The sequence below is a fragment of the Ruegeria sp. AB6 genome, assembly GCF_056542685.1.
Genome location: NZ_JBQGAD010000001.1, coordinates 503885 through 561555, shown reverse-complemented (window position 1 = coordinate 561555; position 57671 = coordinate 503885). Strand labels below are relative to the sequence as shown.

At 53.5% G+C, this 57671-nt stretch carries 46 protein-coding genes, 1 tRNA gene and 1 pseudogene (1 of these 48 cut by a window edge); 24 read left to right on the top strand and 24 right to left on the bottom strand.

All coding sequences use genetic code 11. The features are described 5' to 3' along the window. Positions 1–166 precede the first annotated feature (166 nt). Positions 167–3211, bottom strand: coding sequence for an efflux RND transporter permease subunit (locus ACR0DB_RS02790; protein ID WP_480548741.1), 3045 nt, complete (start codon positions 3209–3211; stop codon positions 167–169). 3 nt (positions 3212–3214) lie between these two features. Continuing rightward, positions 3215–4474: an efflux RND transporter periplasmic adaptor subunit gene (locus tag ACR0DB_RS02785; RefSeq protein ID WP_480548739.1), complete on the bottom strand. Its 1260-nt coding sequence runs from the start codon at positions 4472–4474 to the stop codon at positions 3215–3217. Positions 4475–4871: 397 nt separating this feature from the next. Between ACR0DB_RS02785 and ACR0DB_RS02780 the strand changes: the two genes are divergently transcribed. The 3 genes from ACR0DB_RS02780 to ppk2 all read left to right on the top strand — a co-directional run bounded on the left by ACR0DB_RS02780 (position 4872) and on the right by ppk2 (position 8924). Then, positions 4872–6137 carry an MFS transporter gene (locus tag ACR0DB_RS02780; RefSeq protein ID WP_480548737.1) on the top strand — a complete coding sequence of 422 codons (1266 nt, stop codon included), beginning with the start codon at positions 4872–4874 and terminating at the stop codon, positions 6135–6137. Between the two features lie 176 nt (positions 6138–6313). Next, positions 6314–7447, top strand: coding sequence for a patatin-like phospholipase family protein (locus tag ACR0DB_RS02775; RefSeq protein WP_480548735.1), 1134 nt, complete (start codon positions 6314–6316; stop codon positions 7445–7447). A 688-nt stretch (positions 7448–8135) separates the two neighbouring features. After that, positions 8136–8924 carry a polyphosphate kinase 2 gene (gene ppk2, locus ACR0DB_RS02770; RefSeq protein WP_480548733.1) on the top strand — a complete coding sequence of 263 codons (789 nt, stop codon included), beginning with the start codon at positions 8136–8138 and terminating at the stop codon, positions 8922–8924. Positions 8925–9058: 134 nt separating this feature from the next. Here ppk2 and ACR0DB_RS02765 read toward each other — a convergent pair whose 3' ends face one another. After that, the gene (locus tag ACR0DB_RS02765) at positions 9059–9508 is read right to left on the bottom strand and encodes a hypothetical protein (protein ID WP_480548731.1); all 450 of its coding nucleotides are present in this window, start codon (positions 9506–9508) and stop codon (positions 9059–9061) included. A gap of 77 nt (positions 9509–9585) precedes the next feature. Here ACR0DB_RS02765 and gltS point away from each other — a divergent pair, with 77 nt between their 5' ends. After that, the gene (gene gltS / locus ACR0DB_RS02760) at positions 9586–10821 is read left to right on the top strand and encodes a sodium/glutamate symporter (protein ID WP_480548729.1); all 1236 of its coding nucleotides are present in this window, start codon (positions 9586–9588) and stop codon (positions 10819–10821) included. A gap of 437 nt (positions 10822–11258) precedes the next feature. Here gltS and ACR0DB_RS02755 read toward each other — a convergent pair whose 3' ends face one another. Then, positions 11259–11696, bottom strand: coding sequence for an ion channel (locus tag ACR0DB_RS02755; protein WP_170355052.1), 438 nt, complete (start codon positions 11694–11696; stop codon positions 11259–11261). Positions 11697–12033: 337 nt separating this feature from the next. Between ACR0DB_RS02755 and ACR0DB_RS02750 the strand changes: the two genes are divergently transcribed. Further along, entirely contained in the window at positions 12034–13293 is a 1260-nt protein-coding gene (locus ACR0DB_RS02750; RefSeq protein ID WP_480548727.1) for a BamA/TamA family outer membrane protein, read from the top strand. Positions 13294–13686: 393 nt separating this feature from the next. On the opposite strand, the gene arcC is transcribed toward ACR0DB_RS02750, so the two are convergent. Genes arcC through ACR0DB_RS02725 form a run of 5 tightly spaced genes read right to left on the bottom strand, consistent with a single transcriptional unit; the run spans position 13687 to position 19779 of the window. Further along, on the bottom strand, positions 13687–14625 hold the full coding sequence (arcC, locus tag ACR0DB_RS02745) for a carbamate kinase (protein ID WP_170756466.1): 939 nt from the start codon (positions 14623–14625) through the stop codon (positions 13687–13689). 3 nt (positions 14626–14628) lie between these two features. Next, on the bottom strand, positions 14629–15627 hold the full coding sequence (gene argF / locus ACR0DB_RS02740) for an ornithine carbamoyltransferase (RefSeq protein ID WP_480548725.1): 999 nt from the start codon (positions 15625–15627) through the stop codon (positions 14629–14631). A 55-nt stretch (positions 15628–15682) separates the two neighbouring features. Further along, a complete protein-coding gene (locus ACR0DB_RS02735) occupies positions 15683–16906 on the bottom strand; it encodes an arginine deiminase (RefSeq protein ID WP_170782787.1) in 1224 nt (407 codons plus the stop codon). Next, positions 16903–18282, bottom strand: a complete 1380-nt coding sequence (locus ACR0DB_RS02730) for an amino acid permease (protein WP_170782786.1) — start codon at positions 18280–18282, stop codon at positions 16903–16905. Before ACR0DB_RS02730 ends, ACR0DB_RS02735 begins: the two co-directional genes overlap by 4 nt. Positions 18283–18291: 9 nt before the next feature. Then, the gene (locus ACR0DB_RS02725; RefSeq protein ID WP_170782785.1) at positions 18292–19779 is read right to left on the bottom strand and encodes a YfcC family protein; all 1488 of its coding nucleotides are present in this window, start codon (positions 19777–19779) and stop codon (positions 18292–18294) included. A gap of 187 nt (positions 19780–19966) precedes the next feature. On the opposite strand from ACR0DB_RS02725, the gene ACR0DB_RS02720 reads away from it, so the two are divergent. The 4 genes from ACR0DB_RS02720 to ACR0DB_RS02705 all read left to right on the top strand — a co-directional run bounded on the left by ACR0DB_RS02720 (position 19967) and on the right by ACR0DB_RS02705 (position 26480). After that, positions 19967–22705 carry a cation-translocating P-type ATPase gene (locus ACR0DB_RS02720; protein ID WP_480548722.1) on the top strand — a complete coding sequence of 913 codons (2739 nt, stop codon included), beginning with the start codon at positions 19967–19969 and terminating at the stop codon, positions 22703–22705. Positions 22706–23138: 433 nt separating this feature from the next. Then, positions 23139–23612 (top strand): phosphate-starvation-inducible PsiE family protein, encoded by a 474-nt coding sequence (locus ACR0DB_RS02715; RefSeq protein WP_480548720.1) that lies wholly within the window; start codon positions 23139–23141, stop codon positions 23610–23612. Positions 23613–23715: 103 nt separating this feature from the next. Next, positions 23716–25848: an adenylate/guanylate cyclase domain-containing protein gene (locus ACR0DB_RS02710; RefSeq protein WP_480548719.1), complete on the top strand. Its 2133-nt coding sequence runs from the start codon at positions 23716–23718 to the stop codon at positions 25846–25848. Between the two features lie 272 nt (positions 25849–26120). Further along, a complete protein-coding gene (locus ACR0DB_RS02705) occupies positions 26121–26480 on the top strand; it encodes a group I truncated hemoglobin (protein ID WP_480548717.1) in 360 nt (119 codons plus the stop codon). Positions 26481–26594: 114 nt separating this feature from the next. Here ACR0DB_RS02705 and ACR0DB_RS02700 read toward each other — a convergent pair whose 3' ends face one another. The 4 genes from ACR0DB_RS02700 to ACR0DB_RS02685 all read right to left on the bottom strand — a co-directional run bounded on the left by ACR0DB_RS02700 (position 26595) and on the right by ACR0DB_RS02685 (position 31148). Further along, positions 26595–27521: a DMT family transporter gene (locus ACR0DB_RS02700; protein WP_480548715.1), complete on the bottom strand. Its 927-nt coding sequence runs from the start codon at positions 27519–27521 to the stop codon at positions 26595–26597. Positions 27522–28438: 917 nt separating this feature from the next. Next, a complete protein-coding gene (locus tag ACR0DB_RS02695) occupies positions 28439–28849 on the bottom strand; it encodes a hypothetical protein (RefSeq protein WP_480548713.1) in 411 nt (136 codons plus the stop codon). Positions 28850–29293: 444 nt separating this feature from the next. Continuing rightward, positions 29294–29560 (bottom strand): helix-turn-helix domain-containing protein, encoded by a 267-nt coding sequence (locus tag ACR0DB_RS02690; RefSeq protein ID WP_480548711.1) that lies wholly within the window; start codon positions 29558–29560, stop codon positions 29294–29296. After that, positions 29553–31148, bottom strand: coding sequence for a GMC family oxidoreductase (locus ACR0DB_RS02685; RefSeq protein WP_480548709.1), 1596 nt, complete (start codon positions 31146–31148; stop codon positions 29553–29555). Before ACR0DB_RS02685 ends, ACR0DB_RS02690 begins: the two co-directional genes overlap by 8 nt. Before the next feature lie 107 nt (positions 31149–31255). On the opposite strand from ACR0DB_RS02685, the gene ACR0DB_RS02680 reads away from it, so the two are divergent. The 4 genes from ACR0DB_RS02680 (at position 31256) to ACR0DB_RS02665 (ending at position 35376) form a co-directional block, all read left to right on the top strand. Next, on the top strand, positions 31256–32494 hold the full coding sequence (locus ACR0DB_RS02680) for a TRAP transporter substrate-binding protein (protein WP_170770083.1): 1239 nt from the start codon (positions 31256–31258) through the stop codon (positions 32492–32494). Between the two features lie 67 nt (positions 32495–32561). Next, positions 32562–33227 carry a TRAP transporter small permease gene (locus ACR0DB_RS02675; protein WP_480548707.1) on the top strand — a complete coding sequence of 222 codons (666 nt, stop codon included), beginning with the start codon at positions 32562–32564 and terminating at the stop codon, positions 33225–33227. Next, a complete protein-coding gene (locus ACR0DB_RS02670; protein ID WP_170770085.1) occupies positions 33227–34585 on the top strand; it encodes a TRAP transporter large permease in 1359 nt (452 codons plus the stop codon). Before ACR0DB_RS02675 ends, ACR0DB_RS02670 begins: the two co-directional genes overlap by 1 nt. 11 nt (positions 34586–34596) lie before the next feature. Continuing rightward, entirely contained in the window at positions 34597–35376 is a 780-nt protein-coding gene (locus ACR0DB_RS02665; protein ID WP_480548705.1) for an IclR family transcriptional regulator, read from the top strand. Between the two features lie 235 nt (positions 35377–35611). On the opposite strand, the gene ACR0DB_RS02660 is transcribed toward ACR0DB_RS02665, so the two are convergent. After that, entirely contained in the window at positions 35612–36175 is a 564-nt protein-coding gene (locus tag ACR0DB_RS02660) for a Crp/Fnr family transcriptional regulator (protein WP_480548703.1), read from the bottom strand. A 77-nt stretch (positions 36176–36252) separates the two neighbouring features. On the opposite strand from ACR0DB_RS02660, the gene ACR0DB_RS02655 reads away from it, so the two are divergent. Continuing rightward, a complete protein-coding gene (locus ACR0DB_RS02655) occupies positions 36253–36843 on the top strand; it encodes a hypothetical protein (protein WP_480548701.1) in 591 nt (196 codons plus the stop codon). A 147-nt stretch (positions 36844–36990) separates the two neighbouring features. Here the strand turns inward: ACR0DB_RS02655 and ACR0DB_RS02650 are convergent, their stop codons facing one another. From ACR0DB_RS02650 to ACR0DB_RS02640, 3 genes and pseudogenes are all read right to left on the bottom strand, one after another. Further along, positions 36991–37497 carry a zinc-binding dehydrogenase gene (locus tag ACR0DB_RS02650; RefSeq protein WP_331252087.1) on the bottom strand — a complete coding sequence of 169 codons (507 nt, stop codon included), beginning with the start codon at positions 37495–37497 and terminating at the stop codon, positions 36991–36993. 138 nt (positions 37498–37635) lie between these two features. Continuing rightward, a pseudogene (locus ACR0DB_RS02645) lies at positions 37636–37944 on the bottom strand (alcohol dehydrogenase catalytic domain-containing protein); the annotation flags it as partial. A 135-nt stretch (positions 37945–38079) separates the two neighbouring features. Beyond that, positions 38080–38928 (bottom strand): TauD/TfdA dioxygenase family protein, encoded by an 849-nt coding sequence (locus ACR0DB_RS02640; protein ID WP_170770091.1) that lies wholly within the window; start codon positions 38926–38928, stop codon positions 38080–38082. Positions 38929–39073: 145 nt separating this feature from the next. Here ACR0DB_RS02640 and ACR0DB_RS02635 point away from each other — a divergent pair, with 145 nt between their 5' ends. Further along, complete coding sequence (locus ACR0DB_RS02635) at positions 39074–39961, top strand: LysR family transcriptional regulator (RefSeq protein WP_480549094.1); 888 nt, start codon at positions 39074–39076, stop codon at positions 39959–39961. 79 nt (positions 39962–40040) lie between these two features. On the opposite strand, the gene ACR0DB_RS02630 is transcribed toward ACR0DB_RS02635, so the two are convergent. Next, positions 40041–40280 carry a hypothetical protein gene (locus ACR0DB_RS02630; RefSeq protein ID WP_480548699.1) on the bottom strand — a complete coding sequence of 80 codons (240 nt, stop codon included), beginning with the start codon at positions 40278–40280 and terminating at the stop codon, positions 40041–40043. A gap of 438 nt (positions 40281–40718) precedes the next feature. On the opposite strand from ACR0DB_RS02630, the gene ACR0DB_RS02625 reads away from it, so the two are divergent. Further along, positions 40719–40804: transfer RNA gene (locus tag ACR0DB_RS02625), tRNA-Leu, on the top strand. A 398-nt stretch (positions 40805–41202) separates the two neighbouring features. On the opposite strand, the gene ACR0DB_RS02620 is transcribed toward ACR0DB_RS02625, so the two are convergent. Both ACR0DB_RS02620 and ACR0DB_RS02615 read right to left on the bottom strand, forming a co-directional pair. Continuing rightward, positions 41203–41712: a hypothetical protein gene (locus ACR0DB_RS02620; protein ID WP_170782774.1), complete on the bottom strand. Its 510-nt coding sequence runs from the start codon at positions 41710–41712 to the stop codon at positions 41203–41205. Beyond that, positions 41693–42442, bottom strand: a complete 750-nt coding sequence (locus tag ACR0DB_RS02615) for a helix-turn-helix transcriptional regulator (RefSeq protein ID WP_480548697.1) — start codon at positions 42440–42442, stop codon at positions 41693–41695. The genes ACR0DB_RS02620 and ACR0DB_RS02615 overlap by 20 nt, the downstream gene beginning before the upstream one ends. Before the next feature lie 596 nt (positions 42443–43038). Here ACR0DB_RS02615 and ACR0DB_RS02610 point away from each other — a divergent pair. From ACR0DB_RS02610 to ACR0DB_RS02585, 6 genes are all read left to right on the top strand, one after another. Continuing rightward, the gene (locus ACR0DB_RS02610) at positions 43039–45438 is read left to right on the top strand and encodes a hypothetical protein (RefSeq protein WP_480548695.1); all 2400 of its coding nucleotides are present in this window, start codon (positions 43039–43041) and stop codon (positions 45436–45438) included. 135 nt (positions 45439–45573) lie between these two features. Continuing rightward, complete coding sequence (locus ACR0DB_RS02605; RefSeq protein ID WP_480548693.1) at positions 45574–47511, top strand: type I secretion protein; 1938 nt, start codon at positions 45574–45576, stop codon at positions 47509–47511. A gap of 37 nt (positions 47512–47548) precedes the next feature. Beyond that, positions 47549–49783: a type I secretion system permease/ATPase gene (locus tag ACR0DB_RS02600; protein WP_480548691.1), complete on the top strand. Its 2235-nt coding sequence runs from the start codon at positions 47549–47551 to the stop codon at positions 49781–49783. Continuing rightward, positions 49780–51132: an HlyD family type I secretion periplasmic adaptor subunit gene (locus tag ACR0DB_RS02595; protein WP_480548689.1), complete on the top strand. Its 1353-nt coding sequence runs from the start codon at positions 49780–49782 to the stop codon at positions 51130–51132. Before ACR0DB_RS02600 ends, ACR0DB_RS02595 begins: the two co-directional genes overlap by 4 nt. Before the next feature lie 80 nt (positions 51133–51212). Then, positions 51213–51590 (top strand): rhodanese-like domain-containing protein, encoded by a 378-nt coding sequence (locus tag ACR0DB_RS02590; protein ID WP_480502702.1) that lies wholly within the window; start codon positions 51213–51215, stop codon positions 51588–51590. 88 nt (positions 51591–51678) lie between these two features. Then, positions 51679–51867: a hypothetical protein gene (locus tag ACR0DB_RS02585; protein ID WP_480548687.1), complete on the top strand. Its 189-nt coding sequence runs from the start codon at positions 51679–51681 to the stop codon at positions 51865–51867. Here the strand turns inward: ACR0DB_RS02585 and ACR0DB_RS02580 are convergent, their stop codons facing one another. Further along, positions 51868–52668 (bottom strand): alpha/beta fold hydrolase, encoded by an 801-nt coding sequence (locus tag ACR0DB_RS02580; RefSeq protein ID WP_480548685.1) that lies wholly within the window; start codon positions 52666–52668, stop codon positions 51868–51870. Positions 52669–52718: 50 nt separating this feature from the next. Between ACR0DB_RS02580 and ACR0DB_RS02575 the strand changes: the two genes are divergently transcribed. Further along, a complete protein-coding gene (locus tag ACR0DB_RS02575; protein WP_170782769.1) occupies positions 52719–53093 on the top strand; it encodes a hypothetical protein in 375 nt (124 codons plus the stop codon). A gap of 48 nt (positions 53094–53141) precedes the next feature. Here the strand turns inward: ACR0DB_RS02575 and glyA are convergent, their stop codons facing one another. Beyond that, positions 53142–54437, bottom strand: a complete 1296-nt coding sequence (gene glyA, locus ACR0DB_RS02570) for a serine hydroxymethyltransferase (RefSeq protein ID WP_480548683.1) — start codon at positions 54435–54437, stop codon at positions 53142–53144. Between the two features lie 167 nt (positions 54438–54604). Here glyA and ACR0DB_RS02565 point away from each other — a divergent pair, with 167 nt between their 5' ends. Then, complete coding sequence (locus ACR0DB_RS02565; protein ID WP_237215598.1) at positions 54605–55366, top strand: NAD kinase; 762 nt, start codon at positions 54605–54607, stop codon at positions 55364–55366. A gap of 259 nt (positions 55367–55625) precedes the next feature. Here ACR0DB_RS02565 and ACR0DB_RS02560 read toward each other — a convergent pair whose 3' ends face one another. Next, on the bottom strand, positions 55626–57065 hold the full coding sequence (locus tag ACR0DB_RS02560; protein WP_480548681.1) for an amidase family protein: 1440 nt from the start codon (positions 57063–57065) through the stop codon (positions 55626–55628). A 178-nt stretch (positions 57066–57243) separates the two neighbouring features. After that, positions 57244–57671, bottom strand: partial view of a propionate-CoA ligase PrpE gene (gene prpE, locus ACR0DB_RS02555; RefSeq protein ID WP_480548679.1) — the final stretch only. It continues 1462 nt past the right edge of the window; 428 of the gene's 1890 nt are visible here — the last part of the coding sequence; its start codon lies beyond the right edge, outside the window; it ends in the stop codon at positions 57244–57246.

The window sequence follows — 57671 nt, the reverse complement described above, 5'->3', positions numbered from 1 at the left end:
ATTAGGTTCCGCACTTTTAGTCGGGGTTTTCTGCAGGTTTGGAAAGGTCGTGCGAATTGAAGGTGGGATCCAAATCAGTTCGTACATGCAAAAGGACGCACTTAAAGCCCGGAACATGCCGAAAGCGCAAGGTGTTTGGCAGAGGTGGGGATTTTTAGGTTAGTGATTAAGCCGCTGTTTCGTCCTCATTTATTCTAAAAAAAATTGAGTACAGAGTCGGCACCACTATCAGCGTAAGAACGGTTGCAAAACTCAAACCGCAGATGATCACCACTGCGAGTGACTCGAAAAACGGATCCCACAGCAAAGGCATTACTCCAAGTACAGTAGTAAGTACTCCCAGTGACACTGGGCGGACGCGTAGAACGGCTGAGTCAACAACAGCCAGCAATCGAGGTTTTCCACCGGCAATCTGAGTATCGGTTTCGTCAATAAGGACGATAGCGTTTTTGATTAGCATCCCTGTTAGAGACAAAATACCCAGTATTGCCATAAATTCGAGTGGCGTTCTGGTTGCCGCGAGCCCCCAGACGACTCCAATGAGAGCCAGAGGTACTGTCAACCATATGATCAGTGGTTGTCGGATTGCGTTAAATAAGAAGAAAACTACGACAATCATCGCTCCGAACCCAAGCGGCATAGTCGAAGCTAAACCGTCGTTCGCACTTTGCGAGTCCCCGTACTCACCTCTCCATTCAAGAGAATACCCACTTGGCAATTTTATTGCCTCTACAAGTGGTCGGACTTGAGCGAAAAGGTCGCCTGAGAGTACTTCTGGTGCGTTATCGGCTTGTGCGGTGATTGCAAGCTTTCGGTCGATGCGCCTAAGGTTCCCAGCTTCGAAAACAAGGTCAAATCGGTCTACAACTTGGGATATTGGAATATACCCTCCGGCTACATCGCTATAAACTTGGATGTTTTTTAGGTCACTGATATTGCTTCGGGCTGCTTCGAACGGGCGCATAACTATGTCCAATAAGTTGTCGCCTTCGCGATAAATCCCTATCGGCGCCCCTACTTGATGCCAGTAAACTGCCCTGGAAATTTCCGCTTGGGTGAGACCGAGCCTGCGGGCGTTTTCCGTGTCAATAACTGGTCGAATTACCGGCTTTTGTTCGCGCCAGTCGTCTTTTATCGCGATGGCTCCATTTTCAGCGAATATCAGTTTTGCCTGTTCGGCGAGTTCCCGAAGCACAACGGGATCGGGTCCAGAAAATTCAGCTTCGACTTTCGATCCACCACCGGGGCCCAGTACAAACTTCCAAACTTTTGCATATGAGTCAGCGTAGTTTTGGTCAATCCATGACTGAATTTCAGGCTGTAACGCATCGATCTGCCGGTAATCCTCTACGTCCACCAAAATTTGACCATAGGCGGGGTTCTGGTCTTCACTGTCGTATACCAACATGAAGCGTAAATGCCCGCTGCCCACGGACAGATTAGTAGAGTTGACACCTGGCAGAGTTAAGAGATGCGCTTCAATCTCTCGCATGTCCTGACTGGTTTGTTCAATGTCGGTTCCCTCTGGCAAAAAGTAATCCACAACAAATTGCGCCCTAGTGCTGTTGGGAAAGAAGCCCGGCGGTACCAGCGCAAACCCTGCGATCGCAGAGAGAAAGAGCGCAACAACAAGCCCCACAGTCAGGTACCGGAACCGGATCGCATACGCGAGGAGAGCACGATAGGCACGGAGAATTGCATTCTCTGCAGGCGGTTTTTCCGAGGTTGGTTTCAGCAGCAGAGTGCAAAAATAGGGCGTGAGCCAAATCGCTACCAACCACGAAAAAAGCAACGAGATAGAAATGGTCCAGAAGAGGCTCCCGGCGTATTCTCCAGTGTTGTCCGGTGAAAAGCCAATTGGGGAAAACGCCAAAAGTCCTACAACTGTTCCTCCGAGCAGCGGCCATTTGGTTTGATTTACGACAGAGATAGCAGCGTCGCTGGTGGCTTCGCCGCGTTGAACTCGGACCAACGTACCTTCGACAACGACAATAGCGTTATCAACCAGCATGCCGAGCGCAATGATCAGTGCGCCCAGTGAAATCCTTTGCATGTCGAGCCCTAAGAGCTGCATGCCGGCAAGCGTGCCTGCGACTGTGACCAACAGAATACCTCCCATGAGTATTCCGGATCTTAACCCCATAAAAATAAGCAATATGCCTACAACGATGATGAGCGCCAGAACCACGTTCATGACAAAGTCGTTGATCGACTCTTTTACCGAAGCAGACTGATCAGAGATTGGCAAAATCTGGATTCCGATTGGCCTTAGGTTCTCCAGTTCGTTTATCCGTTGCTTCACGGCTTCGCCCATGTTCACAACGTTTCCACCCAGGCTATTCGATATTCCAATTCCAATTGCAGGCTGACCGTCCCGAAAAAGTAGGGGGCTTGCTGGTTCAACGTAACCGCGCGACACGGTTGCGATATCTGAAAGTCGGAATGATGCACCACTACTCGGCACAGAAACGACTAGGTCTTTGATAGCGTCAATTGAGGCTACTGCCGCCGACGGACGTATCTCTATTCGTCGCGAGTTGGACTTTATGGAACCCGCGGGCGCTACGAGGTTTTGTCCCTCCAGAACTTGCCCAATTTGCTGCGGTGATATTCCAAGTTCTATTAACCTTGCTGGTGCATACTCTACAAAGATTGCTTCATTCTGTTCACCACTTAAGACCACCTTGGAAACACCGCTGACGGCAACCAACTCCCTCTGGAGCTCCTTCGCGTACTCGTGGAGCTCGGCTATTGAATAGCCATCGCCAACAATCGCAAAATATAAGGCATACACGTCGCCGAAATCATCGTAGACCTGAGATTGGAGCGCGTTCGGCGGCAGACTTGTTTGAGCGTCAAGTATCTTTGCGCGCAATTGGGCAAATCTTGCATGGAGTGACGGAAAATCAGGTGTCGTGGGGATTGTAAACTCGACCGTCACAGTGCTGAGTCCGGGTGATGAAACTGACTTCACCTCTTTTACCCCAGAGAGCTCTTGTAGAGCATTCTCAATAACCTCAGTGACTTCTTCGGCGACTTCTTCTGCAGTGGCACCCGGATAAGGTGTTATGACCTGAGCTTGCCTTATTATGAACTCAGGATCTTCGAAACGAGGAAGAGTTAAGTATGCAAAATAGCCAGCCACCAAAATGAGAATAGTCACCAACGCGGAAATTAGACGCTTCTCAATTGCAAACCTTGCGAGATTCATTTGCTACTCACCAACTTTTGAAATCGGGCGAACTACCATGTCTTCCTGCAGTTCGCTCAAGCCTGCAGTTACAATCATTTGCCCTTCTTCAAGGCCAGTTTTTACGAACACGAAGTCTTCAGATATTTCTCCCAATTCAACGGGTCGACGCTTGACAGTGCTGTTGGATCCATCCAATAGCCAGACATAAGGGGAACCGTCGGGGCTTGCCGCTAAAGCTGAAAGTGGAACCACAACATGTGTGTCGCTTTGCCCGTCCGCCCTAATAATCACGCGCGCTACCATCCCAGGCAGTACAATCAAGTCTTCAGGCGGGGTTACTGATAGACGACCTCGATAGGTTTGTGTTGCTGCGTCTGCTTGAGTAGTAAACTCGACAAGGTCTGCGTTCATTTCTACGCCCGGCAACGAGTCGAACGTAACCATGCTAACAACATTGTCGAAGCCAATTGACGACATTGCGATTATGTCAGCGCCGGGCAAGTCATAGCTTACATCTACAGTCGATAGATCTTGGATTAAGGCGATGGTTTCACCGGCTTGAACATTACGAAAATTGTCCACGTTGCGCTTGGCAATCGTTCCGTCGAACGGCGCTCGAAGCGTAGCATCGGAAAGATCGTTTTTTGCCGATTGAATTTGTGTTTTAAGGCCACGGATCGCCGCTTCTGCAGCAATTATTTCTTCTGGCCGTCCACCGATACGACCAATTGTAAGCTGCTCTTCTCGTGACACCAGTTCAGCTTCTGCCAGACGAAAGGCAGCTTCACGTTGTTGGTACTGCGCAGTAGGAATTACCCCCCTCTCCAAAAGCTGAGCTGAGCGGATGTAGTCTTCCCGAGCTTGGTCTCTTTGGGCTTGAGCTGCCTCAACCGAGGCTTCTAGAGCTGTAATTTCTTCAGGGCGTGCACCTGACCTCAGCACAATTAAATTCGCCTCGGCCTCTTCGAGTTGGCTGTTAAGCCTTTCTACCTCTACTTCAAAGTCTCGGGTGTCTAGTTGGGCAACAACGTCTTCCTGCATGACACTGCTAGAGGCCCTAATTGGCAGCTCTGTAATTCGTCCACTGACTCTAAAAGAGAGTTCAACTTCCTTCGACGGATAGACAATTGCAGGATAAATCCTTTCAAAATCAGATGAGGCTTTAAGAACAGTGAAGACTTTTGCTGGTCTTATCGTTGTGGGAGCGTCTTGTGCTGCTGCCACGATGGGAAAAGCACCAAGTAAAACAACCGCCAATGCCCCTCGGAAAATCAAATGCATAGTTTTTCACCTGCTTTTAAGATGCTCGCTCGTTGAGCGCACCCAAGGGGCCCACCAAGCTTCGCGAGAAAAGAGATCGCTTGAACCAACTCTGCCCGCACCTGCAGATTTTCACAAATTGGGCCGAGCCAAAATGGCTCGGCGAGAGCTTCAGGGAAGTGGACAGATTTTATTGTTGTATTATAAAGCGTAAGCGAAATATCCGACCAAAAAACTAAATTCGCGAAAGCCTGAAGGTCCACCGTAGTGCCCAGCGATTTTCGATTTCAGTAGAACTCGGTGTTAAGATCTTTAACGAGTAGCGTTGTTTGCTGGAAGATACCGCGCGTCTAACTGAGTAGAAGCGAGAAGTAGGAAAAACTTACCGAGCCTCGGTGCAACTTGGAGCTAGGGTGCATTGGCAATCAGAAACCAAGTTCTCAATCTTCAATCACTCTTCGTTGCAATGGCTGCTGTTCAGCTGGCCACTGCTGGATCTGGTACTTTGGTTCCACTCGCGTTTTCTGAAATTGGGGCGTCTCAAGAAGCCGCTTCGTTTGCGGCGTCCGCATACTCTGCAGGGTTTTTAGTCGGGTGTTTTGTTGTCGCCAGATCGATTGCTGATATTGGCCACATCCGTGCATTTGCTTCTGGCGCAGCTATCACGATAGCGGTGGCCATACTTTTTTCTGTTTCCACCAACACACCATTTCTTGTCTTTTTGCGGTTCCTCTCCGGTTTGGCCACCGCAGGGCTTTTTTCGATCGGTGACACGTGGATCAATGAAACTGCGGAGGAAAAGACCCGGGGAAGAGTTCTCGCAGTCTATGCTATAATAGTCGGCGTAGTCGCCGTATTCAGTCAGTTTTTAGTTTTTGTAGTGCCCGGGGATATTCGAGAGGTATTCGTCTACGTCGCTTTGTTTTACTGCATTTCGATTGTGGTCATCTCGACTACTCGCTCATCTCCTCCCAATAATGAAACCACGGTACCCATTCGAATACGCGGTTTATTTAAGGACGCCCCAGCCGCAGTCTTGGGCGTATTCGCCATGAGTATGGTGTCTACAACTTTGTTGAGCGTTGTCCCCTATAATGCTGCTCAGCTAGGGGTCGAAATAATCGATGTGGCCCTTATGGTAGCCCTCATTTATCTCGGGCGTGTCCTTTTTCAGTTTCCGCTTGGATGGCTATCCGACAAGATGGACCGTCGGAAAGTAATCTTGATAGCTACGGTCACCGCAACAGTAGTTCTTCTTCTTATGGCGGTTCTGGTCGACGTGGACTACGACCACAGCGTCAATTCATTCGACTACAACTCAATCGGCTTCGTAATCCTTTGCATTATTCTGATGCTACTGGGTGGTAGTTTGCTCACTCTATATTCTTTGCTTGTGGCGCACGCGTTGGACAGAACGGTTCCTGTCTACGTCTCTTCGGCGGCGGTAACTATGCTATTGGTTTGGACTCTCGGATCGATAAGCGGCCCCTTGATCGCCAACTTGGCTACCACCTTCTTCGGTGACATCGCGCTTTATTGGGTGAATTTCACGGTCATGCTTTGTTTTGCATTGTATTTGGGGCAAAGGATTTGGTCAGTTGAGCCTGTGTCACGTGCTGAGCAGACTTCTCACACTGAAGTCTTACCAACCAGTACAGAAATGGCCCCTACCGATAAACGTTAGAGTGCTGATCACCACGTTTCTAAAAATGAAGTCAATCTAGAGTGTGTGAGGAAAAATGGGCCGTTAAAAGCGTGCTCTACTCCCCAAAAGACTAAAGAAAGGCTTGGCCTAAACGAGATTTGGTGGCTTATTCCTTAGCTTAACCCAGCGGAGCTATTTTTGTGGAGAAGGGATGCATGAATTGGAGGAAGCTTTGTGTTTTCCTGCTGCTACTTTTCCAATTGGGTTGCTCAAGCATTTCTAGGAACCCAGTGAGCGAGTTGGATCTAGAGAGCCCACAAGTTCCGGGCATCGAAGGTGCTCGTTATTGGGCCGATGTTGCTCCAGCCAATATCAGTGAACTGCTGGAAATAGCTCAACGTCAAAGGCGAACATCTGGGTTATCTTCAGATTATACACTAACACTATCGGGCGGAGGCGAAGATGGAGCCTTTGCTGCCGGCATTTTGAATGCATGGAGCGAATCCGGCACGCGCCCAGAATTTATGGTCGTTACCGGAGTTTCAACGGGTGCTTTGGCAGCGCCGTTCGCCTTCCTGGGTTCTGACTATGACGATGAGCTCAAAGAGTTGTACGGTGGGTTACCACCGTCCCGGATATTCAGAGGACGACTTGTAACTGGTATCCTAAGTGGTTCTTCTGTCAAAAGCTCTGACCCATTAAAACAACTTATACAGTCTTACATAACGGACGATTTTCTAGCGCAAGTTGCCAAAGAACATCGCCGCGGACGGCGTCTGTTGGTTCAGACAGTAAGCCTGGATGCACAGAGGCCAGTACTTTGGGATATGGGTGCAATCGCGAACAGCAATTCAGCGAATGCAAAAAAGGTATTCGCTGATGTAATACTCGCCTCTGCGGCAATTCCGGGCGTTTTCCCTCCGGTTTTAATTGATGTTGAGACTGATGAAGGTGTCCGGGATGAACTTCACGTTGATGGTGGTGTATATTCTCAAACCGCCTACGTGCCTGGATGGGATATCCCAAGGAAATATGCTCGCGGTGGCAAGCTGTATGCAATCCGAAACGGCAAAGTTGAGCCAGAACTTAGAGTTATTGAACCGGGGGTCTTCCAAGTGTCTGCACGCTCGCTTTCTACGCTAATCAAGGCGCAAGGCGTAGATGATCTTACGATTGCGTACAAACTAAGTCTGCAGCGAGACGCCGAATACCAAGCCACTTGGATTGGAACTGATTTCGAATATCCTCTAGCTGAGCCGTTTGATCCAGAGTACATGCAAGCGCTATTTGACTATGGTTATCAGCGTTTTAACTCTGCGACCCTTTGGAGCGATCGTCCGCCTCGGTAAGCACGATTACTTTATTGGCGCCAAAGGGATCGTTGCTTCAGTTGGCTTGTCAGGTAAATCATAATCATTAATGTATGTACTTATGTCGATGAGTGAAACTGAGCGCAACCGGTTACGACTTTGGCGCCGCTGGCAAGTCACGTTTGATCATTTTAAGTATCCGCCCCCTATGCAGAGGGTGCATCAAGCACTTGTTATTCATCCTCAACCGTGGACAACTCGCGGTTTGGCTAAATATACTAATTTGCCTCAGACAAGCGTGAGACGGCAGCTGACTTTCCTGGCGAACCCGAACGTGCAACGTGTAGACGATGGGTTTCAAATCACAGAGTTGGGATTGGCTTTGAACTGGACTGTGCATCGCGAACTGACAAAGTTCGTTCGAGGCGGGCACCGATTTAGCCAAGAGCTAATTTCCGCACACAAGCAGTCAACTGGTGCGAATGGTGTGGGCGGGGCCGACTACGAATGGCTTGCTACGCATATCTGGTGGCCAGTAATTGAGGCGCCGGAAATTCTGGACGCGTAGGTTGTTTAATAGTTTGGATTGGCAGCGCCTTAAAGCTTGAACGAGTGGATGTCGGTTGTTCGTAGACTTAAGCGCTTATGTGGTTGCAAAGACTGCAGGAAACGAACTCACAATAACTCTAACTCAATTACCTACAATTGTTTAATGGGGGCAAAGGACGTGGCGGCAAAGAAAAAAATCTCTAAGAAGTCCTATGAGACAGAATTGAAGAGATTGCAGGTGGAGCTTTGCCACCTCCAAGGATGGGTGCAACGCACTAAAGCAAGAGTTGTTGTAGTATTCGAAGGGCGCGACGCTGCAGGAAAAGGCGGCGTCATCAAACGTATTACCGAGCGTGTGAGCCCACGAGTTTTTCGGGTCGTTGCGCTTCCTGCACCAAGCGACCGACAAAAGTCCCAAGTCTATGTCCAGAGGTATTTTGAACATCTTCCTGCAGGAGGCGAAATCGTCCTTTTCGACCGAAGTTGGTACAATCGCGCGGGAGTGGAACGGGTCATGGGTTTCTGTACCAACAAAGAATATGAGAACTTTTTGACCGATGCGCCTGGTTTTGAGCGATACCTTGTCAGGGAAGGTATCATACTTTTGAAATATTTTTTTGATGTTACTAGAGAGGTTCAGCAGGAGCGCTTCAAGGACCGCATGATCGATCCTAGAAAACACTGGAAACTAAGCCCGATGGACTTGGAGTCCTGGGCACGTTGGTGGGACTACACAGAAGCATATGAGAGAATGATTTCGGCGACAGACAGTGTACATGCGCCTTGGTTCCGCGTTCCCGCAGACAACAAACGCCTAGCAAGGCTGAACTGCATTTCACACTTACTTCAGTCGATCCCGTATAATGAAGAGCCCTTTGTGCTTCCGGAATTGCCAAATCGCCGCGAACACATGAAAGGTGCTCCGAAGTCCATTTCGTTCAAACATACTGTTCCGCAAAAGTACTAAACGGGCTTTGAGTCGGAACACGTCCTTTCACACTCTATTGGATTGCCCGATTTTATACCGCTTCACGTCCAAAGGTTCGCCCACCTAATAAGACAGAAAGTTTTGTCACAAGACTTTAGTTGATCGTCGTTTGTTCACTTAAAGCAGTGTTCGAAAAATTCGTCTATCTCACCTGATTGTAAAATTTCGGCTTCTTCTTCACTGTATGAATCCGGTACTTTTCCAGTGGTTCGATAGCGGACGTATTTATGTGCATAAACTAGGATAATTCCCTGCGCTAATTCATAGAATACTCTACGTTCGTTTTCATCTACTTCGACACCTTGTTTCATTATTTCATAAACACAATTTTCGGTGCCTGTTAGGATCGTCTCTTCGCCTAAGAATAAGTAAGAATGTGTCTTTTCATCTGCTGTAACTGGAACACCAGCTACACTGCAAAGGGCGATGCTGATAGCGCTTTTGATCAATTTTTTCACGTTGATAGCTCTTCTATTCTTCATAAATTGGCTTTTTTGTAAGTATCGGCCAAGTCTAGCAGCAGGATCGTTTTGTTGCACCCTTGTTCGATCATGCTCTACCATCGGACCATAATTTCCGGTTGCACCTGTGCAGCTTGTTCAAGACCGCATGGTGGTGCGGCGAAGTTAGGAGTCTGTTCATGGCAGAACCGATCGTGGTGGACAGTTTTATTGCTGTGACTCTTGGCATCGTTGTGTACTTTCTAGGATCAAGGCTCACAGAGCAGTTTGAGTTTTTGCGCAAGTACTCAATCCCCGAGCCGGTTTCAGGTGGCTTACTGGCGGCACTAGTGACACTAGGCGTGGTAACAGTGACTGGGCGAGAAGTAGTTTATGATCTGGCGTCGCGCGACTCTTTGCTGATCTACTTCTTCACCACAATTGGTCTTAATGCGAAGTTCTCAGACCTAGTTAAAGGCGGCCCACTTCTCGGCCTCATGCTTGTTTTGACCATTGGGTATATGTTTATCCAGAATGCAATAGGCATTCTCGGAGCTTCACTATTTGGCTTGCCATCTCAGGCCGGTGTGATGATGGGGACAACGTCTCTCATCGGTGGTCATGGTACAGCCATAGCGTGGGGCCCAGTTGTTGAAGAGCAATACGCTGTAGCGGGGGCGGCGGAGCTTGGCATCGCCGCTGCAACGATCGGATTAATAATGGCAAGTCTAATTGGCGGACCAATCGCCAGCTACTTGATTGCGCGTGACCGGCTCGAACCAAGCGCGAAAGAGAAAACGTCGATTTCCAGTTCCAATCAAGACGCTATTGAGGTGATAGCTTCTACTGATCCAACCGGTGGCCCGACGAATCCTGGAATGATGAGAGCTATTCTTTGGACGCATCTAGCAATTGTGATTGGCTTCATTGCAGATGAGTCGCTGGAATTAACCGGAGCAAACCTGCCGCTCTTCGTGCCATGCCTTCTTTCCGGTATTTTACTTGCAAACCTGACGCCGAGAGTTTTTCCGAAGATCAAGACACCAACGGGTACCGCCTCGTTGAAACTATTACAGGACTTCTCGTTAGCAGTGTTTCTTTCAATGTCTCTAATGAGTATGCAGCTTTGGACTTTGGCGGGTTCCGCTGGTGTTTTAGCCGTCACTATGACGCTTCAAGCTGCGGCTGCGGCAGCTTTCATCATATTCGTTGTCTATCGAACGATGGGGCGAAACTATTTTGCTGGCGTGATGTCTGCAGGTTTCGCTGGTTTCGCTCTTGGAGCTACACCAACGGCCATAGCCAACATGACGGCTGTGACGCATAAATATGGCCCGTCTCCGCTTGCCTTCATTGTACTTCCGCTGGTTTCAGCTTTTTTTGTCGATATTGCCAATGCATTTATTATCCAATTGTTCGTCTCGAACTTACCTTAGATTCAGGCTCAATTGAGTTTCATAGCCAGAAGTCGACCCCTGCAGCCAAAGCGATAGCGGAGAAGAACGTCGTTGGTTACCAATCGTATCGGCTATCGACACGCCATCAAAAAATCATCTCGATAAGGCTTCGGCGTTACAACGACGCTTGTCGGATTGAGCGGATATTTTGCTTTGCTTTTTTCCTGGGATACAGACGTGTATCCATTTTCTTCTCAATCTGCCGTGTAGGTCGTGCCCGAATTTAGTTCAACTGGAAAGCTACTATCATCATTTGGGCACTTCATGCTGACGCGGACCTATTATTTAGCGGCGTTAGTCGGGCAAGCTACGTTCCAAGAGGGGGTTAACGAGCCCAATCGAAGGTCGCTCAAACACATTTAGCAGCAGAGTTTATCGAGTTGGGAAAACTCCCGCTGGCCCCCAACAGCAATTTACTAGTCTTTCAAGCCGCGCTGCATCCTTCCCACGTGGCGAAAAATGTCGGTGAGCATTGCCGTCATCAAACCAAACATGAAAAAACCGTTTGCACCAGTCATCCCGCCAAGCAACCTCTGGTGCTGTGGGACGACTACATCGCCAATACCCAAGGTCGTATATGCTACCAATGAGTAGTACACCGCCTCTTCCAGCGTGCTGAATACTGACATCTGCAAAAAAACTAGGGCCCACAACCAAACGCCAAATGTGGTCACGCTCATTATGCAAACCACGACCATGATCAATACTACCACGAATGACATAAATCGGTTGTCCGAATGGCGAAGCCACGGCTCCATTTTTTCAAGTACTTCATTGAGAACGCCCCACATTATCGCGCCTGTCATAATTGAGAACAGCGTGATAACTGAGCCCAGCAACAATTGACCAATCACGAGACTTTCTCCTTTGCCGTTTCTTGTACCGGTGCCGCCAAGGCAAAAGTTGCTTCGCACAGAGGTCCGCGCGCGGCACATGATTTTAAAGGTCGAAGGCGGTAACCCAAAGATTTCGAGTGCGGCTTATTTTTCCAGAACCAACTTTCTGCGTATCGCGAAGTGGCATTCGTCAGTTTTTGAATTGTCACACCGAAACATTTTTTTACCGGTAGCGCTTAAAATCATTATCAAAATCTTTTGACCTTTTATATTCTAAAATACGAATGAAAAGGGGACTTTAGACTTGATTTCTGAGGTGCCAAAGCCACGCGATTGCAGACCGAACGCGGTCGCCATGCAACTTTTGGCCTTGTTTCTCATGTTTAGCGCTTTAACGCCTTCGGTGTTGGCTGAGGAAGTTGAGGACTATTCCGGTCTCAGACTCAGCCTTCCATTTGCCTTTTATAATGAAACATTTGGTCTGAGCGCAGGCTGGGTAGAAGGACGGGTAGGTTACCTGCAACCTCAGGCTAGGATACTTGGCACAATTATTGCTGGTGACACTGGCTCAGCAACAGGTTTTCTTGCTGCGGAAGACTTACAGGTCCCTCGATGGAAGCGCCTCTTTATCGATCCCATATTTTCTCTCGGTTATTACAACGACGCAGACACATATGTAGACGGCAATCCGGATTTCGCAGGGGAGCGAGCTGGAACGAATGACTCGAACAAAGACAACTTTGTCACAGGAAGCGGTTCGGACGTGTTTTCGCGAGTCCGGTTCAAGTATCTTTTGCCGATAGGTCACGGGCGCAATCAAGTTGTTCCTGACTACAGTATTCGCGATGGCTTCCTGGTTTCCGGCGCGACAGGTGGATTGTCTCTGAACCCATTTGAAAGTGGGCGAAGCTTTTTTGAGATAAGGCCGTTTCACAGAGCGTTGGTGAGCGACGGAGATGATTTCGACGGCGAGTTACGAACGAATGGTCTTGATTTCGTCTACTTCTGGGATAACCGTGACTTTCCGGTGAACCCCACGAAAGGCGTTGGCCTCAAGCTGCAATACTCAAGGGATTTCGGCTGGTTTGACAGCACAGATTCCTGGACTGTGATGCAGGCTGAATTTGATGCCTATCACGATTTGGGTGAGTCTGCGTGGTTTCGTAGTCGTGTGCTTGCATTCGATTTCTGGACTGCAGACACACCGTCATGGAGTGAAAATGGTGGAGTTATCTCCAATCGTCCTCCTCCTTACACTGGAGCCACGCTTGGAGGTTTGTTTCGTATGCGCGGCTTTCCGGAAGAGAGATTCAATGATCGTTCTGCCATCTACTATTCTGCGGAACTTCGCATGACCCCGTATTGGAATCCATTCGACCAATGGCCCGCCGCCCAAGAATTGCTGGGTGTTGAGTGGGTGCAGGTTGTTCCATTTGGTGAGATGGGCCGCGTCGCAGGCAGATACGATCTTGGCGAACTGCATTCTGACATGAAATGGAGCGCTGGTATTGGGTTGCGCGCATGGGTTCAAGGCTTTGTAGTCAGAGCAGATACCGCATTTTCTGACGAAGGTGTCAGGCTGCAGATGATGATTGGACAACCATTTCAGTTTTGAAATGAACGCAGTTTCCTTCAGCCCAAAATAACTTTTTCCAAGCTCTGGAAATCTTGGAAACCAATTTTCGAAGTGCTAATTGTGAAGGTAGTGGTATGTGTCACATCAATAGCTTGAGTGCGAGTGTTAAATACAATTGCTAGCCATGCACTCCCGCCTGCCAATGCATCCTCTTGTAAGGAACGCCTGTAAAGTCGCTTTAATCCAGCGCCATTCAAGCCAGCTACAAGCTTTAGTCGACCCTGCTCATCTGTTGAGTTTTTGGCACTTCAATAGTCGGCGTCTGGAAGACGGAACTGTATTTCTTAGGAACCACTTTTGTGGATCAGCTCTGAGGGACATGTTTACAACAAAGAAGGCTTCGAGCAGAACTTTCTTGTCCGGCCCATTGTATCAGTGAAACTTGGTCTCTCCCGCGCTCTCAGAAACCGTTGTTCCTTTTTCTCCACGCACTGCCGCAGGGACATCTGCGAGGGCGCAAATGATCGCGCGACCGCCCGAGGATCGCACAAAGTCTTGTGCAGCCTGAACCTTGGGGCCCATTGACCCGGCGGGGAAATCGTACTCATCCAATGAATCCGGAGTGATCGATCTAATACCTGTTTGTTCAGGCGTTCCCCAGTTCAGGAACACGGCTTCTGCATCTGTAGCGATGACAAAGAAATCTGCTCCAAGGTTCTGCGCCAGAAGGCACGAGGCAAAGTCCTTGTCGATGACAGCTTCGACCCCGACCAGTTTCCGTTCAGCACCTGCCTCGTACATCGTCGGGATGCCGCCTCCGCCAGCAGCGATCACGGTCGCGCCCTTTTCCAGGATCCAACGGATCGGTTCGACCTGAAAGATACGTTTCGGGCGGGGCGACGGCACCACGCGTCGCCAGTACTCGCCATCCGGTTTCACCGTCCAGCCCTTGTCAGCCGCCTCTTTCTTGGCGTCCGCTTCGGAATAAACCTGCCCGATGAACTTGGTCGGGTTGTCAAAGGCCGGATCGCTCGGGTCGACCTCGATCATGGTCAACAGGGTGGCGATGTGATGCTCAAAGGGCAGGATGTTCCCAAGCTCCTGCTCGATCATATAGCCGATCATGCCCATCGTTTCGCCGACCAACACGTCCAGCGGGTACTCCTCGACATCCGTATACATGATCTCTTGCAAGGCCAGCATCCCGACCTGCGGACCATTGCCATGAGTGATGACGGTTTCGTGCGCTTCGCAGAGCGGGGCGAGGGCTTCTGCGGCAATCTTCGCGTTCTTGCGCTGATTGTCCGCTGTCATCGCCTCCCCCCGTTTGAGAAGCGCGTTGCCGCCGAGTGCTACAACAACGCGTCCCATGGTTCAGGCTCCCAATGTGGCGACGAGGATCGCCTTGATGGTGTGCATCCGGTTTTCGGCTTGCTCGAACGCTATGTTCATGTCGCTTTCGAACACTTCCTCGGTCACTTCCATCTCGGTGATGCCGAACTGTTCGTGAATGTCCTGACCGACCTTGGTCTCCAGATTGTGGAAAGCGGGCAGGCAGTGCATGAACTTGACGGCTGGATTACCGGTTTTCTTCATCAGATCCATGTTGACCTGGTAAGGGCTCAGCAGCTTGATCCGCTCAGCCCAGACTTCTTTAGGCTCACCCATCGACACCCAGACATCGGTATGAATGAAGTCCGCGCCCTCTACGGCCGAGGTATCGTCGGTGATGGTCACACGTGCGCCGGTCTTTTCAGCCCGCTCCATCGCCAAGTCGCGCACATCGTCATGGGGCTGGGTTTCTTTCGGAGAAATCATCCGGACGTCGCAGCCCATGATCGCGCCCAACATCAGTAGCGAGTTGCCCATGTTCGACCGACAGTCGCCCGAATAGGCATAGACAATGTCCTTGCGGGGCTTGTCGGCATGCTCGATCATGGTTTGCATATCCGCGAGCATCTGTGTTGGATGCCAATCGTCCGTAAGGCCATTGTAGACCGGGACGCCAGCATAGTCTGACAACGTCTCAACCATATCCTGACCCGCTCCGCGAAATTCAATTCCGTCGAACATGCGGCCCAAAACGCGGGCTGTGTCTTTCATCGACTCCTTGTGCCCGATTTGCGATCCCGATGGATCGAGATACGTAATGTTCGCACCCTGATCGTAGGCGGCCACTTCAAAGGCGCAGCGGGTACGGGTCGAAGTCTTTTCAAAGATCAGGCAGATGTTCTTGCCGGTCAGCGAGGGCTGTTCGGCGCGGGCGTATTTGGCGCGTTTCAGATCGCGGGCCAGATCCAGCAGATACAGCATTTCACGCTGGCTGAAATCGGCGATTTTCAGATAGCTACGGCCTTTGAGATTGAATGCCATTTTGTCTCTCCCTAACAAAAATCAGTCGGCGCAGGGGGCTGCACCCGTAGTAAATTCAATAGGCGGGGTCGCGGTCGATCGGGCAGGTCATGCAGTGGCCACCGCCGCGACCACGCCCTAGTTCCTGACCCGAGATTTCGATCACCTCGACGCCGGCTGCGCGCATCTTGCCGTTCGTAAACGTGTTGCGCGCATAGCCAACGACAACACCGGGCGAGAGGGCCACGACGTTATTCCCGTCATCCCATTGCTCGCGTTCGGCTTGGAACTCATTGCCACCGGTCGAGATGACATCAAGTGAGTTCAGCCCAAGGGCTTCTTTATAGACGTCGAACAGGTGCCCTTCTTCGACCCTTGCATCGAACAGTTTCTTGTCGTCTGGGCGAAGTGAAATGCACGTGATCTGATCCGCGACTTCCGTGAATGCAGTCACTTTGTCGTGGTCAAGACAAGTGAAGACAGTATCCAGATGCATGGCCGCGCGGCTTTTAGGCATCGCGCATGCGACAACTCTCTCTGCCCCACCTTTTTGGAATAGTGCCTGCGCAAGAAGGGTAACAGCTTGACTCGTCGTTCGTTCACCCATCCCGATAAAAACGGTTCCTTTACCTACAGGCTGTACGTCGCCGCCTTCGACTGAGGCATTAGCAAAATCTTCATCGCTATCGCCCCACCAGATATCAAACTCGGATTCCTTAAACATCGGATGGAATTTATACACCGCACGCATCATTAAGGTCTCAGGTTTGCGAGCGGGCCAAAACATCGGGTTCGTTGTCACACCGTTGAATATCCAACACGAAGGATCTCGTTGGAAAAGAGCGTTCGGCACAGCGGGTAATACGAACTCACTTTGGGTGATCAAATCGTCGAATTTTGGGTCAATGGTCCCCTTGGGTAATTCCGCGAATATGATTCCCCCAAGCATGTGGCGCGCGAGATCTGCAGCTTTCATCTCGTCCAGCCAAGCTCTCATCTCAACAGACACACCAAGGCCAACAATTTTTGGAATGATCAATCGGTCAAGCATGAAAGACCTAGCGCTACTATCACTAAGCACTTCAGCCAATAGATCCTGGATGTCATAGACCTCGACCCCGCGTTCACGCATGAGCGAACAGAACTCGGCATGGTCCTTTCGAGCTTGCTCGACCCATATGACGTCGTCGAACAGCAACTCTTCGCAATTTCTCGGTGTCAGTCGATCATGTGCAAGCGATGGGCGCGAGACGATAACCTTGTTGAGCTTTCCGATCTCGGAATGAACGCCGAGCTTCATGGCAAATCTCCTTTCGAGGCAACAGTTGTCTGAATATCTTCGTCGTCGTTGGCCTGGCTCCAGCGGACCCAAACATGGATGGGAACACCTGCAAGCAGTAATACAGAGCCAATTAGTACGGTTTCCGCTCCGGACCCGATAAAGGCCCATACTGAGTAGATGAAGCCCAGGCCGCCGAGGACAACGACCTTGGTCAATTCCGGACCGTGCAGAACCTGACCACCCTTCAGGCGGATCATGATCTCGGCGACAGAGCAGACCGCGTATGGCAAAAGGCTCGCGACTACTGCAAGTAAAATGACAAAGTTGAACGCGGCAACCAACCCTTGCGCGAAGTTCAGGATGATCAGAACCGAGGCCAATACATTCGATAAAATCAAGGCGTTTGCGGGTGTCCCGAATTTCGATTTTTTACCTAATGCTGCCGGAAATACTTTGTCCAAGGCGGCGCCGTAAGGAACCTGCCCACTGAGCAGGGTAAAGCCATTAAGCGTACCAAAGGTCGAGATCACCGCGCCGCAGGCCACGAGTATTCCGCCGAATGCGCCGAACATGACCTCACCGACAGCGGCGAGCGGTGCTGATGATACTGCCAGAATGTTAGAGGGGATGACGCCCATCGAAACGGCCGTTACCGCAATGTAGACACTGGCCGCGATAATAACGCCGATGATGGTGGCGCGCGGGATGGTCTTTTCCGGTTCTACCACATCGCCAGAGGGCACGGTGGCAGATTCAAGTCCAAGATAGGCCCAAAGCGTCAGTGCCGCCGCCGCGGAAATGGCTGAAACCGCAGTCGTTCCACTTTGATTGACAGGAAGGTAATTTTCATGCTCGATCCAGAAGATGCCCAAGGTGCCGATAAGTATGAGCGGGGCAAGCTTCAGTACGGTGGTCACGATTTGAACCACGCCTGCACCTTGCACCCCGCGGATATTAACCAGTGTCAGCGACCAAATCGCGACCAGAGCAGTCGATAGCCCGTACATGGGGACTTCGACGATGATCGGGAAAAGAAAGCCCAGATAGCCGACTAAGGCTACGGCTACGGCCGCGTTTCCCGTCCAGAGTGCAATCCAATATCCCCAGGCAATAATGAAGCCTGCAAAGTCTCCGAATGCTTCCTGCGAATAGGCGTAGGGGCCACCAGGTTTTGAAACGACACGCGACAAGCGTCCGAAAATGATCGCAAGAACCAACGCCCCAGCCGACGTTAAAACCCACCCGCCAATTGCAATTGGCCCAAAAGGTGCAAGTGACGCTGGTAGAAGGAACACTCCCGACCCGATCATGTTTCCAACAACCAAAGCTATACAAGCCGTCAGCCCAAGGGCACCGGATGTCGATGTTGTCTCTGTGGCGGAGCGATCGGTCATTGCGACGGCTCAGTTCGATGTCGTGTCTGAAGTCTCGGTTGTGGGCCCGTCGATCCCCGGATCAGTGATGGCCCCAACGGTGAGTGCCGCGCAGATGATCACGGCAAGTATAACAAGCAGCGGGAAAACAAAGCGTAGCCACCGGTCATAGGAGACACGGCCAATGGCTAGCCCTCCCATGACGACGGCAAATGTCGGGTTGAACAGGTTCACCCATCCGTTTGCCGACTGGTACGCTGTAACCACAAGGTCACGACCGACGCCCGCAAAGTCTGCCAGTGGCGCCATGATCGGCATCGAAAGCGTGGCCAGCCCTGACGAGGACGGCACCAGGAATGACATCAAGATCTGAATACCAAACATCGCGTTGACAAAGGCGAACTCGCTCAGCCCCGAGACAAACCCCTCGGCTGCAGCAAGGATCGTGTCGGTAATTTTGCCCGCGTCCATAATGACGACAACACCGCGCGCGACGCCAATGATCAGGGCAACGCCCAGCAAATCGCGCGCTCCATCGACGAAGGTTTCCACAAAAGTCCCCTCGTCCATTCTGGACCCTTCATCGGTTTTCCCGACCCACCAAACGATGATGGACATCACCAGGAAGAGACCGGACATTTCGGCCATCCACCACCCCAGCGCGACAACACCATAGATCATAATGGCGAAGGTAATCCCGAACAGGAGCAAGATGGTGGAACGGGTTCGAGTCAACTCTGGCAAAGCGTCATCGCCGGCCGACCCTTTGAGAAAATGTCTTCTGTTTTCCTCGGCTTGATCCGCAACCACAGATGCAGAAGGATCGGCCTTTACTCGCTTTGCGTATCTCATGACAAAAGCGATACCAGCTGCCAGGCAGAGAATGAGGATAATGAACCTCAAAACGATGCCAGTCGTAAATGGAATACCAGCGCCTTGCGAAGCTACGACTGTTGCAAACGCGTTGAAGGTCGAGCCAAGAGTGCCGATTCCAGCACCTAGCATGATCACGGCAACACCGGTCAGTGAATCATATCCCGCGCGTATGAATACCGGAATTATAAGAGCATAAAACGCCAGTGTTTCCTCAGCCATGCCGTAGCTTGTGCCGCCAAAGGCAAAGGCGATCATCAGAATCGGGATCATTAAAATCTCGCGGCCTTCAAGCCTATGCAGCAACCAACCAATGCCAGCATCGATAGCCCCTGTTTTGGTAACGACCATCAGGAAGCCACCGATAACCAAAACGAAGAGCGCAACGTCTATTGCTGCACTTGAAGAGCTTCCGAGAAGCCCAGGGTCATACATCCCAGCAATTGGTGCGAGAATTACCGAAGTTAGTCCCTGAGGGTTAGACTCGACTTCGTGATAGGTGCCCGGAACAGGAGCTTCGCTGCCCAGAGCTTCGTTCATCTGACGGTCATACTCACCGGCTGGAATAACCCAAGTTAGCACCGCGACAATAGCGATCAGAGCAAACAAGATTGTGAATGCAGTAGGAAACTTGAATTTGGACATAACTAACTCTCGCGTTGAAGGTACAGCGACGCAAGAAAACGAGCATGTATCTAGATTCGTTTCAATTTTTGGCGAGCCAAAATGGCTCAATGGAAAGTGAAAAATCGAGGGCAGGAAGTAGACTAGCAGTGATTCGCGCTGTGTTTGCGCGAAAATTTGCACCCACGTTGTAACCAAAGGGGCTTCTATGCAGCATGCTTTCCATGCCACGGATGACCGAAAAACACTTCCGACAGCTCCTTGGGGGATCGAGAAAACTGCGTTAACCGAAACACTAGCTGTAGATCCTAAACACGGTTTGAGCTCGGAAACCGCAAAGGAACGCCTCTCCCGATACGGTCTGAACCGTCTATCCGAAACCGAGGCTGAACCGGCGTGGAAAATGCTGCTCGTTCAATTTAAGAGCCCACTCCTAATAATCCTTATGGTGGGTGCGGTTATTTCAGCTTTCACCGGACATTGGATCGACGCCGTGGCGATCTTCGTGATCGCGATCTTCAATGCCTTCATCTCGTTTTGGCAAGAGTTCAAGGCAGAACAATCACTCGCCGCACTTCGCGAGATGTCAGCACCTCAGGCTTTGGTAAGAAGGGATGGTGACCAGGTACAAATAGCCGCTTCTGATCTGGTCCCCGGCGACATATTGATAGTTAAAACAGGCGATATCCTTGCCGCTGACATTCGCTTTCTCCAAGCCAACAGAATGCAGGTTGATGAAGCTGCACTAACCGGAGAGTCCGAACCTGTGGACAAACATGATCGCAAGATCAACGACCAGGAGGTCGTTCTTGCCGACCGTCTCAACATGGGTTTCATGAGTACCCTTGTCACTGGTGGAACCGGCGAAGGCGTCGTGGTTGGAACTGGCATGAGAACCGAGGTTGGCCATATCGCGGATCTGATGTCAGAAGCTAAGGAACCAAAGACGCCGCTGCAGCTCAAAATCGAAGCACTTTCGAAGGTACTTATTATCGCGGCCCTTATCGTCGTGGCTATCGTCATTGGTATCGGCGTTATAAACGGCATGGACCTCGCTGAAATGCTAAATACCGCGATTTCTCTGTCAGTAGCAGCCATTCCAGAAGGCCTACCAACTGTCGTCACAATACTTTTGACGCTCGGATCTCAGAACATGGCTTCGAATAACGCTCTAGCCCGAAAACTGTCTTCGGTGGAAACGTTGGGCGCCACTTCTGTTATCTGCTCGGACAAAACTGGAACTCTTACACAAAACCAAATGCAGGTGATGCGCATTTGGGCGGGGGGTGAAACCTGGGAGGTAAGTGGCGCTGGCTTTGATACGTCAGGGGAATTTCTAGACTCGAAAAACGAAGCCACAAAGGTCGAAGAGGGGACACCGCTATGGCCTGTGCTGATGATCTCAGCTTTTTGCAATGATGCCCGGCTGATTGGTGAAGGTGCTGAGACCTCAGTGCAAGGTAACCCGACTGAAGGTGCGCTTCTGGTCGCTGCGGCAAAGGCTGGAATTGATGTCGAAGAACTGAGGGCTCGTCGGAGCGAGGCTCTTCAATCCTTTCCATTTGATTCAACAAGAAAAATGATGTCCGTCTTCGCACAGCTTCCCGACGGGCGGACTGTTTTGGTCGCAAAAGGGGCGCCTGACGTGATTTTGTCGCGAGCGGTTAAGGTCCGTATCGGCGAGGAGGAGCGGCAAATAACGCCTGAACTACGAGCTGATATAGAAGATGTCATTGACAGCTTTGGCGAGCGGGCTCTCAGAACTTTGGCGGTGGCGTATCGCGAAGTTTCCCCAGACGAACTGGATCACGACAACCCCGAACAGGAAATCGTGCTCGCTGGTATCCATGGTATTATGGATCCCCCCCGACAAGAAGTGCCGCATGCCGTAGCAGAAGCCACTGGTGCCGGAATCCGTACGGTTATGATTACTGGTGATCACGCCGTCACCGCCAAGGCTATAGCCGAGCAAATCGGTGTACTGTCGGGTTCACAGCAAGCCGTATTCACGGGTGCTGAGCTCGATCAAATGAAAGATGAAGATTTAAATAGCGCCGTGAAGAACGCAGCTGTGTTTGCGCGCGTGACGCCTGAGCACAAACTTCGCATCGTCAAAGCACTTCAGACCAATGGTGAAGTGGCCGCGATGACTGGAGATGGCGTGAACGATGCGCCAGCGCTTCGCGCGGCTGACATCGGTGTCGCCATGGGGATTACCGGGACACAGGTTGCCAAGGACAGCGCCGCGTTGATTCTTCTGGATGATAACTTCACGACTATTGTCACGGCCGTTCGTGAGGGCCGTAGAATCTTTGACAACCTACTGAAATTCGTCCGGCAAGCTCTGACTGCCAACGTTGCGGAAGTTACCACTATACTTTTCGCTTTCCTGCTAATGGGCGCAGACCCCCTCCTTCCGATCACACCGCTTATGATCCTCTGGGTGAACTTGGTTTCAGATGGCTTACCCGCACTGGCGCTGGGATTTGAAAAAAGCGAGCCGGATCTAATGAGACGCCCGCCACGCCCGCGCGACGAGGACATGTTTGGCGGCGGAATGAAAGAGCGGATTCTGATTAGGGGCAGCGCATTGGGACTTCTGACCTACTACGTATTTCAAGAGTTTCTCGAACGCGGCGCCTCTCTGGAGCACGCGCAAACAGCAGCCTTCATGACCCTCATATTTGCCCAAATTTGGCATGTCTTTGACGCGCGAACTACAACGACGCTTTACCGTAAGTCGCCCCTTGGCAACACCATACTGCTGGGCGCAGTTGGCATTTCAATCGTTTTATCGTTGTTGGCAATTTATTCCGCTCCGGGCCATTTCGTTCTGGGCACGGTTCCGCTGCCTCTTTCACATCTGCTGGGAACGTTCTTTGTCGCGGCGCTTCCGACACTCGTGCTTTCTGGCTTAAAGGAAATGTTCAACCTTAAATTCGTTTAAGCGGAATGAGTGTGGTTAAAATGGCTAATCCAAAAATAATGGTCACGTGTTTTACTTGGAAAGGAGGATCTTACTAAACTTGTAGACGGAGGGATTTAATCTTTTAGGCTTCTCGGATTAGTTTGCGGCGCGTTTTGAAGCGAACTCAGGAATAGTCATCGGCTTCTGCGGATTGCAAGTCGCGCCATAAACAGATCGAGGTTTCTTTTGTGGTTGGCCGTGTGGATTTCGGATTTTTTTCAACGGGGCTAGCGAGCCAGTCCTGCGGGAAAAAAAAGACATTTGGCGCTAGAGTGACGCTGAAAATCGTCGAGGTAAGCTCGGCTGAAATGAAACACTGATAGCATAGGATATTTCCGTTGGGGAGCAAGCGATGGTGGCGCAGAGAACGCCCGCTTGGCGTCCTGAAGTAGCAAAGAGGGGGAGGTGATAAATGGAACACAAGGATCCATTTGTAGAAAAACTTCAGGTCGTAATTCGGTTCGCCGTCCGTATTCTGGCCGTAATGATGGTTCTGGTTATACTACTTGGCGTCTTGGATGTGGCCTGGACCCTTTATCAGAAACTAATCAATCAGCCTGTCTTCATCCTGACAATCTCTGAAATATTAGCGACTTTTGGCGCCTTCATGGCGGTGCTAATCGCTATCGAAATATTCGTAAACATCACAATTTATCTTCGTGACGATGTAATCCATGTGAAGATAGTGGTTGCGACGGCGCTCATGGCCGTCGCGCGGAAGGTCATTATACTCGATACAGAAAAAACTAGCGGACTGGATTTGGTCGGCTTGGCTCTTCTAGTGATTGCTTGTTCACTCGCCTATTGGCTAGTTCACGATATGCCGTCCTTTAGCGTTCGGTTTGGGCGAACCAAAAGTGCTGAAAAAGCCAAGGAAGAACAATAGTGCCAGTACTTTTCTGTCCTCAGGGGGAAATTCACTCAAGATACTCATTTGTGTGGCGACGAGTGGGTGGACATCTATTACTACATTTTGACTAATTGAGGGTATGAAAGTACGTCTTCATATCGGCGTTGCGACGTTATTCACGTTCCTCACCTTAGCCGTAACAACATTGCTTGTTGCCATTCTCTATTTTGGCAACAAAGAACTCGCCATTCGTACCGCGAATGAGCGGATGACCGAGGCCAGAAATCAGTCAGTCGAAGAGATGCTAACCGTAATACGAGGAGCGGGAAATGTCGTATCTTCTGCGTCCGTCTTTCTTTCTAAGTTTACGGAGTATGCTGGCTCAAGTGCAGGTTTGGAAGTGCTCTATTCGCAGATGCAGGGTAATGAGCACTACTATGGTTTATATTTTGGAGAGGAAAAATCCGGCGACTTTTTCCAAAACATTAACCTGCCAAAACACTGGAAAACCTTTGGACCGAGCGCTTTGCTAGTGCCGGAAGGAGTAGATCGCGTTCAACGGATTATTTCCGAGCAATTTGGCGAGCGCGTCGAAACTTACTTTTGGTCCAATGCCAGTTCGCTGCCCATACCATTTCTTAGTGGAACCACTGTCTACGATCCTCGAACGCGCCCTTGGTATCGCGGGGCGTTGGAGCAAAGCGGCGTTTACGTTTCGCCGCTTTATCAGTTTGAGAGTACAGGGCGTCTGGGTGCAACGTTCTCAAAAACCGTGGTCGACAACGAAGGTAAATTGCTTGGCGTCGTCGCGCTCGACATAACAATATCGGCACTTTCGCAAATCCTAGACGATATCAGGATTGGCGATCATGGTTTGGTTTTCATGCTAGATCGCGAAGGTCGCCTACTTTCGTACACCAGCACGCGATCCAAAGGTGGAGAGCCGCGCTTCGTGAGTTCCAATACGAATGGGTCAATTGAAGGCAGTAGCAAAATTATTGACAGTGTCATTGATGAGTGGCGAGCAAACCAGCAGGATTTTTTTCGCATAGCTCCAGCATCCGGTGGAAGAAGCTATATCGCATCTGTGATGCCAATCCCTGAAGTCTTCGGTGCCCAACCTACGCTCGGGCTTATAGTGCCGGAAGATGAGTTTATCGGAGACATAAAAAGAAATACGACCCGTGCTATGCAATTCGGCGTACTTGCTTTGACCCTGGCCGTCGCATTTACCTTTGTTGTCGCTCGTCTGTTGAGCAAAAATCTTGTGCGCGTGGCAGCTGAAGCAAGAAAAGTCAGTAACTTTGAACTAAGTGAGGACTTGAACCTGAAATCAAATATTCAGGAAGTTGCCGAACTCGAAACAGCGATTGCAAGTATGAAAGCTGGAGTGTCGAGTTTCGGTGCGTTCGTACCAAAGGAGCTGGTGCGCTCTATCCTTTCAAAAGCAGAGAGAATTAGCGTTGGGGGAGAGTCGCGCGACGTTACCCTGATGTTCGCCGACCTTAAAGGGTTTACGCGCCAGACCGAGGGACTTGAACCAGAAGTTCTGATGCCTGCTTTGTCCGAGTATTTCGAAGCAATGGAAAAAGAGATATCTGGTAATCAGGGTACAGTGGATAAGTACATTGGAGATGCCATTATGGCTCTATGGAACGCTCCGCTAGATGATGCTGATCACCCTGTTCACGCTTGCCGAGCAGCTTTGGCGTGTTTGCAGGCTGAGGCGAGTCTCAATTCTGATAATGGAGCGTTACCGTTGCGTCCGTTGCAAACACGTTTCGGCCTACACACAGGTCGCGTAGTTGTCGGCAACGTTGGGTCTCTTTCGAGATTGCAATACACAGCACTGGGTGCTGCCGTAAATTTTGCTTCCAGACTGGAGGGGTTGAACAAAGTTTACGGTACAAGGATTCTCGTGTCGTCAGATGTGGCCGTTCATGTCGAGAGCATGTTTTTGCTGCGCGAAGTTGACCATGTTGTGCCTGCCGGAACTAGTTTTCCTAGTCGTATCTTTGAACTAATCGCGGAAAAAGATGATGAGAGTGGCTTTCTGGCAAGCGTAGCCAAGAAACGCGAACTCGAAGAATGGCGTGTATGCTATGACTTGTATCAGTCTGGAAAATGGGCCGATGCATTAGAAGCCCTCCAGACGCATCGAGAAATTGCAACTAACAAGCATGTTGTAGATGTCTTTATCGAACGTTGCAGCCGTTTCGCGTTTAAACCACCGGCCGCTTGGGATGGCGTTTACCGTTTCGAGAAGAAATGAATTTGCAGCGCATGAAACAACCATCCTGATGGGTCTCAGGCCAATGATGCGCTTACAATCAAAATGGGCCGGTCAAATCCGACTAACCAAAAAACGGACGTTGCTTCAGGTAACGGCGTTCGTCGGTTGTGAGCTCAAAAAAGACATCGCATTTGGTGATGGATTCCGATGAAAAAAATCGCCTAAATGCTATAGATTTGGCGCCAATCAGTGCGGCATGCTAGCATTCGCAAGAGATCGAGGTTTGAGGTGAGCCAGACACGGGGGGCACCATGTCAAAGACGCTATATGAACGTCTGGGAGGAACGGATGGTATTCGGCGAATAGTCGACGTTCTGGTGGAAAATCACTCTAAAAACCCAGTTGTCGCTGCACGATTTGCGGGAACTGAGATGGAGCACCTCAAACAAATGGCAGGAGACTTCTTCATAACTGGTTCTGGCGGGCCTGAGATCTATACGGGCAAGGATATGGTTGCTACGCATCGGCACATGAACATCAGCGGAGATGAGTTTGTCGCAGTTCTGGACGACGCCATGAATGCCCTAAAGGCCAACGACGTCGGCCAACGGGAACAAGAAGAGGTCTTATACATTCTATATAGCCTCAAGGACCAAGTTGTAGGTATCTGAATTTCGCCACAACCGCGTAGAGTCCGCAATCTTCAAAATCTTCAATCAAAGCTTGTTTTCCCCGCATGGTGGTCGTTCGCGAAATTTAGACCAACGTCTTCCTTGAGCCCAGTACTACCGCTTCGGTGATTTTGCGAGCACGGTAGATACGGTGCGCGTCTTTCTACTTCTTGTGATCGCGATTGCGCCCAGCACTAAGGCACATGCCAAAGCTTGAGGTAAAGAGATGGCTTCGCCAAAGGCAAGATATCCCACGGCAAACATCGTGGGCAATTCGATGCTTCCGACGACCGCCGTTTGGGGAGCCCCAATAACAGGTGAGCATATCGTGTAGATAAGCTGGGGCACGAAGGCGGTAACCAGACCAATACCAACAATGAAAAGCCAATCGGATTGTTCCCTTGGGAGAAGTTCTCCAACCTCAGCACCAAGGATGAGCGGTGCGAGGCCCAGTACAGACCCAAGAGAAACTGACGCGATACGTGCCAAAGGCGCAATCCGTGACAACCTATGGACCAGAACGCAAATTCCGAAGCCAAACCCAAATGGGGCGGCAAGGGAGAGCAGCAGCGTTGGTAGATGCTCCGCAGCCACTGACGCGGGCGAGCCAGCAATGAAAGCTGCAACCACAATCAGACCAGCGGCCAACATGGCGCGTCGCGTGGGTGCATCGCCAAACAGAGCCCAAGCAATAACTAAGGTGAACACTGGATAGGTCATGTAAAGCACACCCACTGTCGATGCGGGCAGCTTTTCCAGCGCCGTTACATATCCGATCCAACCAAGCCCCATTACGGCTCCAGCTGAAAGGCCCCAAGTGATCTCTCGCCATTCTTTTCGGTGCAAGATGAGAATAGGAAGCAGAAGAAGAGCCGCAACAATGTATCGGTAGAATGCGACCGCATAGGGTGCAACGCCCTGATCGGTCAGACTGCGGCTAAAGTAGGGAACCAGCCCGAAACAGATTGAAGCAAAAAGAACACCAATAACCGCAAATGCGTAAGGGATGGGCGTTCGATTTCGCGCAGATGTCGTGGCCATTATCTGGAGCTATCACGCATTTGCATCTTCGTCTTTAGAGATTCTACGAATGACTGCTTTGTTCGCACAGCGGTCACTAAAGCATGCATCTGCGAATGATCAGATTACAGACTTCAATGTTCAAACCTATTAAGCTGGCTCGTTGCCAGGTTGATCCCAAAGCTCGTGTCATACGAACGACTATTTTTTTGAGAGCGTAGCTTTGTTCGAGGTCAAAATTGACCTCTAAATGGTGAATCGTCGTCGCAAGTACACTTCAAGTGCAGGCGAGGCAATTTTGCCAATGGGGGTACTATTCGGGGTATCGTATGGTAGGTGTTGATGTTTTATACTTTAAAAATAGATATTTACTTTGGTTTGTGTATTCCGTGTGCGGCACCAGAAAATTCCTTAAAAAACTGAGTCTTAACACCTATCAGGGTGATTTGACCCAGTGCAGTAAGTCCAGAATGGGTATGAATTTGGGACGCTTTCGGTTTTGCCTTAGGCTGCGTTTAGCAACTCGCGCGCTTTGTCTGACGTGGTCAGATTCGCGAACTTGGCGTTTTTTTGTGTCGGAGTGACAGTCGAGTGACCTAAGAGATGAGACACTTCCTCAGGTCGCATACCTTTGTTCAGCATCCGAGTTGTATAGGTATCCCTGCAGGAGTGAATTTTTGCCGCTCCTTTCTCCGCCAACACACAGCTACTGGAAACGTAGTTGTCCGTTAGACTTGCCGCTGGTGTTTGACGGCCCGGTCAATTGAGAAGAAAGGCTTTGGCTGTTCACGGAGCCTTATCAAAAAACGTCGTAAAGCCGGTCGCTGATTGGGACAAACACGGACTTCTTGGTTTTGTGGCCCCGGTTGACGATCACTCTGTTTTCCAGATCAATATCTGCCTACTCGACCGGAATGGCTTCAATCAGCCTTAAACCTTTATTTTTTTAGGTAGTTGAACAGATCGGCCGCCTTCTGATATGCAGCGCTTCCCTCAGATGCCTTGGCGTTGGGAAACTGGAGAATGGCATTTTCTTTGGTTTCAGAAAAAACTTGGCATTTCACTAAGCCACGGTCGAATTTAGTATCCAGATCAGGGTTCACCTTGTTCTTCTTTTTGCAAAAGTTGTTCACTCGCTTGAGAAAGCGAAGTTCGACTTTAGTCGTGTTTGCCGTCATACCTTCTGCCCGACGTGCCATCCTTAGGTGATCCACGTCGCCACCGGTCCAAGGAGAAAGAGGACGGTCCGGATCAAGCGACCAGTGGCCGTGGAAGACCTTGGTCAGCCCTAGCATTTGGTGCATGTTGTATTGGTAGCTGTCTTTGATCCGGCTTTGGACACTGGCCACCGTGAGCGCGGAGGCGTCTCGGAGCGTTATCTCCGGCTTCTCGCCATGTTAGCGAATGTCCATGACCTTGTTGTATTCCGCCGGCATGACGCGTTTAGCAACAGCCTAGTCTTTGCGCTTGGTACTGGCCTTGTACTCTTTCCCGCCGATCATGAACTTGTCGAAGTACGGGCTGCCATTGGTTTGAAGATATTCATTGGGCTCTTTCTTTAGACACCAAGAAGGTCCAGCGCATCCGAACTTGGGCACGCTAAATCCATCCGCTTTGCGCTGGGCATGCAGAGGTCAGGTCTTCAGGTGTGGATTTTGGTTTGGGTTGTTGGTTCTGCTGGTTCAGCAAGTTATTCAGTTGTCCCTTATGCAAGGCATCCAAGAAGTTCGCTACTTCCCGGCTGCTCAGGTTGCCAAGAGCGACCAATGCATGTCGGGATGTTATTCTTGGGTTCAAAGACGCACCCAGATATAGCGATCCAAATTGAGAGGTTCGTCAAGTGTTACCCATAGGTTCGAAGGTACTGCCACATTGCCAAGTTCCATTTGGTTGATCATAGTGTGGTGTTCGACGCCCAATGCCTTGGCCAAAGCCTTTAGAGTGTATCCCTTTTTCAGTCGGACATCTTTGAGACGCGCAGCCAAGTTGCTTCGGTTGGGGCCGCCCGCTGTCGCCGTGCTCCTGTCCGAAGTGATCGCACGTGCCGAGTGGTCAGGCATCCGCAAGTATTAAATCGCTCGCCTTTTCACCGATCATGATCGCAGGTGCGTTGGTGTTTCCGCTGACGATTTCTGGCATGATCGAGCAATCAGCGACCCGCAGATTTTCTATTCCGTTGACTTTCAGTTTGGGGTCTACGACTGCATCGCCCGACGCGCCCATCGCGCAAGTGCCCGTCGGATGGTAAATCGAAACAGAATTCGACCGTGCCCAGTCCAGTGTGCCTTCGTAATCATCGCAGGATAGCTGCGCGTCAGGCCGGAACTCTTCCGAGATTTTTGACGCTAACGGGTTATGTCGTGCAATCTTTCGAGCGATGTTCACACCGTCCACGATCGTCCGGCAGTCGGTTTCCGTAGACAGGTAATTCGGGACGATTTTGACATATTCAGACGGATCGGGCCCATTCAAGAGCAACTCTCCCCGGCTTTCCGGGCGCAATTGGCAAACCGACATGGTAAAGGCAGAAAACGGGTGTACCCCCTCGCCAGGACTGTCCGCCGACCACGGCTGGACGTGGAACTGGATATCGGGCGTTTGCAATTCGGGGCGCGTTTTCAGAAACCCGGTGGCAAGGCTAGCGGCCATGGTCATGGGACCTGCGCGGAATAACGCATATTTTAGCGCAATCCGGGCCTGATTGAACAGGCTACGCACTTCGTCATTCAGCGTGGGCTCGTTGCATTTGAATACAAGTCGCGCCTGCAGGTGATCCTGCAAACCTTTGCCAACGCGAGGCAACGCGTGGATCGGCTCAATCCCGTTATCCTTCAAATGATCGGGATCACCAATGCCCGATAGCATCAATATCTGCGGCGAGTTGATTGCTCCGCCGGACAGAATGATCTCGCGACGAACGGTGATTTCCTGCACAGCTCCAGATCGGTCGCGATATTCCAGTCCGGTCGCTTTTTTGCCGTTAAATGTGACGTGCGACACCATAGCGTGGGTGATGATATTCAGATTGGTGCGGTCGCGGACCGGCTTGAGATAAGCCACCGCAGCGCTGCACCTGCGACCGTTGCGCGTCGTCAGTTGAAAATACCCGACGCCTTCTTGTTCCGCACCGTTGTAGTCCGGGTTGAACGGATAGCCCGCGGATTGCGCAGCGGCGACCCAGGCGTCGCAGATCGGACGTTGTATACGCATATTCGATACTGACAGCGGGCCGCCTGTGCCGTGAAAGGCATCCTCGCCGCGTTCCTGATCTTCGCTGCGTTTGAATAGGGGCAGCACATCTTCCCATCCCCAGCCGACATTGCCCATCTGGCGCCAGCGGTCGTAGTCCTCTTTTTGTCCGCGTACATAAAGGAGACCGTTTAGCGAGGATGATCCACCCAGTACTTTGCCGCGCGGCCAGTCGATGGAACGACCGTTCAACCCTGGGTCGGGTTCGGTGCGGTAGCACCAGTCGACCGACGGGTTGTGCATGGTTTTGAAATACCCAACAGGGATGTGAATCCACGGGTTCGTATCTGGCCCGCCCGCTTCAAGCAGGGCGACTTTGGTGTTGGGATCAGCGCTTAGGCGGTTGGCAACGACACAGCCAGAAGACCCCGCCCCGACAACCGCATAATCCACTTCCATGACCGTCTCCTCCCAAAGTCGTCAAAAAACTCTATGCAAATTGCCAGAACTATACTAGCATTTTTTGATACAAAACGTCTCAATAATTGCGAAACGGGAGGATAGCAATGGAGATCGGACGGAAACTGAGTGGCATTTCACGGCGGGATTTCTTCCGTGTGGCAGGGCGCTATGGCATGAGCTCGACTCTGCTGGCAGCTGGTGGGTTTGGCGGCGCGATGAGCCTCGCCAATCTGGCGCAAGCCGCTGAGTCAAATTATGAAAAGAGGTTCTCGAAGGAGCCCAAACACACGCTGAAATTCGGTGCGGCCGGCTTCAATACCCGCAACCTTTTGATCGAACGGGCCGGTGCCATCGAGTTCGCGCGCGACCTCGAAGAGCGTACAGACGGTGAGATTCGCATCGAGTTCATCGGCGACAACCAGATCTGCGGTCAGCTGAGCTGCGTCGAGAAGACTCAGCAGGGAATCGTCGACATCTATGCCGCTTCAACCCAAAACTCGGCAGGCGGCGCGCCGTATTTGAACGTGTTGGACTATGCCTATATGTTCCCCAGCCGCGCAGCGCAGTATCATTTCTTTTACAGCCCCGCCAGTCAGCGCATCTTACGAGACCCCCTTGAGAAGCGCCATGGGCTGAAGTTCTTGTTCACCCATTGTGAACTGCGTGGCCTTCAGATGGGTTCTAACTTTGCAGACAAACCAACTGTTACAAAGCTGGAAGAGTTGTTCGGTACTAAGAACCGCGTGACCGGCACACAACTTGGTCGGATCGCAATGCAGCTGCTGAACCTGAACCCAGTGCCTGTCGCGTGGGAAGAGACGTTGGATGCGTTGAAAACTGGTCTGATCGATGGGGCTGAGACTTGGGCCTCTGCCGTGGCTTATGCCAACATGGCCCCAGTTGTGTCGCAGTCGGTGAACCTCAAGTTCTTCTGTGGTACCGAACACACCTCGATGTCAGCAAAAGTGTTCGACAGCCTGAGCGGAGAGCTTCAGGATGCCGTCATGGAATCCTCGTACTTCACACAAGCGCTCATTCAAGGTGCGAACGAGGCTGCGTTGCTGAACACCGTGGGCTTCTCGGACCCGCAACTGCCGAACACGATCTTTGCCGAAAACGGTGTACGGGCCGCGTTCTTGGCTGATGATCAGATCAAATTGGCCGAAGAAATGTGTGCGCCGAACTACAACCCTGAACCCTGGGCGCAATGGCGTGAGCGTCTGAACAACTGGGCAGGTGGCATCGATACCTATCAGGAAATCTACGACATCGCGCGCGAGATTCCGGCGGATATGCTGCCTGAGAATGTCGAACCCCGCCGTTGGTGGATGGGCACTGCCTGATTAAACTGAACGAACCGGTCCTTTCGCGGGCCGGTTCCACTAAACACCGACTGGGAGGACGGGGTTCATGTCGCTGTGGGCAGATATTGGGGCAATTTTCAGCGCCTTACTCAGCCGGGATTCATTCGAGATTCAAACCGCACTGCGGTCTGACGCGGCTTGGGTAGTCGGAACGGTGGTCGCCGCGCTCGGCGGTTTGCTAATCATGATGATCTACCGAAAAGTACCGTTCATCGAGCGCCAGCTTGAACGCTCGGTCATGGTGTACTCCTATCTGGCCATCGCGCTGATCATCTTTTGGGGTGTTATTGACAGGTTTGTGTTCAACGATCAGGAACCGTGGTCGACGACCATCCCGCCGTTGTTGTTCATGGTGATGGCCTGGTTTGGCGCGTCTTACAACGTGCGCCTGCGTACACATCTGAGCTTTACTGAATTTCGCACGGGGATGCCGCGCGGCGCGCAGCTGGCCTGTCTGATATTGGACGCTGTTCTTTGGTTCATTTTCGCAGTCATTGTTATCGTGACAACGACACGTCTGGTGGCGCTTTCGGCTTCGAATTTTCAGATCGTGCTCGGAACCGACAACATCATGCAATGGTGGTTCCTTCTGGCCGCGCCGCTGTCGTTCTTCCTAATGGTTGGGCGGGTGTTTCAGAACCTGGTAGATGATTTTGACAACTGGAAAACAGGTAAGCCACTGCTTCAGCAGGCGGTGATAGGATCGGACTGATGGCGGACGGAACCTGGGTAACTCTGATCTCGATAGGGGTCACTTTTCTGTTCATGCTGGGCGTGCCGGTTCTGCTGGTCATCAGCTATTGGGTGATCGGCTGTTCTTTTGTCCTTGGCCTGACGCTGGACAATATGGGAGCGGAACTCTTGAACGTGTTCAACAAGGGCTTCGCCCTGTTGGCGATGCCATTATTCATTCTGACCGGTGACCTGATCAACAAATCCGGTATTGCGCGCCGGCTAAGCGACTTTGCCTATGCCTGTCTGGGCTGGATACGCGGCGGGCTCGCGATGGCCTCGCTGGGGGCGTGCGGGTTGTTCGCGGCGATTTCCGGCTCAAACTCGGCCACCACCGCGACGATCGGGTCGATGCTGCACCCGGAAATGGTCAAGGGCGGTTATGACGAGCGCTTTAGTGCCGCAACCGCTGCGGCGGGTGGTACGGTCGGCATCATCATACCGCCGTCGATTATTTTCATCGTCTACGGGTTCCTGATGAACCTGCCAATCTCCGAGCTGTTCGTGGCCGGCATTCTGCCCGGCGCGCTGATGGTGATGGGCATGCAACTGGCCTGTTGGATCATCTGCCGCATCAACGGTTGGGGCTATCTGATCCCGTTGCAACTTAACCGCATCCTGAAAACCGCCTTTGGCGCATGGCTTGGGTTCTTTGCCATCGGCCTAGTACTGTGGGGCATCTACACCGGCAAGTTTTCACCCACCGAAGCCGCCGGCGTGACTGTCGGATTCTGTGTGATTGCCGGGCTGGTCAGTTATCCGATTAACCGCATCATGGGCGCGCGCAACAATATTCCGCCGACTGAGAAAACCTATGCCGAGATGTTCGTAGTTGAAGGCTTTACCATCCCCGAGATCCCCTCGATCGTGATCCGATCTGCGCAGATCACTGGTATCCTTGCACCGCTGATTGCAGTGTCTGTCGTGATGCAGCAAATCCTGTCGTTGCTGGGGGCGCAGCAGACGATCGGTGATTTTGTCACCTCAATGGGCGGGTACCACGCCGTGTTGTTTACCTCGATGGTGATCGTATTCTTTTCCGGCATGGTGTTGGAAAGCCTACCTGTCACGATCATTCTTGCGCCGATCCTGGCCCCCATAGCAGCGTCTGTTGGCGTCGATCCAATCCATTTCTCGGTGATCTTTCTGGTTGGGGCATCCATCGGTTTCATCACCCCGCCCTATGGATTGAACTTGTACGTGGCGTCCGGCGTGACCGGCGTGCCCTATTTCAGATTGTTGCGTTACACGGTGCCGTATCTAGTCGCTTTGCTATCAGTTTGGATACTGGTGTCACTGGTACCTGATCTGGCCTTGATCCTGCTGCCAAACAACTAGAATGTACCGGGATGGCCTATACTGATGCACCCGAAAAAGAAACTCAAATACCGACAAACCTGCGCCTATTGGTGATCCTTGAGGAAATCGCCCGGCGTGGGGTCGCGGTGAAGCCATCGGATTTAATCGAAACTCTGGGCTTGGCAAAACCGACGATCCATCGCCTGCTGCAAACCGCCGAAGCCGAAGGGTTTCTGCAGCGCGATCTGGATGGGCGGTCTTTCGGACCGGGGCCTCGCCTGCGTCAGCTTTCCGTGAATACAGTGTCATCGGAACATCTTCGTACCGCGCGACTTGCGATTTTGCGCAGCGTGGCGGATGAGATCGGCGAAACGTGCAACCTGGCGATCCCCGACCGCGAAGGGATGATTTATCTTGACCGGGTCGAAACGAAGTGGCCTTTGCGCATTCAGTTGCCGATCGGGACGCAAGTGCCGTTTCACTGCACGGCTAGCGGCAAGATGTATTTGTCGACGCTTAGGCAACAAGTTCTGGACGGTTATCTGGCCGCTGGTAGGCTGGACGCCCAGACGCCGCATACACTGACCGAACCGGAGGCATTGCGGGCCGAAATGAACCGGATTTCTGCCAGAAATTATTCGACTGATGACGAAGAATTCATGTCCGGCATGACCGCGGTTGCCGTGCCAATTCAGGACGAGACGGGCAGGTTGGTCGCCACTTTGTCGGTTCATGCCCCAACGCAACGTCATGAGCTGCAAGGGTTGCTCGAATTCCTTCCTGTCCTGAATGGAGGAGCCGAGAAGTTGTCGAACCTTCTTTGTTCCTGATTGGCTCTTTGCAGTGCTGTAGCAAGTTTTTTGCCTACACCGGTATTGTTCGCGCCCCTATCTATTTTCCAGATATCAACAACCTTCACCCGCTTACGCGGGCTCAAGGAAAGTCGGTTATTTGAATGTATGTCGCCTCTGATAGTCCCGAAAGTTCAGCCGAATTGACGAGTTAAGTTTCCGTGGGCGTCGGTTGGAATTTCCAAATCGTGAGTTCCGCCCTTCTTTTTGCTCTCTACCTAGCGCGTAGACGGCTCATCGTAACGGGCGTGATCCCCAAAAAGGATGCTATCAACGAATGAGAGAAAATGTCTTCATAGCTGGGGAAGGCTTGGCGGAACCAGTTCAGCCGCTCCGCCCCGCCAAGAGCGGCGAGACACCATTCGCGTTCCGCCTTTTCACTCAATGCGTCTCGTAGAATACCATTTGCCCAGTTTCGGATTGGTTCAGACTCAATCATCAGGTTTGTAAGCCGATCAGTATTGATCCAATAAAGCGAAGCGTCTTTGGTTGCCTCGATGGACACAAGGGACACTCCATCCCGCGTTCGCGCGATATTCGGCGTGACAACGCAAGGACCTACATGGAGCCCAACGCATACTTCCTTGCCTTCTTGGTCACAAATGCTGCTGGCTAGGCACCCATCCAAAAGAATGAACTCATCTGATTCAGGTTGTTCTTGGTGGGCAAGGCGCGCGCCTTTGTTCAAACGCTTACTTCTCCACTGAGACGCAAAACCGTCTGCAAAACTCATATCAGGCAGGTCAGGAGACTGTGCGAGAAATTTCCGTAGATCCATCTTGGTTTGCCTTATCAAATGATAATGCGTGTGGCTTCACCCAAGGGCAACTTGGCACAGATCAAGGAGTTCCCAAAATGATTCACACAATTCTTTCAAGGTACATCGGTTTTGCCGCCGTTGGCTGCGGGTTGACTGCTTTAGTCATCTACGTGCTGATGATCAGCGTCACGCTTGCTCACATCGAAGCTGTCTCGGGGCACGTCCCATTCGACATGCGTCCGCTCGGCTACAATCCCAAAGACGCCGCGTCGCTTCTTGAAGCCTTAAGAGCGGAAGGGCGCGAGTATTATCTTAGTTACCAGCTCTCTCTAGATACATTTTACCCGGCTATGCTCGCGCTGACTTTGATAACCACGTTTAGCTGGTTCGGGCGACGTATGCCCGACAGCAAGCTTGTTCGCTCTGGCATAATTCTCTCGGTTGGCTGCGCCTTGTTCGACTATTTCGAAAACATTGGAATCGCGGCCATGATTTGGAGTTGGCCAGAGGTATCAAGTGCACTGGTGTATGCCGCCAGTACAGCCACAATTGTTAAATCGGCCCTGACAACTTTGGCTGTATTGCTTTCGCTTCTGACTGGGTTTCTCTGGGCGCGTCTCCCCAAAGCGGACCTTTGTCCCCAGGCGGACAATGGCGACTTCGTCCGCACAGCGGACGCTCACTGAATTCTGCTGAACGTCTGCACCGAGCCCAAAGCAGGCGCTCATTGCATTACCCTGAACAGCCAGTTTGCGTGAGTATCTGAATTTGCGAAGGGGCGCACGATGACAGAGAGAATGACTGAATAAATACCTATCAGGCGTTTGCGCTGATCACGGCTGAAACCTTGTGATAACAGCGGTTCCTGGGGAAGTTGGTCCATTCATTGCGCGAAGTTCATTGCTGGCCTCTTCCAATCGGACCTCTCTGGCGACCATTGGCTGGATATCTACTTCGCCACGCTCGATCATTCCTAGAAGGCGTGGGTATTTCCACGAAGGCATACCACGAGTGCCAAAAAACGAGAGTTGTTTGGAATAGATTGCACGCATGTTTACCTGCATCTGGCCGTCGCCCGAAGGCATACCAATTTGCACGTGTCGACCAAGTATGGCGAGACACTCTAAGGATGCGTTCGTCGTTGTTTCGATCCCCAGCGCTTCTATGGAAACCTGTGCTCCTCCATCCGTGATATCTAGGATCGCTGCTGCGGCGTCTTCTTTGCTGGCATTTACTGTAGCGTCTGCGCCGTTGAGCTTTGCATGCTCAAGTTTCTCTTCAACCACATCCACTACGACAACTCGGCATCCAAGCATTTTTGCCAATAGAAGAACGGACAAGCCAATACCTCCTGTACCGTGGACAGCCACCCATTCACCAGCTGCGACATCTGCACGGTCTGTCAAAGCATGCCAAGCAGTGGTTACACGACACCCGAGCCCTGCCGCCAAGGAAGGAGAGAGCGTTTCTGGCAAGTGAACTAAGTTATGGTCAAACGGCACAGCGACATATTCTGCGTAGGCACCTGGCGTTCCAAATCCTGGAACGATTTGGTTAGCACAAGTGTTTGATACGCCTGTTTGACAAGCGTTGCAGCTGCCGCAACCCAAGATGAATGGCGCTATGAGGCGGTCACCAACACTGTGCTTCGCTTGAGGCCCTGCCTCTACCACAGTTCCACAATATTCGTGCCCTAAGATGGAGCCATTTTGAACTTTGGGGTGCGCGCCAGACCATCCATGGTAATCCGAGCGGCATACTCCACAGGCTGCGACCTCCAGGACCACTCCATTGTCTGGGCAGGTTGGATCCGGGACGGTCTCAATCGCAAGATCTTCACAAAACTTTCTTACGACTGCAGCTCGCACTTATCGCTCCTAAAGATTCGGTTTCTTTGATCCAGCAATTCGGTTCGGTCGAGGCTAGACAGGCCTATCGCCTTTCACGGTCACACGTCGCCCTTTTCTCTCAGCGGGCCAATAGTCCCAGATCGCACGATGCATACAGCACCGGTTGTCCCAAAAGGCCATGTCGTTAAGTGACCACCTGAACCGGATTTGATAGTTGATCTGTTCCGCATGCTCGAAAAGCATGTTGAGGATCGCGTCGCTTTCCTTTTCCGACAAGCCCAAAATCTTTGTTGTAAATGTTCGATTCACAAACAGCGACTTTCGGCCCGTTTCCGGATGAGTCCTAACGATCGGATGAACTGCTTCGGGACAGTCAATTTCGCTGTCTTTTTGCCCCCGGTCGCTATAGCGGCCTTTGTAGATATGCTCGGAACTATGAAGTGCAGATAACCCGTTGATCATATCTTTTATCGGTTCCGAAAGATCATCGTAGGCCGCATACATATCACTGAACATAGTGTCCCCGCCACAAGGAGGGGCGATATGGATTTGCAGCATAGTTCCAAGGGGCGGTGTCTCATCGCAAGAGACGTCAGAGTGCCAGAACTCACCGTTTGCTACCTTGGAATTCTTAGTTGCATGTATTTCGAAAATCTCCGGATACCCGTCCATCGTTGGGGCTGCGGGGTGTGCGTGAAGCGGCCCAAAGCGTTTCCCAAATTCAATGTGCTGCGCAGGTGGTATTTCCTTCTGCTCTTTGAAGAACAGCACCTGGTAGGTGTGAAAAGCGTCGCAGATCTCTGCAAACTGGTCGTCAGGCACAGGCCGGCTTAGGTCGACTCCGTAGATCTCAGCCCCGAGGTTTGGAGCGAAGGGTTTGGCGACGATGGAAGTATAGGCGTTGGATTTGGGAGCAACCATAAGCACCTCTGGGTTTGGTTTCATAAGGCGTGCTGTGTGCATGGTACACATCAACAAAAATGAACAAAAACGAAAAATCTTTGACTAATAAGTGAAAAAATTTTCACATAATGAACACGGTTTTAGCGCTAGCGAGGTTATCGGGATGAGTATTCGGGCACTGCGAACTCTAATCGCAGTTCATCGACATGGTAGCTTCCGTGCCGCGTCTGAGGCGGAGCATCTAACTCCGTCGGCGGTCAGTCACCAGATGCGGAATCTGGAGGTCGCGTTGGGGCTCGAACTATTTGACCGATCATCCAAGTCGCCCAAACTTACTCATACCGGGCTAACGTTCGTCGGAGAGGCTGCTGCGGTGGTGGCCGCATATGACGGTTTGGCGGAAAGGGTGAAGTCGAACAACGAACTCTCTGGTGAAATAACTTTGGGGGCCGTTCCAACGACCCTGACTGGATTAGTGCCAACTGCGTTGGCGAGGCTAAAGTCCGTGCATCCGGACATCCTTGTACGGATTGTTCCAGGTTTGACCAATCAGCTTTTGCTACAGTTGGACCGCGGGCAGATTCAAGCGGCGATCATTTCCCGACCAGATGTTCTGCCAAACACATTGGAATTCTCAGAAATTGTATCTGAAAAATTGGTCCTGCTTGTCTCGGAAAACACCCCAGATTTACCTTCGAGAGAATTGCTTGGTGCGTCACCGTTTATTCGCTTTACGCGTGATGCGGTTGTAGGAAGGCAAATCGAGACTTGGCTGCAAAGAAAGGGCATTAAAGTCAAAGACGCGATGGAGCTTGAGAGTCTTGAAGCAATCTCAAGTATGGTGGCCGCTGAACTTGGCGTGTCAATCATACCAGACAACCGTTTAACGACATATGACCATCTGCGGCTCAAAAGGATTCCCCTTGAACAGAAGGGACCAGAACGCATTGTTGGCTTAGTAAGTATGACGGCATCGCCTCACACCAAAATGATCGACGCAGTTACAGCGGCGCTATTGGAAGCAGCAGATAGTCAACGGGTTTGTCTGTGAGTTGGCACTCCAGTAGGTATCCACAAGATGTTTTCGACCAATTGAACTAAGAAAACTGGGAGTCAAAACTGGACTTGGGTCAGTCATTAGTATGCAACGTGGAGAAAAACGGCTTCGAGCCCATATCGAATACCCATCCGATGTCGTTTTCCCAGACCAGATTTGGGAAGGTGAGTGTGGTCGTGATTACGCCTGCCGTGCTGGCACTAGCGAATTCCTTTTGTTTGTCTGTGAGGCACAGTGAGATAAAGAAACCCGCCATGCTGGCCACGCCGATACCGATGATGCCTGGAAAGTTCGTGTCACCAGCGTCGGGCACGCCTACCATGTGGTATTGAATGTAGCGTGTCAGGAAGACAGCGAATACCCCCAGAAAGAACGCCCCGACGAAGGCTCCGGGATAGGCGAGGCGTTGCCAGATTGTATTTGTGCGAAGTTGGGGTGCCAGGCTGGAGGCCTCTTGGCGCGATGTTCGATGCCAGCGATCCAGTCTGGAAAGGACTTTTGTTCTGCACTCGTAACTTGCCCGAAAATCGAAAATGATATCCCTTAAGGGTGGTCCCCGTCCTAGAGATTGGCAATTTATGTGTAATCCTTGCGTGCGAATTTTAACCAGCCTTTGACGATTGGCAACGATCGCTCCGGTTGTCAGCCCTCCGTGAATCAGAATTCAAGTGGTTGTCGTTGAAACGGATTGTGTTTGCAGCGTTATCCGCTTAGTGATTTCCTCAGCCTAATTGGGGGCGGAATACGCCGTGCGGGCGTGATGGAATGGTAGACATATCAGACTTAAAATCTGAAGGGCTTATGCCCGTGTGGGTTCGAGTCCCACCGCCCGCACCAGGTATTTCACAGCCGATGTTGTTTGGCGTGCAACCCGTTCCACAGTCGTTGCTTTTGGTAGAATCGCTACGCGGTGTCAGTTGCCCGTGACGGCGTGCCTGTTCACTGCTTACACAACCTCTACGCAACAAAGCCATTCAAGGCTTCTGTTCTCAGGCTCAAGTTAGGCGCGCACTGGGGGGCTAGATAAAAAGGAAGCCTACAAGCAGCCCGGTTGCGACCCATATCAAAGTGGTAGAAGTTGTCAGAACATAGTTGAACATCGAAAGACCCTGATCGGGTAGCAAGATAATGTCGCAGTTAAAGCGACACTCGCCACTATAGATCAAGTCAGGTGAACGTGAAGGAAATGGCCTGTTTATGTTCTGTTAAACCTGACCACCCGCACCACGTCGCCTTTAGACCGGAAAGCCTAACCTTGTGATCAACTGCCAGATATCGCGGTTGGCGTCCGAGAGTTTTTTCACTACGCTTTCAATCTCGGTCAGCGCTGCGGCGTCAACGGTGTCTTCGCGTCCCAGCTTGATGTCGGTTTTCCGGTCTGAAATCCGCATAAGAATCGTCTTGGGATTTCCACTGTCAGGGTCGAAGGAATAGATGCAGTGATTGTACTTGTTGCGAATGCCCGAAAGTTTCGACAAGCGCTGGGTGTGCTCGAGAATCGCATCCCTCAGATCGGGGGGGCGACCGTCCATCTTTGCCAGCCGTTCCACCAGATCAATGCGTGCACGGGTGGTGTTGAGGGTCAGAAAAATGATGACCGCGACATCCTTGTTGGTTCCGCTCAGCCCGGCGATCAGGTGGATCAGCAGGCTTTCTGTATTGGTCCACATATAGTTCAGCTTGCCGACCAAAAGGATAAGACGGTCAAAGCGGGTTTCGAAATCCTCAGTCGCTGGCAAGTTCATGGGCTTCGTCCGGGGCGACTTCGAAAAAGAACTGTGCGGCGGCGGTTCTGTTGCTGACGCCGATCTTTCCGGCGACATTGTGCATGTGCAACTTAACCGTGTGTTCAGTTATACCAAGATTGGCCGCGATGATCTTGTTACTGTGCCCTTTTGATACCTGTTGCAGGACCTGCTTTTCCCTCCGGGTCAGTTTGGAATAAAGCGGGTGCGGCTCAGGCGCGGCAGGCCTAGAGCCTGCGTGCTGCTTGGGTGGGCTTTGCAAGTTGGAGACGCTGTCTGCAAGAAAGCCGGGCAGGTATAGTTCCTCATGCAGCAACAATCGAAGGATCGCGCGCCAGACATCGGGACCGACATTCATTGGCAGAAAACCGATATCTCCATGGCGAGTCCGGTCCCATTGCTCAAACAGAATGCGGGCGGATTCCTCTTTTCGATACGCGTAGGCCAAGCTGCCGCTGCCCACGCAATCGCGATAATGTCTGGGACGGGCCAGAAGATCTTCCAGAATCATCTGATCGACGATCACGATCCTACCGGGGCCGGTGGTAGGGTCGCCATATGTCGGCAGGGCTGAGATTGAATCGTAGCGGTGTGTGGTGACACCAAACTCTGTTTCAACACCCGTCAGGGTCTGGTCCGAGTAGAAAAGCTCTTTACCAATAAAATTTACCGAGAATTCGTCAAAACCAAATTGGTTTTGCGCAGCATTGTCCCGAAACGGAATGCTCATCATTCCCCCCTTGTCAAAACCTGCACCGCTATGCGGCGTAATAGCAAACTGGCACTTCGAAAAATATTAACTGAACATTAACGCACTTTCGGTGCAGACTATAGGGAAAAGTGCAAATTTCCTGGTTGCACGGTCCTTAACGCGCAAACAGTTCTAGAACTTAAGTTTAGGATTGAGGGCGTTTCACCCGCTTAAGTAGAGGCAATTTAACGAGTTTTCTCGATATGCGATTGGCTAAAAAACCAGCAACCGAAAAAGTCGCGCATTGTTCGTGATTTGGAAATAATCAATCCGAATCAGGTGATTACCCGTTCTAGTGCTTCCGGCTAGCTATTCAGACTGGTTTCCTCCTGCAACCATGGAACGGCTCCAATTAACGGGGCGAAAGATCCGAACGCGTCTGCGAATCGCGCATTTCCGCGAACGTCTTTAGCAGATGCAGGACCGGCTAAGCCGGGGAAAGGAGGGTGGAGGACAATCTCACTGTGAAATACGCATCCGCGCGGGTTTTGCGCGAGTGCGCTGTTTGTTTCAACCGCGCCCGTAACCGTTTTTGAAAGAGTGACGGTCAGTGCGCTTAATAAGTGGAAATTGATATGTCAAAACGTCAACAACCCCATAACAGCATTACCGATATTGACGAGGTGAACGTGGATACGATCATCGCGCCAATCGACGCAGATATCCATGTGGATGACGCCTATGTTGATGCTGACCTGACGTCGCAAGAGACGGATGTCGACAATGATGTCGACAACGAACAGGGCCAGGGTCAGGACCAGGCGCAAGCTCAGGCGACGTCTGTTGAAAATGGTCAGGGTCAAGACCAAGCCCAAGGCCAGGATCAGGGCCAGGGTCAAGATCAAGGTCAGGGTCAGTCGCAAAGCAATGGCGACAATGACAACTCGAACAGCAACTCGGTCACGATCGACTTCGGCGACGGAGAAGGCTTGCCGAAAGACAATGACACTGTCGATATTGACGCGTCAGGTTCGGCTGAGCTGGGCGATGTCATCACCGTTGCAGGCGATATGGACTATGACCCGGGCGACGACCTGAATCTGGACATCGACCTGAGCGGTGAAGGCAATGACATGTCTTCGATCAGCAGCCAGGTCGCAAACTTGTCCGACAATGACCATCTGGGCTCGGCCGCCGTTCGCAACGATGGCGAATTTGACCAGAGCGGCAATGCTCATGGTGGCACCGCGACGGCCCATGAGGGCATCGGCTCTTCAACCGATGGTGGCAACTCTGGCAGCGGTGGCAGCACCGATGGCGGCGCGGCAAGTGCCCAAACCCATGGCGCTGACGCGCTGGCCTTTGGTGGTCTGACCGGCAACGCGGATGGTACAGGCGTTGGTGGTGACGGCGGCTCGACCGGTTCAGCATCCAACATCGGCCTGGGTGTCGGTGTGTCGGGTGCCGAGTCCAACGGCAGCAGCAGTGGCGGCGAAGGCGGAGACGCCGGTAGCATCTCTGGAGCAAGCAACACAGGTTCATCCGACACCGACGCAGACGGCACCAGCGGTGAAGGCGGAGACGCAAGCTCGTTTGGGCTGGGTCTGGGGCTGGGCCTGTCAAATGCCGACAATGATGGCCAGTCTTCCGGTGGCAACAATGCTTCGGTCGCAGAGGCGCTTGGCGCGGGTCTTGGCGCGAACGACTCGTCCGCGCAAGGCGCAGCCGGTGGCGACGGTGATGCGGATGCGGATGGTCAGGCCGGCAATGGCAGCAGCAGCGACACCGACGCCAACGATGCGGCGGCCGGAAATGTCGGTCTGGGTCTGGCTGGCAGCTTGGCAGGCAGCGGCGCTGATGCAGATGGTGGCGAAGGCGCAGGTGCCGAAGGCTCTGGGGCCCAGGGCAACGGCGCAGAAGGCATGGGCGGTACCGGTGATGCTGGCAACGGCACGGGCGGTGCAGGCACGGGTGCTGAAGGCACTGGTGGCACTTCCGGTCAGGTCGATGCAGCGCTTGCAGCTTTGAACCAGCAAAACGGTCTGTCCGGGCTGAACGCAGGTCAGGCCGGTGCCGGCAACGGCGGTGGCGACACCAATGGCGGCAATCCGGGAACTGGCGGTGACGGAACCGGCGCGTTTGGATCTGGCGGCGACGGAACCGGAGGCTTTGGCTCGGGTGGCGACGGCACCGGCGGCTTCGGCTCGGGTGGCGATGGCACCGGCGGTAGCGCGACAGGCGGTACAGCCGGAGCAAACGCCGGCGCGCAGGGTGTCGGCGATCAGGCGACAACCGGTCCGAACATCACCCAGTCTCCGGGTGACGTGAACGGGTCGGCCAGCAACTCGCAGAACACCAGTGGCGATGGCGGAGCAGGTGGCACAAACGACACCGACGGCTCGGCCAGCGGCACCGGAACCGGCACCTCGACCGCCGATGGTTTCGGCGGCGGTGGCGGCGCGATCCAGCAAGGCGCGACGTCGGATGGTTCGGGCACCGGTTCGGCCGATGCGATGAACACGGCCGGAGACGGTGGTCTGGTGGATGTGTTTGCGCAGGCAGACACAGATGGCTCGGCGGACAGTCTTGCCGAATCCATTGCCGGATACGGTGGTGACGCGTCTTCGGACAATGATGCCACCTCTGATGCATCCGGTTCGACGGACGGGTCGGCGACCTCAGGCTTTGGCGGCGGCGGCGGCGCCGGGGCCGGTATGGGCGGCACCAGCGGTGAAGCAATCGGTTGGGCGACTACCGGCCACACAGCTGGTGGGATAGTCACTGGTGGCGATGCTTCGGGTGCGAACTCGGGCGCAGGTGGCACCGGTGGCAACGCGGGTGTCTGGGGCTCGAACAATGCTGGTGACGGCATCGTATCGGGTGAATCCTATGCTTCGTCTGCCGCAGTTGTGGACACCACGGCCTTCAACCAGTCGATCGTCATGGGTGCCAACGTGCTTGGCAACTCGGTCGATACGACCATGGTTGGTGGATCGATGACTTCGTCCTACTCCAGCGACGATACCGACGTATAAGCCGGTGTCCCAGCCGAAGATCGGCTAAACCCCCACGATCTCCGGCAAAAACATGCTGAGGCCGCATGGTGCGGCCTCAGCCCAACTTAACCCAAAACGGAAATTTCTGGCCGGGATGGGGAAAGGAACAGTGTTATGTCGCTCGACAGTATCAGTGAAACGATTGCTCATTTTATTGGAACATTTGAACTTACCAGCGAACAGGCCCGATGGCGGGATCAGTATGACGAATTTGTCGCATTCAGGCGCAAGGCGGAACTGGAAGAGCTTGAAGATGCGACCGTCATCAAGGTCAAGGTGGGGTTGAAGCTGGATCCGGGGAAATATGATGCCCTGCCATTCAGAACGGATGCGCCCCAGGCTGATATAGCCCCTGCACCCTTGCAGGCGATGTCCGTGGCGGCCCCGGTTCCGGGTTTTGGTCTGGTGCCGAATGCCGATGATTTCATTCCCGACGTGCAGCTTCCGGCGATCTCATTTCAGACCGTAGTTCTGCAACCGCAACTGATCCCCGAACTGATCGGGTCGGCCGTGACCTATACCGTGCAAACTCTGCGTCTAAGCGACAATGATACCCTTGGACAGGCCGAGTTCCGCGATGTCGAAACCTTGATGGCGCAGGGCGACGCCTTGGCGGCGGTTGCGGAGTCGCTGCACGCGGTATCGGCCCCGTCTCTGAATATCGCCAATTATCAGTCGGTTGAACACATTCAAGCCCTCGTCGAAGAGGTACAGCAGACCATCGAGGTCGAAGGCGCGACGGTGCATCAGTTCCAGGGCGAAGACGCGATGGGTACCATCGTGAACGGCGAACATGTCGACGAGGCCCCTGACTGGAGCGAGCTTCTGCCGCAGCATCATCAATCCGATGAGGACCAGACAGAGGATCTGCCCGAAGAACTTCTTCCCGCCGAGTGGGACCAGTCCGAAGACTCGGAATTTGGCGAAGGGCATACCGTTACCACCGGTGGCAATCTGGCCGTCAACGAAGTTGCCGTCACAGTGGCCTGGGTCGACGCGCCAGTGATCGCGGTGGGCGGGCAATCGGTCAACGTGACCGTCGTCAGTCAGGTTGCGGTAGTGTCGGACATTGACACCGGCGATGCCGGTGCGCAAAGCGACACGATGGTCGTTCAAACCTCGACCATCACCGTTGAAGGCAACGAGGCCCATTGGCTGGATGACAACGTCGCGGCCGAGGGGCAGGATCCTCTGGTCGCTGTGACCTGGATTGCGGGCGATCTGGTGGTCACGAATTTCATCCAGCAAGAAATCGACGCCACCGATATCGACCATATCGAAACCGAGATCACCGCATCGTCTAGCCTTTACGTGATGGGTGACAATGTTCTGATCAACGTAACCGAGATTCTGCAACTTGGCAGCTATTACGACGTGATCCTGATCGGCGGGGACATGATTTCGGTGGATATCGTTCACCAGACAATCGTGTTCCTCGATGATGACGAGATCAACGGTGGCATTCCGGATGAGGATGATGACAATCTTGTTGTCAATCAGGTGGCGCTTACCACGATGGGTGAGGACACGCATGAAGAGTTGGACGCCAGCTTGGCGGGTGTTCTGCCGCTTGAGGAAATGGACACCGAAGCGCTGGAAGACGCCTTGCTGAACAACCCGGACTTCGCGGGGATGGAACAGATCCGGGTCCTCAAAATCGACGGCGATCTGGTGCAGGTTAACGCGATTGAACAGATCACGATCCTGCAAGACCAGGACGACATCAACCTTAACGGGGAAGCCGGTGCAGTGGCTTCTGCGTTGGGGGCTGGAAATGCGGTTCTGAATACCGCGGGTGTGGTAAAAGCCGGCGTCGATTCCGTGGTCATGACCGGTGAGGGCGAATATTCCGACCTCGTGCTGCATCAGGCCAGTCTGATCGACACGCCGGACGATGATCTGGATGTTGAGATCGGAAATGATGCCATCGCTGTCCTTATTGACACGGTGGATGGACCCGGAAACTCGGAAAACGCGCCGGGCCACAACAAGATGACCCCGTCCGAGATGGCTGAAAGCTTCGATGATGGTCTGCAAACCATGCTGGCCTGATTTCCCTGTTTGATACGAGTGTTTCGAAAGTTTGAGTATGTCGATTTTGTTCTCGTCGCGCCGATCCCCGTTCGCCAGCCCGCTGGACGGACGCGGTGGTGGTGGCCCGACCAAGGCCCCTGCAGATGGCCCCGTGACCAAACCCGCCAAAATGGCGAGCTTGCGGTTAAGCCAGGATCTGCGTGTGCATAATCCGGTGACGTTTCCACCCAAGGCCCCAAAAGTCTCTGAACCGCAACCTTCACCAAAGGGCACGCAAAGTGCTCAAGAAACGACATTCCTCCGTCACGCCGAGAAATCCCTTCGGCGTGACGTTCCGCAGCCCGTCAACGACAAACTCCAGAAGGGCCGCGAAGCTGGGGTGGCCGATGCAAAAGGCCCCGATCCGGAAACCGCCAGGGAAAAGACCGACCGGACGCCCCCCCCGGATCGCTCAAAAGGCGGTGGACAATTGGGAACCACGATCGAGGCCAAGGCGAACCAACCTCTGCCGCTCCGGAAAGAGGGCGGTGGGGATGGCAAAGGGCCACCCCAGACCTTCCACAAACGCACTCCGCCCGAGGACTTTCAGCAGACGCTGCGAATTTCGATGCGGGCAATCTTGCGCAATCTGGCTTTTGTGCTGGTGCTGACTTGCGCAACCAACATCCTGATCCTGGCCATCCCGATCTACCTGTTTCAGATCAGCGACCGCGTATTGACCAGCCGGTCTCTGGACACGTTGATCATGCTGACCGCGATTGTGGCCGGGGCGGTGATCTTTCAATCAGCCTTTGATGCGGTGCGCCGATTCATGCTGATGCGCACAGCGGTCGAGGTAAACGCCCGGTTGGGTGCGCCCATCCTCAGCGCGGCGGCCCATGCCTCGCTGCATGGGACCGGACGGGAATATCAGACGCTGGGCGATTTGCAGCAGGTCCGCGGATTTCTGGTGTCGGGCACGTTGATCTCATTTCTGGACGTGCCGTTCGCGCCCTTGTTCATCCTGATGATTTTCCTTGTGCATCCGCAACTTGGTACAATCGTCATCGTGACTGCGCTGTTGTTGATGGTCATCGCGCTGGTCAACCAACGCATGACTGCCAAACCCTTTGCCGAGGCGAACCGGGCGCAATCCATGGCCAACCAGCATCTGGATTCGATGGCGCGCAACAGTCAGATCATCAACGCTTTGGCGATGATCCCCGAGGCGGTGCGCATTTGGGGCCGCGACACCGCGCAGTCGCTGACATGGCAGGTGCGGGCGCAGGATCGGAACGTCATCTTTGCTGCGATTTCGCGCGCGGTGCGCTTACTTACACAAATCGCAATTCTGGGCTGGGGCGCGTATCTTGCCCTGCAAGGTGAGATCACCGGCGGCATGGTCATTGCAGCCTCGATCATCGCCGGGCGCGCCTTTGCCCCGATTGAAGGATCCATCGAAGGGTGGAACACCTTCCTGCTGACCCGCGCTGCCTTTGGTCGGATCAAGACCCTTTTGACCAAGTCCCAGTTGCAATACGAAAAGCTGCGCTTGCCGCGCCCCGAAGGCCGGTTGGATGTCGAACGGCTTCTTTACGTGCCCGGCGGGACCAAGCGCGTGGTGCTGAACGGGATCGGGTTTTCGCTCAATCCCGGTGAGACACTGGCCATTATCGGCAATTCCGGGGCGGGCAAGACGACGCTGGGCAAGACGCTGGTGGGCTCGATCCTGCCAACGTCGGGCAGCGTGCGACTGGACCTGATGGATATCCGCAACTGGGACCCGCGCCAATTCGGTGAGAGTATAGGTTATTTGCCGCAGGACGTGCAGCTGTTTCCCGGCAGCATCAAGGACAATATCGGCCGCATGCGTGAGGACGCTACGGATGAGCAAATCCACGACGCCGCCGTGCTGGCCGATGTGCACAACATGATCGCCACGCTGCCTCAAGGGTATGAGACTGTTGTCGCCGCCGATGGCTCTCCGCTGTCCGGCGGTCAAAAGCAGCGCATCGCGCTGGCGCGCGCGTTCTTTGGAAACCCACGTATGGTGGTTCTGGACGAGCCGAACTCGAACCTGGACGTGGCCGGGGATCAGGCTTTGGCACGGGCGATTGCGCAGGCCAAGGCGAACAAGATCACGGTGGTGGTGATCACGCAAAAGCCGACTTTGCTGAATGCGGTCGACAAGATCATGCTGCTGACCGACGGGCGGGTCGCCCTGTTCGGTCAGCGCGAACAGGTGCTGCAACAGCTGAACGGGCCGCGTAAACAGCCCGGTATCGAAGGCCAGAAGGGGAATGCGACATGAATGATCTGGTGCCCGTCAACAATGATCCCAAAGACCCCGAGGTGTGGTATGCCGAGGTTCCACGCTCGATCAGCAAATTCGTTGTCGTCGGAATGGTGCTGTTGGTTGTCTGTTTCGGCGGGTTCGGCGTGTGGTCCTTTCGCGCGCCCTTGGCTGCCGCCGTGATTGCGCAGGGCAGCTTTGTCGCCACTGGACGCAACAAGATCGTGCAGCATCTGGAAGGCGGCATCATCGAAGATATCAAGGTCATCGAAGGTCAATCGGTGCAGGTCGGGGAGGTCCTGATGACATTGGACCAGACCTCTGCCGAGGCCAATGAGCGTGAGCTGTTCATCCGTAAAATCCGCCTCCAGGCGATGAGCCAGCGCCTGTTGGCCGAGTATGAAGAACGCGAGCGGCTGGAATTTTCGCCCGATCTGATCAAGGCCACCGATGACGTCGAGGTGATGACGATCCTAGACGGCCAGAAGATCAGCTTTGACGTCTCGCGCAAGACCCTGCTGAACGATATAGCTCTGCTTCAGCGCAATATGGAAGCGCTGCGCATCCGCTCCAGCGGGTTTGAGGCGCAGTTGGACAGTATGCGGGTGCGCTCGGCCATTTTGCAGGAAGAGTATGAGACCAAAGAGGCGCTGTTTGAAAAGGGTTTGGTCCGCAAAGGCGAGCTAAACACGATCCGCCGCGTGCAGGCCGAGGCCGATGGTCAGCAGGCGCGGTTGGCGGCTGAGACCGCCGAGGTCAACCAGATGATGCTCAAATACGAAGAACAGATCACCCGAACGCGGTCGGCTTACCGCGAGGCGGCATTGGACGAGCTGGGCGTGATCGAGGCCGATCTGGAAAGTGTCCGCGAAAAAGCCCGTCAGGCCCGCAGTGTTCTGGACCGCGCCGTTGTGCGCGCGCCGGTTACGGGCACAGTCGTGCGGCTGCACTATCACACGCCGGGCGGGGTGATCGAAACAGGTGAACCCATCGCCGAAATCCTGCCCGCCGATGCGCCCCTGATCATCGAGGCGCAAATCCCGAGAACCGAGATCGACAGCGTCGTGACGGGACAGGACGCCACCGTGCGACTGGTCGCCTTGAACCAGCGCACGACTCCGGTGCTGAGCGGCGAGGTCTTTTACGTCTCGGCCGATGCCCTGCTCGAGGACTCGGCGGGTGCCCCGCAAGAGGTCTATTTGGCCCGAATCTCGCTGCCGCCGGAGGAGATTGAACGCGTGCGCGGCTTTATCCCCACGCCGGGGATGCCAGCCGAGATCATGATTCAGACCGAGGAACGCACTTTCGCGGCCTATATCGCCAAGCCGGTGACAGACAGCATGTCGCGTGCCTTCCGCGAACATTGATCGCCCGTGTAGGGCGATCCCACTACACCTTCCAATTTTCGCATGTTACCCTGTCGGCAGCACCAACAGGAGAGATACAGATGCCCTTGACCGTGAAAGAGATGATGGAAGCCGCCAATGCCAGCGTGGAGCGGATCGACATGGCCCGCGCCGCCGAGATTCTGGGGCAGGGCGGTTTACTGCTGGATGTCCGCGACGGGGCCGAGTTGCAGAAGACGGGCCGTGCCAGTGGTGCGCATCATATCTCTCGCGGGTCGCTTGAATTCAGCGCAGATGAGGCGCTGAAGTCCCATGACCCCGAGTTGCGTAAGGATCGCCCCATTGTTTTGTATTGCGCCGCCGGGGGGCGTGCTGCCCTAGCGGGCAAATTGCTCAAGGATATGGGCTATGCTCAGGTCTACAATTTGGGTGGCTTTTCCGATTGGGTGAACGCAGGCGGTGAAGTGTCAGAAGAATAGAAAAATTTTTCACCTGACACATGTCAAGGTCTGCCGGAGTGTACCGCGTTACAGTTGTGGTCAGTTACATAACAAAGGGCAACTGACCATGTTACGTCTCGCGACAACTCTTTATGCCATGATTTCCACTGCACTGGCCGGAACGGCTGTGATTGCGGTTCTGGTTGCGGGCACGAATTCCGTGGCCACCATCGTATTGGCAGCGGTATTGGGATTTGCGTTGGCGGCACCGGTCTCGTGGCGGGTAGCCCGAAACCTGTATAACGATGCAGCCTGATCAGGCGTTCAAAAACGCCCGGACCGAGGCCTCAAACTCGCGCGGTTTTTCAGCGTGTAGCCAATGGCCTGCGCCGGGGATCTTGGCAAAGCGCGCGGTCGGGAACAGGGCCTTGATCGCGGGGCGGTGGTCGGGCAGAACGTAATCCGACGCGCCCCCCGACAGAAACAGGGTCGGTTTGCTGCATGTGCCGGTGAGGTCAGGAAAGCTCATGATCTTAGGCATCTCGGCGGCCAGAACGTCCAGGTTCAGCAGCCAGCGTTGGCCCTTGATGTCCAGCGACTGGGTGAAAAAGCTTTGCAGGGCTTTCTCAACCCCCTGATCGGCCAGCTGCTGTTCGGCGTCCGAGCGGCGCGTGACCCGCGTTAGATCAACTGCGCGCATCGCCTCAATGAACTTGATCTGGCTGTGGGTATAGGTCACGGGTGCGATGTCAGCGACCACCAGTTTGCGCAGTTTCTCACCATGCAGCAAGGCCAGCGTCATGGCCGCCTTGCCACCCATCGAATGCCCGACCACATCGGCCTGACCGCCGAAATGTTCAATCACCTCGGCCAGATCGTTCGCCATGCTGGGATAGTCATGCTGCGGGGTCCATTCGCTGTTGGAATGGTTGCGCATATCGACGGCGACGACCTGCCGCTCATCCGACAGTCTGCGCGCAATCACGCCCCAGTTCCGGCCCGAGCCATAAAGACCATGGGCAATCAGCAACGGGGGGTTTGAAGTTGGCTCACCATGGACAATCGTATTTAGCATGACCGAGTGATACCCGCCACCGGTCCAAACAACCAGCCCCATTGTCGTGCTGACGTCACCCGGATATGGTGCCGCGTCAGGAGGCCCCCCACATGGCGCAAAACCCCGATATTCAAACTCAAATCGCGCAGACCGTGCAGCTGTTGCGCGACAAGCTGGGTGTGCGGGACAAGACGCTGACGGCCTCGGTCAGAAAAGCCAAACGTCAACTGCCCCGGCGCATATACAAACAGGCGCTGGTTTTGGCGGATGCCGAACAGATGGCGGCCCATCCCAAGCTGAGGTTGGTGCTGGATACGCCCAAGCTGGCCCGCGCCTCAGAAGAGGTGCAAGATCATCTGACAGGCATCAATCTGGCCGACCGCAGGCTGGGTTGGTTTCTGGGGATGCTGGGTGGATTGGCTTTCAATCTGTTGGCCCTGTCGGTTCTGCTGCTTGTGTTTCTGCGGTGGCAGGGCTTCATATGAAAAACGGCGCCGCTGGGGCGCCGTTCAGCTTTTTGATATCCTGAAAAACTACAAGTTCGGATATATTGGGAAGCGGGCGCACAGCTCGGCCACTTCGGCTTTGACCTTGGCTTCGACCTCGGTATTTCCGTCTTCGCCATTGGCGGCCAGACCGTCGACCACTTCGATGATCCAGTCCGCGATCTGGCGGAACTCGACCTCGCCAAAGCCGCGGGTGGTCCCGGCGGGGCTGCCCAGACGGATACCGCTAGTGATGGTCGGTTTTTCCGGATCAAACGGCACACCGTTCTTGTTGCAGGTGATGTGCGCACGACCCAGGGCCTTTTCGGTCGCGTTGCCCTTGACGCCTTTAGGGCGCAGGTCAACCAGAACCACATGGGTGTCGGTGCCGTGCGTAACTGTGTCCAGACCGCCTTTGATCAACTGATCAGACAGCGCCTGTGCGTTGTTGATGACCTGCTGGATGTAGGTCTTGAACTCGGGGCGCAGCGCCTCACCAAAGGCAACGGCTTTACCAGCGATGACATGCATCAGCGGACCGCCCTGAATGCCGGGGAAGATGGCCGAGTTCACTTTCTTGGCGATCGCCTCGTCGTTGGTCAGGATCATGCCGCCGCGCGGGCCGCGCAGGGTCTTGTGGGTGGTAGTGGTCGCGACATGTGCGTGCGGGAAGGGGCTTGGGTGCTCGCCTGCGGCAACCAGACCGGCAAAGTGTGCCATGTCGACGTGCAGATAGGCGCCGACCATATCGGCAATCTCGCGCATGCGGGCAAAGTCGATCTGGCGCGGAATGGCGGAACCACCGGCGATGATCAGCTTGGGCTGGTGCTCTTTCGCCAGCGCTTCGACCTGATCGTAGTCCAGCATGTTGTCCTGCTGGCGCACGCCGTATTGAACGGCCTTGAACCACTTGCCCGACTGGTTGGGGGCCGCGCCGTGGGTCAGGTGGCCACCTGCGTCCAGGCTCATGCCCAGAATGGTGTCGCCGGGTTGGATCAGTGCTTGGAACACGCCTTGGTTGGCCTGCGAGCCAGAGTTCGGCTGTACGTTGGCAAATTCACAGTTGAAGAGCTGCTTGGCACGGTCAATGGCCAGGTTCTCGGCTATGTCGACGAACTGGCACCCGCCATAGTAGCGGCGACCGGGGTAGCCCTCGGCGTATTTGTTGGTCATCACCGAACCCTGAGCTTCCATCACGGCGGCAGAGACGATGTTCTCGGATGCGATCAGCTCGATCTCGTCGCGCTGACGGCCCAGCTCGGATGTGATCGAGCCGAACAGCTCGGGGTCACGATCCGCGAGAGACTGGGTGAAAAAACCTGTGTCACGAAGGTTGGCGTTCATTGGGGGCTCCGCATGGCTGGAATTATCTTGCGGATTTCCTATCGGAAACGGCAGATATGCAAAAGCTGTAAAGCGACGATTTGGCCCGCTGCGGCGTCAAGACTGGCCTATCGGGGAAAGGTATGGTTGTTTCGGAACCAAATGTTCAGCACCGGAAACTGCAACCGATGATTCAGAGAATCGCTTTCCTCGCCAGCGACGCCAAGGTGGCCCAGACCGCCCGTGATGCGCTGGTGCGGCGCTATGGCAATGCGGCCCCGCGCGACGCCGATGTGGTTGTCGCTTTGGGCGGTGACGGTTTCATGCTGCACACGCTGCATAACATGCAGCATCTGGATACGCCTGTTTACGGGATGAATCGGGGCACCATCGGCTTTCTGATGAACGAGTTTCATGAGGCAGATCTGATGGAACGCCTTGCCGATGCAGAAGAAGAAGTCATCAATCCGCTGGCCATGCGCGCCATGGATCAATCCGGCAAGATGCACGAGGCTTTGGCGATCAACGAGGTGTCGCTGCTGCGGGCCGGTCCGCAGGCCGCCCGGCTGAGGATTAGCGTGGATGGGCGTGTTCGCATGGATGAACTGGTGTGCGACGGGGCGCTTTTGTCTACGCCAGCGGGGTCGACGGCTTATAACTACTCGGCACATGGACCAATCCTGCCGATAGGATCGGATGTGCTGGCATTGACCGCTATTGCCGCCTTTCGCCCCCGACGTTGGCGCGGGGCCTTGCTGCCCAAGATCGCAAAAGTGCGGTTCGATGTTCTGGACGCTGACAAACGCCCGGTGATGGCAGATGCCGATTCGATCTCATTCCCGGATATCGACTGGGTTGAGATTCGGTCTGAGCCTTCAATTCAGCATCGCATCCTGTTCGATCCCGGCCACGGGCTGGAAGAGCGGCTGATTTCTGAGCAATTCACGTAGTTTCCACAGTCGACCACGGTTTTTTCGCGCTTATGTGAACCAGTTCACAGGAGTTTGATTAACCTCGGGTTAATGTGAACTTGCCCGGAGACACATCCAAGGCGGGAGTGAGTGGCCGCCGACGGTGTTTTCGAAATGACCGCGCAGTTTAGGCGCTGACAAGGGTAGGTGGTGCTACGCTTGTTATCGGATCTCCGGGCATATTTTAGAAAGTGGACCCCGGGCACAAAACCCCGGGGTCAATTTCTTTTGTCAGGGGTTATTCTGCGGAACCCATCTTATCCCATAGTGGCAGACACATTTGCCCAACGCGTGCCTCGATGGCCGCGGCTGCATCAACCGCCATGTCCTCACGCCAGCGCGGGGCTGCGATCTGAACATTGATCGGCTGCGGCCCTGCTGGCAAATCAGCCAGCCGCGCAGGAACGCAGGCTGCGGGCAACCCGAGGAAATTCATCGCATATGAATAAACCGCGCAACCCAGCACCTCATGCACGCCTTCAGGGCCTTCTGTATCGCGGTCTGGTTTGAAGAATGGTTGCGGCAGGAAGGGCGACAGAACCAATGGGTAGTCCCGCATGAACAGAGACCATTCGCGCGCATAGTGCGTGCGCTTGGCCAGCATCTCAATCAGCTCTGTACCGGTGATCGGCGGGAATTCCTGAAAATACACGTCGAATATATCGCGGATGGTCTGCGACCCCGCTGCCTCGATATCAGATTTCAACAGGGTCAGCACTTCGCCCATCAAAGCGCGGTATCCGTTGCGCCCACAATCAAAGACATCAGGCGGATTGACCTCCTTTACCGCATATCCTGCGTCAATCAACGCGTCGCGGGCAGAGACCATGGCCTTTTCGACTTCTGGATGCAGATCATAGCCGAACGTGTTCTTGGTAAAAGCAACCTTGATAGGTCCGTCATAGGCGGCTCCACGCCATGGCATCGGCACATGGAACGGATCGCGCGGGTCGGCGGCGATCAGGCTGGGCATCGACAGGTGCAGATCGGTGGCCGAACGGGTGATCATCCCCTGCACCGACATGGATTGCGCCAACAGGCCGCGTTCCACCTTTTGGCTCGGGTTCCACGCAGGCACGCGGCCCAATCCCGGCTTTACGGTCACTGCCCCGTTTGCCGCCGCCGGAAACCGCAGACTGCCGCCAATATCATTGCCATGCGCCAAGGCCCCGATCCCAGCCATCACCGCCGAGCCGGCCCCGCCCGAGGACCCACCAGGCGAGATATGCCGCCCCCAGGGGTTATGTGTGCGGCCGTGCAGCTCGTTGTCGGTATCGGCGCGAAAGGAAAACTCGGGCGTATTCGTGCGCCCTAGGACGACGGCGCCAGCATTTTGCAGGTTTCGCACGATGGGCGCATCGTCCGGCGCGATCACGTCTTTCAAAGCCACGACCCCATTCGTGGTCGCGTGTCCTTTTTGGTCGACATTGATTTTGATCGTCACGGGCACACCGTGCAGCGGACCGGGCTCCGTGCCCGCAGCCACGGCCTGATCCAGCGTATGCGCGTGCGTCAATGCCTCAGTGCTCAAGTCTTCGACCACGGCATTCAGGGCTGGATTGACTTGATGCAGCCGGTCAATCGAAGACTGAACGGCCTCCACCGCGCTGATCTGCTTGCTGCGGGTCTGCTTCGCCAAGTCCGTGGCGCTTAGTCGCCAGATGTCATTGTCGCTCATGCTCGTCCTCCGGGGTTCAACCTGAGGCGGACGACGGCCGATGGCAAGAGGTTCAGTCCTATTTCGGGGGTCCTCTTTCATCTGGCCAGAAATATCCCGGAGCGCGAGGCAGAGCCTCGCATTCGCGCGTCAGCGTAAATCGGGCGCGCCGACAGGCGCACCCTTGAGTTTCCCGTTGTTATTGTGCGTAGCCGATGGTCTTCAGCGCGTCCGTGATCTCGTCCAGAATGGCGGGATCGTCGATGGTAGCAGGCATTTTGTAGTCTGCACCATCGGCAATCGACACCATGGTCCCCCGCAGGATCTTGCCTGAACGCGTCTTGGGTAGGCGGTCCACCACAACAGCCTGTTTGAACGCCGCAACCGGACCGATCTTTTCGCGCACCAGCTTGACCACATCCTGCACGACCTCAGCATGATCGCGGTCGCAGCCTGCGTTCAGGCACAGGAAACCAACCGGCATCTGGCCCTTCAACTGGTCGGTTACTCCGATCACAGCGCATTCGGCAACGTCGGGATGGGCGGCCAGAACCTCCTCCATGCCCCCCGTGGACAGGCGGTGGCCCGCAACGTTGATCACATCATCCGTGCGCGCCATGATGTATA

Excerpts from the sequence above, each read along its gene's own strand:
- ACR0DB_RS02715 (WP_480548720.1), top strand. The coding sequence starts at position 23,139 with ATGGAACACAAGGATCCATTTGTAGAAAAACTTCAGGTCGTAATTCGG.
- gltS (WP_480548729.1), top strand. The coding sequence starts at position 9,586 with ATGGCAGAACCGATCGTGGTGGACAGTTTTATTGCTGTGACTCTTGGC.
- ACR0DB_RS02790 (WP_480548741.1), bottom strand. The coding sequence starts at position 3,211 with ATGAATCTCGCAAGGTTTGCAATTGAGAAGCGTCTAATTTCCGCGTTG.
- ACR0DB_RS02750 (WP_480548727.1), top strand. The coding sequence starts at position 12,034 with ATGCAACTTTTGGCCTTGTTTCTCATGTTTAGCGCTTTAACGCCTTCG.
- ACR0DB_RS02785 (WP_480548739.1), bottom strand. The coding sequence starts at position 4,474 with ATGCATTTGATTTTCCGAGGGGCATTGGCGGTTGTTTTACTTGGTGCT.
- ACR0DB_RS02680 (WP_170770083.1), top strand. The coding sequence starts at position 31,256 with ATGGAGATCGGACGGAAACTGAGTGGCATTTCACGGCGGGATTTCTTC.
- ACR0DB_RS02765 (WP_480548731.1), bottom strand. The coding sequence starts at position 9,508 with ATGGTAGAGCATGATCGAACAAGGGTGCAACAAAACGATCCTGCTGCT.
- ACR0DB_RS02590 (WP_480502702.1), top strand. The coding sequence starts at position 51,213 with ATGCCCTTGACCGTGAAAGAGATGATGGAAGCCGCCAATGCCAGCGTG.
- ACR0DB_RS02665 (WP_480548705.1), top strand. The coding sequence starts at position 34,597 with ATGGCCTATACTGATGCACCCGAAAAAGAAACTCAAATACCGACAAAC.
- ACR0DB_RS02655 (WP_480548701.1), top strand. The coding sequence starts at position 36,253 with ATGATTCACACAATTCTTTCAAGGTACATCGGTTTTGCCGCCGTTGGC.
- ACR0DB_RS02560 (WP_480548681.1), bottom strand. The coding sequence starts at position 57,065 with ATGAGCGACAATGACATCTGGCGACTAAGCGCCACGGACTTGGCGAAG.
- ACR0DB_RS02690 (WP_480548711.1), bottom strand. The coding sequence starts at position 29,560 with ATGCCTGACCACTCGGCACGTGCGATCACTTCGGACAGGAGCACGGCG.
- ACR0DB_RS02575 (WP_170782769.1), top strand. The coding sequence starts at position 52,719 with ATGGCGCAAAACCCCGATATTCAAACTCAAATCGCGCAGACCGTGCAG.
- ACR0DB_RS02670 (WP_170770085.1), top strand. The coding sequence starts at position 33,227 with ATGGCGGACGGAACCTGGGTAACTCTGATCTCGATAGGGGTCACTTTT.
- ACR0DB_RS02710 (WP_480548719.1), top strand. The coding sequence starts at position 23,716 with ATGAAAGTACGTCTTCATATCGGCGTTGCGACGTTATTCACGTTCCTC.
- ACR0DB_RS02635 (WP_480549094.1), top strand. The coding sequence starts at position 39,074 with ATGAGTATTCGGGCACTGCGAACTCTAATCGCAGTTCATCGACATGGT.
- ACR0DB_RS02640 (WP_170770091.1), bottom strand. The coding sequence starts at position 38,928 with ATGGTTGCTCCCAAATCCAACGCCTATACTTCCATCGTCGCCAAACCC.
- ACR0DB_RS02775 (WP_480548735.1), top strand. The coding sequence starts at position 6,314 with ATGAATTGGAGGAAGCTTTGTGTTTTCCTGCTGCTACTTTTCCAATTG.
- glyA (WP_480548683.1), bottom strand. The coding sequence starts at position 54,437 with ATGAACGCCAACCTTCGTGACACAGGTTTTTTCACCCAGTCTCTCGCG.
- ACR0DB_RS02595 (WP_480548689.1), top strand. The coding sequence starts at position 49,780 with ATGAATGATCTGGTGCCCGTCAACAATGATCCCAAAGACCCCGAGGTG.
- ACR0DB_RS02730 (WP_170782786.1), bottom strand. The coding sequence starts at position 18,282 with ATGACCGATCGCTCCGCCACAGAGACAACATCGACATCCGGTGCCCTT.
- ACR0DB_RS02600 (WP_480548691.1), top strand. The coding sequence starts at position 47,549 with ATGTCGATTTTGTTCTCGTCGCGCCGATCCCCGTTCGCCAGCCCGCTG.
- ACR0DB_RS02615 (WP_480548697.1), bottom strand. The coding sequence starts at position 42,442 with ATGAGCATTCCGTTTCGGGACAATGCTGCGCAAAACCAATTTGGTTTT.
- ACR0DB_RS02580 (WP_480548685.1), bottom strand. The coding sequence starts at position 52,668 with ATGGGGCTGGTTGTTTGGACCGGTGGCGGGTATCACTCGGTCATGCTA.
- ACR0DB_RS02705 (WP_480548717.1), top strand. The coding sequence starts at position 26,121 with ATGTCAAAGACGCTATATGAACGTCTGGGAGGAACGGATGGTATTCGG.
- ACR0DB_RS02700 (WP_480548715.1), bottom strand. The coding sequence starts at position 27,521 with ATGGCCACGACATCTGCGCGAAATCGAACGCCCATCCCTTACGCATTT.
- ACR0DB_RS02735 (WP_170782787.1), bottom strand. The coding sequence starts at position 16,906 with ATGAAGCTCGGCGTTCATTCCGAGATCGGAAAGCTCAACAAGGTTATC.
- ACR0DB_RS02725 (WP_170782785.1), bottom strand. The coding sequence starts at position 19,779 with ATGTCCAAATTCAAGTTTCCTACTGCATTCACAATCTTGTTTGCTCTG.
- ACR0DB_RS02610 (WP_480548695.1), top strand. The coding sequence starts at position 43,039 with ATGTCAAAACGTCAACAACCCCATAACAGCATTACCGATATTGACGAG.
- ACR0DB_RS02685 (WP_480548709.1), bottom strand. The coding sequence starts at position 31,148 with ATGGAAGTGGATTATGCGGTTGTCGGGGCGGGGTCTTCTGGCTGTGTC.
- ACR0DB_RS02620 (WP_170782774.1), bottom strand. The coding sequence starts at position 41,712 with ATGAACTTGCCAGCGACTGAGGATTTCGAAACCCGCTTTGACCGTCTT.
- ACR0DB_RS02605 (WP_480548693.1), top strand. The coding sequence starts at position 45,574 with ATGTCGCTCGACAGTATCAGTGAAACGATTGCTCATTTTATTGGAACA.
- arcC (WP_170756466.1), bottom strand. The coding sequence starts at position 14,625 with ATGGGACGCGTTGTTGTAGCACTCGGCGGCAACGCGCTTCTCAAACGG.
- ACR0DB_RS02720 (WP_480548722.1), top strand. The coding sequence starts at position 19,967 with ATGCAGCATGCTTTCCATGCCACGGATGACCGAAAAACACTTCCGACA.
- ACR0DB_RS02585 (WP_480548687.1), top strand. The coding sequence starts at position 51,679 with ATGTTACGTCTCGCGACAACTCTTTATGCCATGATTTCCACTGCACTG.
- ACR0DB_RS02660 (WP_480548703.1), bottom strand. The coding sequence starts at position 36,175 with ATGGATCTACGGAAATTTCTCGCACAGTCTCCTGACCTGCCTGATATG.
- argF (WP_480548725.1), bottom strand. The coding sequence starts at position 15,627 with ATGGCATTCAATCTCAAAGGCCGTAGCTATCTGAAAATCGCCGATTTC.
- ACR0DB_RS02565 (WP_237215598.1), top strand. The coding sequence starts at position 54,605 with ATGATTCAGAGAATCGCTTTCCTCGCCAGCGACGCCAAGGTGGCCCAG.
- ACR0DB_RS02675 (WP_480548707.1), top strand. The coding sequence starts at position 32,562 with ATGTCGCTGTGGGCAGATATTGGGGCAATTTTCAGCGCCTTACTCAGC.